General features: G+C 38.8%; 43 protein-coding genes (1 of these 43 only partly in view). 13 read left to right on the top strand and 30 right to left on the bottom strand.

Annotated elements, in window-relative coordinates; all coding sequences use genetic code 11:
• Positions 1-534: 534 nt before the first annotated feature.
• Both CKK03_RS23825 and CKK03_RS18645 read right to left on the bottom strand, forming a co-directional pair.
• Positions 535-699, bottom strand: a complete 165-nt coding sequence (locus tag CKK03_RS23825; RefSeq protein ID WP_180271309.1) for a hypothetical protein — start codon at positions 697-699, stop codon at positions 535-537.
• A 126-nt stretch (positions 700-825) separates the two neighbouring features.
• Positions 826-1,362 carry a ribonuclease H-like YkuK family protein gene (locus CKK03_RS18645; RefSeq protein WP_099364031.1) on the bottom strand — a complete coding sequence of 179 codons (537 nt, stop codon included), beginning with the start codon at positions 1,360-1,362 and terminating at the stop codon, positions 826-828.
• A gap of 220 nt (positions 1,363-1,582) precedes the next feature.
• Between CKK03_RS18645 and CKK03_RS18640 the strand changes: the two genes are divergently transcribed.
• From CKK03_RS18640 to CKK03_RS18630, 3 genes are read left to right on the top strand one after another with little or no spacing between them, the layout of a single operon-like run.
• Positions 1,583-2,353 (top strand): enhanced serine sensitivity protein SseB C-terminal domain-containing protein, encoded by a 771-nt coding sequence (locus CKK03_RS18640; RefSeq protein WP_099364030.1) that lies wholly within the window; start codon positions 1,583-1,585, stop codon positions 2,351-2,353.
• A 23-nt stretch (positions 2,354-2,376) separates the two neighbouring features.
• On the top strand, positions 2,377-3,600 hold the full coding sequence (locus CKK03_RS18635) for a glycohydrolase toxin TNT-related protein (protein WP_099364029.1): 1,224 nt from the start codon (positions 2,377-2,379) through the stop codon (positions 3,598-3,600).
• A gap of 19 nt (positions 3,601-3,619) precedes the next feature.
• Complete coding sequence (locus CKK03_RS18630; RefSeq protein WP_142354038.1) at positions 3,620-4,228, top strand: hypothetical protein; 609 nt, start codon at positions 3,620-3,622, stop codon at positions 4,226-4,228.
• Positions 4,229-4,283: 55 nt separating this feature from the next.
• On the opposite strand, the gene mnhG is transcribed toward CKK03_RS18630, so the two are convergent.
• The 7 genes from mnhG to CKK03_RS18595 form a co-directional block, all read right to left on the bottom strand.
• Positions 4,284-4,658, bottom strand: a complete 375-nt coding sequence (mnhG, locus tag CKK03_RS18625; protein ID WP_099364027.1) for a monovalent cation/H(+) antiporter subunit G — start codon at positions 4,656-4,658, stop codon at positions 4,284-4,286.
• Positions 4,633-4,920 carry a Na(+)/H(+) antiporter subunit F1 gene (locus CKK03_RS18620; RefSeq protein WP_099364026.1) on the bottom strand — a complete coding sequence of 96 codons (288 nt, stop codon included), beginning with the start codon at positions 4,918-4,920 and terminating at the stop codon, positions 4,633-4,635. Before CKK03_RS18620 ends, mnhG begins: the two co-directional genes overlap by 26 nt.
• Positions 4,920-5,396, bottom strand: coding sequence for a Na+/H+ antiporter subunit E (locus CKK03_RS18615; protein ID WP_099364025.1), 477 nt, complete (start codon positions 5,394-5,396; stop codon positions 4,920-4,922). The genes CKK03_RS18620 and CKK03_RS18615 overlap by 1 nt, the downstream gene beginning before the upstream one ends.
• A gap of 83 nt (positions 5,397-5,479) precedes the next feature.
• Positions 5,480-6,970: a Na+/H+ antiporter subunit D gene (locus CKK03_RS18610; RefSeq protein ID WP_099364024.1), complete on the bottom strand. Its 1,491-nt coding sequence runs from the start codon at positions 6,968-6,970 to the stop codon at positions 5,480-5,482.
• Positions 6,963-7,301 (bottom strand): Na(+)/H(+) antiporter subunit C, encoded by a 339-nt coding sequence (locus CKK03_RS18605; RefSeq protein WP_099364023.1) that lies wholly within the window; start codon positions 7,299-7,301, stop codon positions 6,963-6,965. Before CKK03_RS18605 ends, CKK03_RS18610 begins: the two co-directional genes overlap by 8 nt.
• Positions 7,301-7,726, bottom strand: a complete 426-nt coding sequence (locus tag CKK03_RS18600) for a Na(+)/H(+) antiporter subunit B (RefSeq protein ID WP_099354326.1) — start codon at positions 7,724-7,726, stop codon at positions 7,301-7,303. Before CKK03_RS18600 ends, CKK03_RS18605 begins: the two co-directional genes overlap by 1 nt.
• Entirely contained in the window at positions 7,710-10,124 is a 2,415-nt protein-coding gene (locus tag CKK03_RS18595) for a Na+/H+ antiporter subunit A (protein WP_099364022.1), read from the bottom strand. The genes CKK03_RS18600 and CKK03_RS18595 overlap by 17 nt, the downstream gene beginning before the upstream one ends.
• Positions 10,125-10,470: 346 nt before the next feature.
• Here CKK03_RS18595 and CKK03_RS18590 point away from each other — a divergent pair, with 346 nt between their 5' ends.
• A complete protein-coding gene (locus CKK03_RS18590; protein ID WP_099364021.1) occupies positions 10,471-11,163 on the top strand; it encodes a universal stress protein in 693 nt (230 codons plus the stop codon).
• Between the two features lie 39 nt (positions 11,164-11,202).
• On the opposite strand, the gene CKK03_RS18585 is transcribed toward CKK03_RS18590, so the two are convergent.
• Positions 11,203-11,766, bottom strand: a complete 564-nt coding sequence (locus tag CKK03_RS18585; protein ID WP_099364020.1) for a tyrosine-type recombinase/integrase — start codon at positions 11,764-11,766, stop codon at positions 11,203-11,205.
• A gap of 242 nt (positions 11,767-12,008) precedes the next feature.
• Here CKK03_RS18585 and CKK03_RS18580 point away from each other — a divergent pair, with 242 nt between their 5' ends.
• From CKK03_RS18580 to menC, 6 genes are all read left to right on the top strand, one after another.
• Positions 12,009-14,225 (top strand): outer membrane protein assembly factor BamB family protein, encoded by a 2,217-nt coding sequence (locus CKK03_RS18580; RefSeq protein ID WP_099364019.1) that lies wholly within the window; start codon positions 12,009-12,011, stop codon positions 14,223-14,225.
• A gap of 645 nt (positions 14,226-14,870) precedes the next feature.
• Positions 14,871-15,908, top strand: a complete 1,038-nt coding sequence (locus tag CKK03_RS18575; RefSeq protein ID WP_099364018.1) for a TRAP transporter substrate-binding protein — start codon at positions 14,871-14,873, stop codon at positions 15,906-15,908.
• Between the two features lie 204 nt (positions 15,909-16,112).
• Positions 16,113-16,589 (top strand): TRAP transporter small permease, encoded by a 477-nt coding sequence (locus tag CKK03_RS18570; RefSeq protein WP_245864199.1) that lies wholly within the window; start codon positions 16,113-16,115, stop codon positions 16,587-16,589.
• Positions 16,589-17,857, top strand: coding sequence for a TRAP transporter large permease (locus CKK03_RS18565; protein ID WP_099364017.1), 1,269 nt, complete (start codon positions 16,589-16,591; stop codon positions 17,855-17,857). Before CKK03_RS18570 ends, CKK03_RS18565 begins: the two co-directional genes overlap by 1 nt.
• 128 nt (positions 17,858-17,985) lie before the next feature.
• Entirely contained in the window at positions 17,986-18,792 is an 807-nt protein-coding gene (locus CKK03_RS18560) for a GNAT family N-acetyltransferase (RefSeq protein ID WP_099364016.1), read from the top strand.
• 21 nt (positions 18,793-18,813) lie between these two features.
• Positions 18,814-19,929, top strand: a complete 1,116-nt coding sequence (menC, locus tag CKK03_RS18555; protein ID WP_099364015.1) for an o-succinylbenzoate synthase — start codon at positions 18,814-18,816, stop codon at positions 19,927-19,929.
• A gap of 391 nt (positions 19,930-20,320) precedes the next feature.
• Here menC and CKK03_RS18550 read toward each other — a convergent pair whose 3' ends face one another.
• Positions 20,321-22,405: a catalase gene (locus CKK03_RS18550; RefSeq protein WP_099364014.1), complete on the bottom strand. Its 2,085-nt coding sequence runs from the start codon at positions 22,403-22,405 to the stop codon at positions 20,321-20,323.
• A 201-nt stretch (positions 22,406-22,606) separates the two neighbouring features.
• On the opposite strand from CKK03_RS18550, the gene CKK03_RS18545 reads away from it, so the two are divergent.
• Positions 22,607-24,271: a BCCT family transporter gene (locus CKK03_RS18545; protein WP_099364013.1), complete on the top strand. Its 1,665-nt coding sequence runs from the start codon at positions 22,607-22,609 to the stop codon at positions 24,269-24,271.
• Between the two features lie 127 nt (positions 24,272-24,398).
• On the opposite strand, the gene CKK03_RS18540 is transcribed toward CKK03_RS18545, so the two are convergent.
• The 4 genes from CKK03_RS18540 to CKK03_RS18525 form a co-directional block, all read right to left on the bottom strand.
• Positions 24,399-24,944 carry a cupin domain-containing protein gene (locus CKK03_RS18540; RefSeq protein WP_099364012.1) on the bottom strand — a complete coding sequence of 182 codons (546 nt, stop codon included), beginning with the start codon at positions 24,942-24,944 and terminating at the stop codon, positions 24,399-24,401.
• A 197-nt stretch (positions 24,945-25,141) separates the two neighbouring features.
• Positions 25,142-25,630 carry a hypothetical protein gene (locus CKK03_RS18535; protein ID WP_099364011.1) on the bottom strand — a complete coding sequence of 163 codons (489 nt, stop codon included), beginning with the start codon at positions 25,628-25,630 and terminating at the stop codon, positions 25,142-25,144.
• Positions 25,611-26,417 (bottom strand): DUF3100 domain-containing protein, encoded by an 807-nt coding sequence (locus CKK03_RS18530; RefSeq protein ID WP_099364010.1) that lies wholly within the window; start codon positions 26,415-26,417, stop codon positions 25,611-25,613. The genes CKK03_RS18535 and CKK03_RS18530 overlap by 20 nt, the downstream gene beginning before the upstream one ends.
• Before the next feature lies 1 nt (position 26,418).
• The gene (locus tag CKK03_RS18525) at positions 26,419-27,696 is read right to left on the bottom strand and encodes a zinc-binding metallopeptidase family protein (RefSeq protein ID WP_099364009.1); all 1,278 of its coding nucleotides are present in this window, start codon (positions 27,694-27,696) and stop codon (positions 26,419-26,421) included.
• Between the two features lie 277 nt (positions 27,697-27,973).
• Here CKK03_RS18525 and CKK03_RS18520 point away from each other — a divergent pair, with 277 nt between their 5' ends.
• Positions 27,974-29,170 carry a DUF4085 family protein gene (locus CKK03_RS18520; protein ID WP_099364008.1) on the top strand — a complete coding sequence of 399 codons (1,197 nt, stop codon included), beginning with the start codon at positions 27,974-27,976 and terminating at the stop codon, positions 29,168-29,170.
• Between the two features lie 76 nt (positions 29,171-29,246).
• Here the strand turns inward: CKK03_RS18520 and CKK03_RS18515 are convergent, their stop codons facing one another.
• From CKK03_RS18515 to CKK03_RS18485, 7 genes are all read right to left on the bottom strand, one after another.
• A complete protein-coding gene (locus CKK03_RS18515; RefSeq protein WP_099364007.1) occupies positions 29,247-30,512 on the bottom strand; it encodes a hypothetical protein in 1,266 nt (421 codons plus the stop codon).
• Positions 30,513-30,660: 148 nt separating this feature from the next.
• Positions 30,661-31,038 carry a permease gene (locus tag CKK03_RS18510; protein WP_099364006.1) on the bottom strand — a complete coding sequence of 126 codons (378 nt, stop codon included), beginning with the start codon at positions 31,036-31,038 and terminating at the stop codon, positions 30,661-30,663.
• A 41-nt stretch (positions 31,039-31,079) separates the two neighbouring features.
• Positions 31,080-31,286 (bottom strand): helix-turn-helix transcriptional regulator, encoded by a 207-nt coding sequence (locus CKK03_RS18505; protein WP_099364005.1) that lies wholly within the window; start codon positions 31,284-31,286, stop codon positions 31,080-31,082.
• Positions 31,287-31,447: 161 nt separating this feature from the next.
• Positions 31,448-33,166 carry a beta-N-acetylhexosaminidase gene (gene nagZ, locus CKK03_RS18500; RefSeq protein ID WP_099364004.1) on the bottom strand — a complete coding sequence of 573 codons (1,719 nt, stop codon included), beginning with the start codon at positions 33,164-33,166 and terminating at the stop codon, positions 31,448-31,450.
• A 156-nt stretch (positions 33,167-33,322) separates the two neighbouring features.
• Positions 33,323-34,177 carry a polyamine aminopropyltransferase gene (gene speE / locus CKK03_RS18495; protein ID WP_099364003.1) on the bottom strand — a complete coding sequence of 285 codons (855 nt, stop codon included), beginning with the start codon at positions 34,175-34,177 and terminating at the stop codon, positions 33,323-33,325.
• A gap of 102 nt (positions 34,178-34,279) precedes the next feature.
• Positions 34,280-36,049, bottom strand: coding sequence for a sensor histidine kinase (locus CKK03_RS18490; RefSeq protein ID WP_099364002.1), 1,770 nt, complete (start codon positions 36,047-36,049; stop codon positions 34,280-34,282).
• Positions 36,046-36,762 (bottom strand): response regulator transcription factor, encoded by a 717-nt coding sequence (locus CKK03_RS18485; RefSeq protein WP_099364001.1) that lies wholly within the window; start codon positions 36,760-36,762, stop codon positions 36,046-36,048. The genes CKK03_RS18490 and CKK03_RS18485 overlap by 4 nt, the downstream gene beginning before the upstream one ends.
• Positions 36,763-36,913: 151 nt before the next feature.
• Here CKK03_RS18485 and CKK03_RS18480 point away from each other — a divergent pair, with 151 nt between their 5' ends.
• A complete protein-coding gene (locus tag CKK03_RS18480; protein WP_099364000.1) occupies positions 36,914-38,104 on the top strand; it encodes a DUF418 domain-containing protein in 1,191 nt (396 codons plus the stop codon).
• 288 nt (positions 38,105-38,392) lie between these two features.
• Here the strand turns inward: CKK03_RS18480 and coaA are convergent, their stop codons facing one another.
• The 8 genes from coaA to CKK03_RS18440 all read right to left on the bottom strand — a co-directional run.
• Positions 38,393-39,316, bottom strand: a complete 924-nt coding sequence (gene coaA, locus CKK03_RS18475) for a type I pantothenate kinase (protein WP_099363999.1) — start codon at positions 39,314-39,316, stop codon at positions 38,393-38,395.
• Between the two features lie 63 nt (positions 39,317-39,379).
• Positions 39,380-39,997: a YczE/YyaS/YitT family protein gene (locus tag CKK03_RS18470; RefSeq protein ID WP_099363998.1), complete on the bottom strand. Its 618-nt coding sequence runs from the start codon at positions 39,995-39,997 to the stop codon at positions 39,380-39,382.
• A 173-nt stretch (positions 39,998-40,170) separates the two neighbouring features.
• Complete coding sequence (locus CKK03_RS18465) at positions 40,171-41,337, bottom strand: acetyl-CoA C-acyltransferase (protein ID WP_245864197.1); 1,167 nt, start codon at positions 41,335-41,337, stop codon at positions 40,171-40,173.
• Positions 41,338-41,373: 36 nt separating this feature from the next.
• Positions 41,374-42,702 (bottom strand): MFS transporter, encoded by a 1,329-nt coding sequence (locus CKK03_RS18460; protein ID WP_099363996.1) that lies wholly within the window; start codon positions 42,700-42,702, stop codon positions 41,374-41,376.
• Positions 42,703-42,751: 49 nt separating this feature from the next.
• Positions 42,752-43,171, bottom strand: a complete 420-nt coding sequence (locus CKK03_RS18455) for a Zn-ribbon domain-containing OB-fold protein (protein WP_099363995.1) — start codon at positions 43,169-43,171, stop codon at positions 42,752-42,754.
• The gene (locus CKK03_RS18450) at positions 43,168-44,334 is read right to left on the bottom strand and encodes a thiolase family protein (RefSeq protein ID WP_099363994.1); all 1,167 of its coding nucleotides are present in this window, start codon (positions 44,332-44,334) and stop codon (positions 43,168-43,170) included. Before CKK03_RS18450 ends, CKK03_RS18455 begins: the two co-directional genes overlap by 4 nt.
• Positions 44,334-46,298, bottom strand: a complete 1,965-nt coding sequence (locus CKK03_RS18445; protein ID WP_099363993.1) for an acetoacetate--CoA ligase — start codon at positions 46,296-46,298, stop codon at positions 44,334-44,336. The genes CKK03_RS18450 and CKK03_RS18445 overlap by 1 nt, the downstream gene beginning before the upstream one ends.
• A gap of 121 nt (positions 46,299-46,419) precedes the next feature.
• Positions 46,420-47,099, bottom strand: the end of a protein-coding gene (locus CKK03_RS18440; protein ID WP_099363992.1) for a PLP-dependent aspartate aminotransferase family protein. It continues 1,120 nt past the right edge of the window; the window shows 680 of its 1,800 coding nt (coding positions 1,121-1,800); its start codon lies off the right edge, out of view — the gene reads right to left on this strand; it ends in the stop codon at positions 46,420-46,422.

Genomic DNA, 47,099 nt, shown 5'->3' with positions numbered 1-47,099 from the left:
CGGGACTTCATCCGGCTTATGAAGGACTTTAGGTGACGGCGGTCGTGGCGTTCGGGACTTCATTGCTTATGAAGAGGATTCACATCAAAATTCAAGTTCCTTTTCTCCTTCATTTCGACTATGAAGGGGATTCACCTCATGATCCTGGTTCCTTTTCCTCTTCATCCAGCTTATGAAGAGGATTCAACTCATAATTCTGGTTCCTTTTCCTCTTCATCCCATCTATGAAGAGGATTCACTCCAAAATTCTGGTTCCTTTTCCTCTTCATGTAGCCTATGAAGAGGATTCGCATAAAATTTCAGATTGCTTTTCCCCTTCATCCCGCCTATGAAGAGGATTCAACTCAAATTTCAGATCACTTTTCCTCTTCATCCAATCTATGAAGAGGATTCACATCAAAATTCTGGTTCCTTTTCCTCTTCATCCAGCTTATGAAGAGGATTCAACTCATAATTCTGGTTCCTTTTCCTCTTCATCCCGCCTATGAAGAGGATTCAACTCAAGATTCTGTCTCCCTTTCCTCTTCATCCCTCTTATGAAGAGGATTCACATAAAATTTCAAGTTCCATTTCCTCTTCATCCCGTCTATGAAGAGGATTCGCATCAAAATTCAAACTACTTTTCCTCTTCATCCCATCTATGAAGATGGTTCCAACAAACTCAGATCGCGTTTCCTCTTCATCTCGCTCATTCTCCAACTCTGCTGAATCCACATAAAAAATCGGTGCCTGATTCCCAGCGAGGTAGCAAGATTACGATACTCACTGGGGGCCAGGCACCGATTCCGTTATACCCTAATTAAGTGACACTCTAAATCTAACACTCTATTTGGTATAACGGTTCGCGTAGCATGAGGCCACGAATGCATTTGGTTTTATTTTCGGTTCCACACCAATTGCTTCCATTCGTGTCACCATTTCCTTCACAAATTCACGTGTTTTGTTTCTCTTCCCTGCTCCGATGTCAATGTGCCCCTCCATTGTAAAAGAAGCGTCATCATAAATATGCGGCAGCACAATATCAATGAGTTGATTTTTCTTCTCTTCGGTAAACAATGAAACAACTTCCTCTGATAATGATAATTCATAGGAAATTCGCTCATGCAAATGTTCCATTCTCCTCGGAACAACCACTTTTCGGATACATGCCCACACACCTTTTCCTTCATTAAGTATGACAACACCTGTGATAAAGGTAGTTTGTCTTGGATGCACTTGAGAATCTGTCCCAATAATGAGCCTGAACTTCCCACTAGGTTGGGAGCGCATGAACTCAGTAATATGCTCAAAAACCCGCTCAAATGACATCCGTTTTTCTAACAGATTTTTAAATAAGAAGTGATTGTTTGAATTGTTTTTCATAAATTCATATCACAACTTTCCCGGTCTCTTTATTGACCTGCTTTTATACATTTTATGACCGGAAACAGAATAATGTGTGCTAAATGATGATTTGGTACAAAAATTGGAGTTCCATAATAAAAATCATGCTATTTTTCCTAGTACTTTATTACCTACTTTTACCCACTTTTTGATTGTATAATATTACCATAATCCTAAATTGGAGCGTGCTGTAAAAAAAATGAAAAAACAAACAATTGACCCATTTGATTCTATTCTGTCAGATGCCATAATTCATCCTGAGAAGCGCTATCACTTTTATAAAGCTTTTCTGGATTTAGAGGTGGTTGCAATCGGCACTGTTTCCTCCAGCACAAATGGAGATCCGATTCTGAATTTGAAATATATAGAAATGAATAATGAGCTTGTTCTCCCTGTGTATTCAAGTGTTGAGAAATTCAATTCCATCTATAAGGGAAACTATAAATATGTAAAAATCTCAACACGTATGCTACTAAAACTAATTGAACCAGATACCCCGTGGGTTCTTAACCCTGGTTTTGATGTTAGTAAAAAGATTATCCAACAGGAACTCGAAACACTACGTGACGGAAGAATTCTTCATTACTTTTTTGAGGAGTTAGCTATTGAAGAAAAACAGAGTTTCCTAACAAACCAAATGGAAGGAATCCCTCATTCCGTTCTTAATGTTATTTCCGACAATCTAAAAAGCTTTCCTTCTATCAAGAACGCATACTTTACACATATATACAATCCCGCTGGTGCAAGTAAGCCGATTCCCTTCATTGGACTAACGGTAGACAGCCAAGACGAGAACAGTTCAAAGCAACTAGTATTGGATGTGTTTAGAACAGTAGATAAACTTTCTAATCAGCAAATCGAAATTGTCATTCTACCCGAGAAACTACCATTAACAAATTCAATTGTTGACCAGACAAAACCCTTTTATACTCGTACATCAATTGATGATTTGAAATCCATGTTCCGATAAGATTTACGAAAGGAGGTAACGAAATGGCTCAAATAGACATAAAAGTGAATAGTGTCCGCTCCTCAAACAGTCGGTTAAAAGGAATCACTTCCGATTTGACAGATACACAAAGTCGAATCTCAAGTCTACGCCATGCGATTGACAGCCAAATTACTAGTAGGCAAGGTATTGGTGCAAATTTAAGCAGTATGGCTTCTTCAATCCATGAAATAGAAAAACGTCTTAACCAACTACATAATTTTGTGGATAATAGTGTAACTCAATATGAACAAGCCGATAAACAAGTAAACTCCCAGTCACAAAAATTAACCGAGCCTCCTAAAAAGTCATTTTGGGAGTCGGTTGGAGATATCCTCGGTGTGGCAGGCCGATCTATAAAAGGATTTGCAACTGGATTATGGGACGCCGTCGTATCCACTGTGGAAGGAATCTGGCATGTAATTACACATCCAATCGAAACGATTAAAGGATTAGTACATGTTATTCAGCACCCAGTTGAAACCGGAAAAGCGATATGGGATGCAATTAAAACATCATGGAACGAAGATGTTGTTAACGGGGATGCTGAAAGTCGAGGGAATTGGTTTGGACGCGCTTTTGGAGAAGTTGCTTTGGCAATTGTTGGTACAAAAGGTATTGATAAAGCGATAAAATTATCAAGAGGTGCAAATATTGTTGATGAGGCTGGTGGAGTTAGAATCGTTGATAAAGGGGACTCTTCAAGACCTGACCATCCCGAAAGTCCACGTACTCCAGATACAGTTAGTCCAACAGAACGAGCAAAATTAGATGGCTGGACACATCGACCTGATGATGATTTATATTTGAGGTATAAAGATGTGTATGATAACCCCAAATACTATAATCAGGAAACAGGTGCAATTAATTGGCCTGGTACAAAAGGTGACCCGAATATTGATGGATTTAAAAATGGGCATTATGAAATTGACACGTTAAGACCTGGAACAGAAATCGATCGGTATGGCAGTAATGGCAGTGGTCAATACTTTTCTCCTGCAGGAGCTAGCTACGAAAGTAGGGCATTACCACCGCATATGACTCAACAGCCTTATCATCAATACACCGTAATTAGAGAATTCGACGTACGCTCTGGAGAAATAGCTCCATGGTTCGATGAGGTTGGCGGAGGTACTCAATACTATTCGAAAGTAGAAATTGTAGATGACTTTGGTAACAAAGTCCCTGCGACAGTAGAAAACTTAATCAAATATGGTTATATTAAATAAGAAAAAAGGAATGAAGCAAATGGATAAAGATCAATTATTACAAATATGCAAAAATATAGGTATTGCTATTAAATTTGATAATCATATCTTGATGGAAATGAAGTCACCTTACGAAAATTATGCTCAACTTGAGTTTAGCAATGGTAAATATGAGTATTCCGAAATTAACTTTGAAAGACAGCCTGGTCCAGAAAAAGAAAACATTGTTATGTTTAATGATGAAGCAAAAGCAACCAAATATTTCTTAATAAAATTATTAAAGAAATTCTATTTTTATAAAATTTTTCCTTCCGATAACCCAGTTCATGATTTCAAAAACACTAATGAGCTAATTACCTATTTTCAAAAACTTGGAGTTTCGAGCAGTTACTATCATTTTAATACGATAAGTTCACAAATCATCCACTGTGAGATAGATAGTGGTAATAACATGCTTATCAGCTATATTAATACTAACAATCAAAAAAGTTTCACCACTATGCCCTTGAGTATCGATAGAGGCATATTTGTCATGTATCGTTTGACTTATTCCTTGTATTTAATTAAAGAACTTGAACAACAACTAACCCAGCAGGGGCTACTTAATGAAAAATTTGATGATGAGGATATAGAGTTATTTATAAAATAACGATAAAAAATGCCTATCCCTCTATGGGCTAGGCATTTTTATTTTAAAGCTTTCACTACTCCCTCTCCCCTTCAATCTCAATCACGCCCTTCAAATCATCTTGCACGCTTTGTTCTGCAAGGGGAACTTTAGAGCGATAAGCAGAACGCACAATGACATGCGCTGCGACGGGAGCTGTAAGAAATACGAAGAAGATTCCTAGAAATAAGCGAATGCTAAAGGTACCTTCCATGATAAAAAATAGAAACGTTCCTACAAGGATAAACAAGACTCCCATCGTTGAGCTTTTTGATGCTGCATGAGCACGGGAATATAAATCAGGTAATCGAATTAAACCAACTGCACTTAAGAAACTAAAGACCGTTCCCACTAAAATCGATAAAACTGCAAGGACTTCTATTACCTCAATCGGATTGCTTACGCCGCTCAATGACAACACCTCTTTCGATGAATCTCGCGAAGGAAATCGTTCCGATGAAGGAAAGAATCCCAATTAGTAAAATCACTTCAAAAAAACCAGTATTCCTTAAAATCACAGAAAAAATAGCTACTCCCGAAATGATATTAATCCCTAATACATCAAGCGCTTGGACTCTATCAGAGGAGGAGGGGCCTTTTACTAACCGATAAATCGTCGCAAAGATAGCGAATGTTAAAAAAAACAATGATATTATTAAAATGATTCTAATCATTACCGCGTCACCCTCTTTATCGCCGCTTCAAATTTTTCCGTTGAACGTATAACTGCATCACTTGATTCCGGGATATCCATAGCATGTATATAAAACTTTTTTTCGTCATGTGATACTTCAACAACTACCGAACCTGGGGTTAACGTCAATAACATCGCAAGCAAGGTTATTTCCAAGTCCCCTTCTAGTTCCGTCTCTAAGGTAAAAATGCCCGGTGTGATATTGATTTTTGGACGCATAACCTGCTTTACCACTAACACACTTGACGTAAATAATTCTTGGATGAAAATAAAAAATAATCGTAAAATCGCAAGCAAGGTCACGACATAGAATTGATGAGGAAAATACCTCCGTAGTATAAATAGCACGATTAGACCAAATAAATAACCACTAAAAAAGGTTAACACGGACCAACTATCCTGAAGAAACATCCAAATAAAACCGATTAATAAATTGATTAGAACCTGCATGGGCATTGATACCACCCCTTTCTTAAATAAAGAATAACCACGGGATTTTTCAAAACATACTCTCCAATACCTTTTTACGCTCAAAAAACTTATTCTATAAAGGCACTACCCAAAACCGCCTCAATGTAGATAGTTGGATTCATAATCACTTCAACCGCAAGATCTACATACTCACTAATCCCTTGCGTCCCTAATCCAAGCGCAATCGTCAAGCCTGTAAGAATGCCCATCGGTAATAACAATCCTTTTAAAGACTTTGTTTCGCTTTCTTCTGGTACGTCAGTATAACCCCAGAACCCATTCATAAAAATTTTCATAACCGAGTAAAGAACCATTAAACTTGTGAGCAAGCCAATTCCACCAAGCCAGTAATAGCCTGTTGCGAAGGTACCTTCTGTAATAAAAATTTTTCCTAAGAATCCACTTAGGGGCGGTAATCCTCCGAGTGACAAAGCTGCAATGAAGAACATCCAACCGAATTTTGGCTGTAGGCGCATTAGTCCACTGAATTCTCTTAAATTACTAGTTCCTGTCAGATAAATAATTGTTCCGCCTAATAGAAAGATAAGTGCCTTTACAATCATATCGTGGATTAAGTAATAAATAGATCCTGTAATCCCTTCAGCAGTTAACGATGCGACACCTGCTAAAATAAAGCCAACTCCCACGACCACATTGTACGTTATGATCCTTTGAATATCCCAATAGGCCACCGCCCCAAAGGCTCCAAGCAACATCGTAATAGCTGCTAAAATACCGATTAATAGATGTGTCACCTCTGGCTCATGATAAAACACAAGCGTAAATACTCTCATAATCGAATAAATTCCAACCTTTGTTAACAGTGCCGCAAAAATAGCAGCAATTGCTGTTGGTGGTGCACTGTATGAACCCGGTAACCAAAAGAATAGAAACAGACCGGCCTTTAAACTAAACACAATCAAAAATAAAATCGCGACTGTCGTCATGACACCGTCCTGGCCGACCTCAGCAATGCGAACTGAAAGATGTGCCATATTCAATGTACCTGTCATCGCATATAAGTAGGCAACTGCCACTAAAAATAGGAAGGAAGAAATCAGGTTCACTAATATATATTTGATGGATTCCCTAAGCTGTATTTTCGTGCCACCCAAGGAAATCAAGACATAGGATGAAACAAGCATGACTTCAAAACATACGAATAAGTTAAAAATATCCCCTGTAAGGAAGGAACCATTAACCCCTGTAATTAAAAATAAAAAGAGCGGATAAAAATAAAATAGTTCCCGGTCCTTTCCAATTGTGTAAAAGGCATAAATGAGACAGCAGAGTGCCACAATGCTAGTGACCATGACCAAGATAACAGCCAGCATGTCTGCAACCATATTTACACCAAATGGCGCTTCCCATCCACCTAGCTGGAGAACCTGAATTCCATCTGTTTTTATTTGTTGCATAAGCATTAAAGAAACCACAAATATACTTACGACTGCAACAAGACTGAGCGCCCTCTGCAGCACGATATTTTTTCGAAAAATAACCATGATCATCCCAATAATAATAGGGATGATTATTGGAAAAATGACTAAATTACCCATCGTTTTTACCTCTCAATGCTTGAGTATCGTCCGTGCCTAAAACCTTATACGCACGGTAACTTAGCACTAAAAATAATGCTGTTGTCGCAAAGTTGATGACGATTGCGGTTAAAAGAAGTGCCTGTGGTAATGAATCTACATAAGATAATCCCTTTATTCCCAGCAACGGAGGTCCACCCTTTTCGAGGCCCCCCATTGTAATAATAAGTAGGTTCACACTATGACCGATTATAGAAGTTCCTAATATGATTCGTAATAACGTTTTTGTTAATATGAGATAAACCCCGATTGCAAATAAAATCCCGACTAGAATAGACATTAATGTTTCCATTATCGATCATCACCTATACTCATAATAATTGTGAGTGATGTTCCAATGACCGCCAAGGCGACACCTACATCAAATAAAACAGCTGAAGCGAGCTCCGTTTCTCCGAAAACAGGGAGCTCAATATATCCAAATGTTTGGGTTAAAAACGGCTCATCAAATAGCATGCTACCAACGCCTGTGCCAACTGCAATTAATACACCGACCGCAGCAACCACTTTAAAATCGAGGGGCAAATTTTTACGAACCGTTTCTATATCAAAGGTTAGGAACAGAAGGACCAAGCCGGCTGAAAAGGTCAAGCCTCCTATGAAACCACCGCCCGGATGGTGATGACCAGAAATAAACAAGTTGATTGCAAAAGTAAAAATAATAATAACCGCAATCTTAGTGATACTTCTTATAATGACATCATTCGGCTCTTTCATCTGAACCCTCCTTTGCTAAACGTAGCTTGATTAATGAATAAACTCCTAAACCTGCAATGGTTAACACGAGAATCTCGAGCATGGTATCAATCCCACGGAAATCAACAAGAATAGCATTGACGATATTTTTGGCTCCTGCAAGTTCATAGGCATTTTCATAGTAGCTTGAAATGGAATCAAATAATCGATTCCCATTCACAGATAATGCCACTAGTGTGACGACTACCCCTGACCCAATAGCTATGACCGCATTCGTTACCTTAAACGGGATTCGACTAATTTCTTTTCGCAGTTGCGGTAAGTGATAAAAACATAATAGGAAAAGAGCGGTTGTGACGGTTTCCACAACCAGTTGAGTCAAAGCCAGATCTGGTGCGCGGAATAAGACAAAGAAAAACGCCACTAAGTATCCTAGTGCTCCCACTGCAACAATCGATGTAATTCTTGATTTTGAAAATAAAACGGTGACAGCAGAAACTACCGAAACAATCATAATCGCTATTTCAAATAGTGTGACCGGATTATCCTTTGATGAATCAAAGGAAATCCCATCAAATAACCAGATCGATCCCCCGACAACGATAATCATGAAACCAAAGATATAAACAAGATAATCACGAATAAAACCTGTCATATAAAAGTTTGTTATTGACCCATAAATCTGTTCCAATTTATTTAAAGCAAGATTATATATATGGTTGATTGTTAATGACTGTGGGTAGAACTTGTAAACCCGGTACCATTTTCTTATATTGAGATAAAGAATTGTTCCAAGAACAACTACCCCGATTGTCATCCAAAGTTCCTGATTCCAACCGTGCCACGCAGTTATTTTTAACTTCACCACATCTGCCTCAGCAAGCATCGGCAATACAGAAGTTAACGCCGGCTTTAATAAATACTGTGAAACCAGATTCGGGAAAAAGAAACCGAGGATCACGAGCGACCCTAAAATAATCGGCGATAGTAACATTCCAAGTGGCGCTTCATGAACAACTCGATCATTGTCGAGCTTATATTTCCCTCTAAATGTTTTAAATACAAGAATCATACAGTAGATAAATGTAAAAACACTGGCGATCCAAGCGATGACAGGAATGAATACTCCAATTGTTCCCATGTTAAAAAAGTCCATTTTTGCCGCATTATTAACCGCTGCAAAAAACATTTCTTTACTCAAGAAACCATTAAATGGAGGCAGTCCAGCCATTGAAAAGGCTCCTATCACCATTAGGGTGAAGGAAATAGGCATAAGATGAATAAGACCACCCAGCCTTCGAATATCACGAGTCCCCGTTTCATGGTCAATAATCCCGACTACCATAAAGAGACTCCCTTTAAAAGTCGAATGATTCAGCAAATGAAAAAGAGCTGCGAAGACGGCTGTGCCGTAAATAGCTGTTTCATCCCCCAAACCGAAATACATCGCAGCCGACCCGAGACCAAGAAGACTCATGATCAAGCCTAATTGGCTAATCGTTGAGTATGCCAATAATGCCTTTAAATCTGTCTGTCGTACCGCATTAACGGATCCATACAGCAATGTAATTAAACCAACACCCGTAACAAGCCAAAACCATACAGATGAGCCACCAAACACAGGAGTTAATCGTGCAACTAAATAGATACCTGCTTTAACCATTGTGGCTGAATGTAAATAGGCACTAATAGGGGTCGGAGCTTCCATTGCATCTGGGAGCCAAATACTAAACGGAAATTGAGCTGATTTTGTAAATGCACCTAGTAAAATCAATACCATTGCTGGTACGAATAAGGCGCTCGATGTTATCGCATCAGCATTCAACAACATTTCACGAATGCTATAGGTTCCCGAGCTACTTGAAATCATAACAAGACCCGCAAGCATCGCTAATCCACCAAAAATCGTGATTAGCATAGATTTTTGTGCACCATATCGTGATTTCTCACGTTCATACCAATACGCAATTAATAAGAAAGAAGATACACTTGTTAGTTCCCAAAAAACATACAAAACAAAGATGTTATCAGAAAATACTAAGCCAAGCATGGCTCCCATGAACATCAGTAAATACACGTAAAAGTTATGAAGTGCTTCACGTTCTTTTGATAAGTAAAAAATGGAATATAAAATAACCAGTGCACCAATACCCGTAATTAATAATCCAAACATTAAACCTAATCCATCGATATAGGTAGTAAAATTAATATTATAGGAAGGTATCCAAGGAAGGCTTGTAATAATGGTATTCCCATTTGCAATATCGGGAATAAATGTAATAAGATAAACAAAAATCAGGAGTGGCACCAAGAATACGAACCAGCCTGTATGAATGCGAGGACAAAACTTCTTATATAATATAGGAACAAACACGGCGAAAATAAATGGTAGCATGATTAAAAAATGGAACCAATACATTGGAATCGCCTCCTTAGTGGATGATTTTTACAAAATAGCCGAATAGATTGACTCATTTTGTAGCATGCGATATAGTCATACATAGTTTATAAATTAAAGAACATTTTTTAATAATTTTTGTAATCAGTAGCTGTTTAAATTCCTACTGAAATATGGCTTAGCGGTTGCCTCAATTTGCTAAAAAAATCAGATCTAACTAGCTAAGTGAATTTTAATAGGTGGTGTGATAAATGTAAGCCCAGCTAAATAAAGGGTTTATCCTTTAGTAGTTCCTAATTTACTTGTTATTTATGAAACGGAAGTTGGCTAGGCCAATGATTTCACATCAACTTCGAGGTGAGTAATAATGAAATTAATAAAAGAGCGAATGGACGAGAGCATTCTTGTCTGTGTATATTATGGCCCAAATGGTGAACGTCTCATCCAACGTGGTTGCAAGATTGCAAATATGCTAGATTGTCCACTTTATATTTTAACTGTTGATCCAAAGCCTTTTGATGATCTCGACCCTGAAAAGGTTAGCTATATTGAAAGATGGAAAGAGTTAGCTGACCAACATAGTGCGGATGCGTTTATTATCAAGGACAATGAAAAAAGACCCATTTCAAAAGTAATCGCAGATGTTGCAAGAGAGAAAAATGTTACCCAAATAATTCTTGGCCAAACCGCACAAAGTCGTTGGGAACAAATCGCAAAAGGTTCAATTATAAATTCATTGTTAAGAGAAATTCCTTTTGTAGATCTTCATATCATATCTGTTGCCCGTTACCTTAAAAACACTGAAGGCCATTTCGACAAAGGTGTTCGCGCATATCTAGTCCAAGAAGGTAACGTTTATCGACTCATCTTTAAACATACAAAAGATGTCCTTTTTGAAGGTATCTTCTTTAAAGAATTCGGCACAGACTTTAATAATGGAATTTTTAAATTCATGAAAGACCAGAAGACATTACAGGTCCAAGTGAAAGAGGATATCGTTTCCGATTTTACAAATGTAGAAATGAACACAAACTTAGACGAAGATGATGACTTTTTATGACCTCCGCTATTAAGCGGAGTTTTTTTGTTGTGATAAGACTTATAGGTTTACGTCCACTTTCACTAATTGCTTCTCTTCATTATTGATTCCGATATATTTGAATGTTTCAGAAGGTGAATGATGGTTGTAGATATCCATTAATATCGAAATCGCAATTCCTTTTAGGTAGGCATGATAGCCAAATGTTTTCCGAAGAGTATGCGTTCCAATCTTCCCAGAAACCCCCACCTCTTTAGCAGCATGATTAATAATCCGGTATGCCTGCTGTCTAGAAATTGGTAGATTATCCTTCTTTGATTTAAATAAAAAATCACTGCCTTTATGTTCTTGTGAGCGTAAATACTCAGTCAGTTCATTTTTTATCACATTATTCAAATAGAATGCTTTTACTTCCCCACTTGTTATGTCATTTATATAGAGGAAATCCTTCATTCCAGATTCATTCCATACGTCTTCAACACGTAATGAAAGTAAATCACTAACCTTTAATCCTGTGTTAATCCCAAATACAAAAAATAATAAGTCTCGTTGGGATTGCTTTTTAAGCACTTCCTTAATTTCATTAATTTTATTTAAGTCCTTAATTGGATCGACAAATTCCATCGATATCCCCCTGCTAATGTTACATAACTTAAAACTAACATACATTAAGTAACATGACAAGAATCATGCTTACAAATTTTTGTGAAAAATCCACCCTATTATTTTCGAATAATAACCTGCACTTCAAAAATCTCTCTACTTTTCAGCTAATAAATTGGATTATTTTTTTTGATGCAGGGCAAATTATAAAAAATCTTATTAGCAATTATCACCATTATCACAATGGAAAGGGGTTTTTCGAGATGAAAAGGTATGGATGGATTTTTATTGTTCTACTTGTTGTAATTGCCATCGGAGCTGGTGTCATGATTTCAAATAATATCGGCGAAGAAGAACAAGCTGAACAAGGAGTCGAAAACCAAGAAAAAGAAAATCGGAAAGTAGACAAAGATAAGCATTTTTCAGTACAACACAAGGATTACCCTGGAAAAACTGCGCCAAAATTCTCAGCAGAGGATTTGACGGCCGCACCAACAGGAGATTGGATTACACATGGTGGGAATATCTTCAATGGCAGGTACTCTCCACTAGACAAAATCAACAAATCCAATATAAAAGGCTTAAAAGCTGAATGGGTCACAAGTCTCGGCTCAGGTTATGAATTTAAATATTCAGGAGAAGCAACTCCAATTGTCTATGACGGGGTTATGTTCACCATTACCGGTGCTGACGACGTTCAAGCAATTGATGCAAGAACTGGTGAATTAATTTGGGAATACCGCCCTGAATTAGCAGCGAACTTAGATACGGTCTGCTGTGGATGGACAAGTCGTGGTGTTGGATTAGGAGATGGAAAAGTCTTTGTTGGACTTTTAGATGCAAGGCTAGTTGCTTTAGATCAAAAAACTGGCGAACTTGTTTGGGAAACGAAAGTTGAGGATTGGGAAAAAGGATATAACATCACTAGTGCCCCTCTTTATTTTGATGGCTTGGTATATACAGGGGTTGCTGGAGGTGAATATGGAATCCGTGGTTTCGTTGCTGCATTTGATGCTGATAAGGGTAAAGAAGTTTGGAAAACCCATACAGTTCCTGGACCAGATGAGGTCGGACATGATACATGGCCACAAGACACTGATGCTTGGAAAAGAGGCGGAGCAGCTGTATGGCAAACCCCTGCAATTGACCCAGAGTTAGGACTTCTCTATCTCTCAACTGGTAATCCATCAGCTGACCTTGACGGAAGCACTCGTGAAGGTGACAATTTATTTGCCGATTCCGTACTCGCGCTTGATGCAAAATCCGGTGAATACAAATGGCATTTCCAGGAAGTACATCATGATATTTGGGATTACGATGCACCAAACCCTGTCGTATTATTTGATGTAGAAATGAAAGGCAAGATGAGAAAAGGTATTGCACAAGCCGGAAAAACTGGCTGGCTCTACATATTGGACCGAACTAACGGTGAACCACTTGTCGGAATTGAAGAAAAACCAGTACCACAGGATGAAAGACAAAAAACAGCGGCAACTCAGCCGTTCCCGGTTGGAGATAATTTTATTCCACAGGGAGTTACAGAAGAAGATGTTAAAAAGGATTTCCCTAGCGATTGGAAAGGTAAAATCGGTCCAATTTTCACACCGTTCTGGGATGAGTTTGTTACATTAAAACCGTCACCACAAGGTGGAGCAAACTGGCCACCATCAGCTTACAACCCAAATACTGAGCTTTTCTATTTATTAGCAAATGATACGTATTTCTCATACTCACATCGTGAAGGTGATGAAGCGAACAATTACAAAGAAGGGGAAGTTTGGCTTGGAAGTGTATGGCAGCCAGTAAACGGGGCCCCTGGCCGTGGTGTTGTAACTGCAATGGATATTAAAACGAATAAAATCGTTTGGCAGAAACATTGGGATACGATTGCCTATAGTGGCCTATTGACTACAAAAGGTGATCTCTTGTTTGCTGGTCATAACGATGGAAGAATAATCGCATTCGACGCAACAAATGGGAACGAATTATGGGAATTTAAAATGGATGCTGGCGCAAACGCACCTCCTATCACATATGAAATTGATGGTAAGCAATATATTACAATCTTTGCTGCAGGTAACTCACTTGCAGGAACAACACATGGTGATAAAATCTACACCTTCTCACTAGAAGGTGCATATGCATCCCTAGAAGATATACCTGAAGATAAAATCAACGTTTCACCAACAGCAAATGACCCTGCTGCTACCGATAAGAAGCAAGATGCAGAAGAAAGTGATAAATCAACTGCACATGAAGGCGCAGACATTTACAAAAACAACTGCTTGGCATGTCACGGTGACAACGGTGAAGGTGGTCACAATGGACCAAACTTACAGAAGAGTGAAATGCTCCAAGATAGAGAAGCTTTGATTAACCAAATTAAAAATGGTAGCGCTGGAATGCCTCCATTTAAGGACACCTTGGACGATAATCAAATTGATGCATTAGTTGAATATCTACAAAGCCTTGGTAAATAACAGGAAAGGGAATCGTCGGTGACGATTCCTTTTTTTGTTGTGCTTTTGGGATGAAAACCTTTAGACTGATTCTCTCGTTGCGGTTGGGTCTTCATAGACCGGTTGAAGGACTTTAGCTTGCTTCTTCCTCCACGCTCGGGCCTTCATAGACCGGATGAACGACTTTAGCTTGCACCCTCCTCCTCGCTCAGGACTTCATCGACCGCTTGAAGGACTTTTTTTGCCGCCTCCTTCCCGTCCGGGTCTTCATACCCCAACCAACCAATCCCACCTACATTCCGTCTTATCCCTAATCAAACATTGGAAAAGATATACAAGTATAATATCTCAATTTAAAATTTCGATAAATTCAGTATTTTAGTCCTATAATTATATGAACTCACATATACACTAATCATCTAAATCAATGGATAGGTTATACAGACATAATTACACATTGAAAAGGTTGTAGAAGTATTTACTATTATTGAAGATATTGAAATTCTTGGAAGCTATTTTGTTTTAAAAAAATGTAGAAATTCTGTCGACCTTTAACGCTTTCATTAAAAAAATTATCAAAAAACACAAAATATTGTAGAAAAATGTTAAAAAGATGTTATAATGTTCAATATCGTATAAAATTTTCTGAAAATAGGGGGCTTTATCATGAAAGGAAGAAAACTTTCCTGGATGGTACTCTTCCTCGTGTTTGCTTTAGTTTTAGCAGCATGTGGAGGTAATGAATCCAGTAGCAAAGGCGAATCAACATCTGATGGCGCTAAAGACGAAGGAAAAACATACACAATTAAAGCAGGACATTCTCAAACAGAAGAACATCCTTATCATCTTGCATTACTTGATTTAGCTGAAAATGTGAAAGAACGTACTGATGGAAAAGTTACAATCGAAATTTTTCCACTTAACCAATTAGGTGCAGAGAGAGAACTAACAGAAGCACTTACACTCGGAACTGCTGATATGTCAATTTCATCAACAGCTCCAATTGCAAACTTCTATCCACAAATTGGAATCGTTGATTTACCATTCTTATTTGAATCTAGAGAACATGCATACAGCGTACTTGATGGACAAGTTGGTCAAGATCTATTAGCTGGTATGGAAGATGTTGGCCTTGTGGGTCTTGCTTGGGCTGAAAATGGTTTCCGCCACATCACAAATAGCAAACACCCAATCACAAAGCCTGAAGACTTAAAGGGATTAAAGATCCGTACACAAGAAAACCAAATTCACTTAGATGCGTTCAATGCTCTTGGCGCTCAACCAACACCAATGGCATGGAACGAAGCTTTAACGGCTCTACAACAAGGCGTTGTTGATGCACAAGAAAATCCATTAATCATTGCAGATACGTACAAGCTTTATGATGCTAACCAAACATACATGACATTAACAGGACATATTTACTCACCTGCAGTTGTATTGTTCAGTAAATCTGTTTTTGATACACTTCCAACGGATTACCAAGATATTCTTAAGGAAGAAGCAAAAATCGCGGGTGATAAAGTTCGTGAACTTAGCACAAAAGCTGATACTGATTCTTTACAGGTAGTAAAAGATGCGGGTATGGAAGTTATCGAAGATGTTGATGTACAACCATTCCGTGACGCAATTCAGTCTGTATATGAAAAGTACGAAAAAGACTTTGGTAAAGAAAACATCAAAGCAATCTTAAACGGAAATTAATCTAAATAAAAAAACTTGGTGAGTGCCTAGCACAATCCAAGTTTTTAACTTTATTCAGGCGGGGTTTGAACCCCGACTGAATAAAGTTAAAAGCCTCCGGCGGATGCCACAGATTTTCAAAGGAAGCTATTCGAGCCTGCTCGAATAAAATCTGGGCGCAAATACGCCAAGGCGTATTTGATTAGATAATAAGGGGAAATACAGGTGATTAAAAAGATAGTAGATTTTATAAACGGATTTTTTAAATGGATACTGATCATCCTATTTTTTTTATTGGTAGTCGTTGTCTTTTTACAAGTGCTCTTCCGTTTCGTTCTTGAACAGCCCTTGGCATGGACAGAGGAATTAGGGCGTTACTTACTCGTGTGGACGACGTTCCTGGGAGCAGGTTATGGAATGAGTGTAAAAGCACATCCTGGGGTTGAAATTCTCTATGACGCCTTCGGACCAACTGTAAAAAAAGTGCTAAATGTAGTTATTTCGATTCTTGTTATCTTTTTCTTTTGGCAGATTATCGTCCACAGTTTCGACTTTATCGGCCGAAGCATGATTCAGAAGTCTCCGGTTCTTCAAATACCTATGGGATATATCTATACAGTAATTCCGATATCAAGTGTTCTTTTTATTATCAATCTACTTTATGTCGTAATTACTGAATGGAAAAAGGAGGCGAAGAACTAATGGCTTGGTTATTATTTGGGATATTAATCGTCCTTTTCTTCATTAATGTACCAATCGCAGTTGCTCTGGGACTCGCTTCTATGATTGTGCTTATGGTTCAAGATAATGTTCCATTAATGGTTGTTGTTCAAAAAATGTTTACATCAACAGACTCGTTTACATTGATGGCAGTTCCCTTCTTCATCCTTGCAGGTAAATTAATGGAGGTTGGGGGAATTTCTAAAAGACTCGTAGATTTTGCAATGACGATCGTTGGAAGAATGCATGGTGGCTTAGCAATGGTTTCCGTTGTAACATGTATGTTCTTCGCTGCTATTTCAGGATCTGGTGCGGCAACAACAGCAGCAGTTGGAGCTATTATGATTCCAGCAATGGTTCAAAAAGGCTATGATAAAAGCTTCTCTACTGCGATTCAAGCAGCAGGTGGAACAATCGGTGTTATGATTCCTCCAAGCGTACCAATGATCTTATTTGGTGTTATCGCTGGGGCATCAATCAGTGATTTATTCATCGCTGGAATCTTGCCTGGTATTTTTGTTGGTATTTCTTTAATTCTAGTTGCGTACTTTATTTCTAGAAAACGCGGGTACGGTAAAGAAGAAAAAAGTTCAGGTAAAGAGATTTTCACATCCTTTAACAGAGCCATTCTTGCGATTTTGATGCCGGTTATCATTCTTGGCGGTATTTATGGTGGAGTGTTTACTCCAACCGAAGCCTCCGTTGTCGCTGTTGTTTATGGATTAATTGTTGGTCTGTTTATCTACAAGGAAATTAAGTGGAAGGACCTTCCTGAGGTTTTTATTCAATCAGCTGTTACATCGGCGGTTATTATGTTTATCATTTCGTGTGCATCGATCTTTGGATTTATTTTAACAAGGGAACAAATCCCACTGTCAATTACAAATGCGCTACTCGCAATCTCAGATAATCCAATTATTGTTTTAATTATTATTAACGTAATCCTGTTAATTGTAGGTACATTCTTGGAAACATCTGCTGCGATTATCATCATGGCACCAATCTTGCTTCCGGTTACTACAGCTGTTGGCATTGACCCCGTTCACTTCGGGATCATCATGGTTGTAAACCTTGCGATTGGTTTCATTACACCACCAGTTGGTATTAACCTATTCGTAGCATCCAATATCGCAAACCTACGATTAGAGAAAATCGTTCGGGCAATTATCCCTTTCCTGATTATACTAATTGTCGACATCATCATAATTAGTTTCGTACCAGAATTGAGTTTGTTCTTCTTGGATAAATAATAATAGAGCTTGCATCCAATTGGAGGCAAGCTCTTTTTTCATTTTAAAAATTCGATAATACAGTCAATAATACTTATAATAATTAGTATTAAGTTATATATTTGAGTACCAACAACAGGAGGCAACTAATGCAACAAGAAATTTTATCTTCCATAATAATTAAAAACATAAAATCAATTGAAGAATTACATCAGGTTCATGAATTAGAATCGACTGTTTGGAGTCCGGAGGATACGGTTCCTATTAGTCATACTGCAGCAACGATTAAGAATGGTGGGTTTATTTTAGGTGCTTTCTACGAGGAGCAACTGATTGGTTTTCAATATAGTTTCCCAGGTTTTGACGGGATTAAGTCCTACCTCGTTTCTCATAGTTTAGGGATTCACCCTGATTTTCGCAAGTTAGGTATCGGAGAAAAACTAAAGCATGAACAACGGGAGTTGGCCGAGAAGATGGGGTATGATTTAATATCATGGACCTATGATCCTCTTGAAACAGTGAATGGTAATTTGAACCTACATAAATTAGGCGCAACGTGTACTGCTTATATCGAAAATGCATATGGAGAAATGACGGATGGCATGAACGACGGTCTTTCCACAGATCGTTTCGTTGTTGAATGGGCTGTAAAAAAGGTAGAGCGTGAAAGTGAAAACTACGAAATAAGCAAGTTACCGTTCCTAATAAATGTGGAATTAGAAGATGGCTCTCTAGTTCCCGGGGATATTAATTTACAGGAAAACAGCGATACTTTATTAGTACCGGTTCCCGGCAATTTTCAAGAGATTAAAAGTAAGAACTTCAATGCCGCCCTATTGTGGAGAGAAAAAACAAAACAGGTGTTTACACATTATTTAAAACACGGATGGGTTGTAACAGATTTAGTAAAGGACCCCGAGAAGAAAAATCAGTATATGTACCTTTTGGAAAAATAATATTTTATGAGGAGAATTAGCTTGGAAATAAAGAGTATTATTTTACGATATATGAGAATGCGATTGCTCCACCCTTTTAAAACGAGTGTGGGAACCATTACGGATAAAGACTTTATTTTAGTTGAGATCAAGTCAAAAAGTGGCTTGTCTGGTTGGGCAGAAACGGTCTCTGACGCGATTCCCATTTTTCACGAAGAAACAGTTAAAACAAATTGGCATATGCTTAAGGATATTTTAATTCCGAAGCTCTTGAGAACGGAGCTTAAACACCCAGATGATGTGTCAGAAGCTTTCAAAGACTTACGTGGAAACTATAATGCGAAGGCGGCCCTTGATGGTGCTATCTGGGATTTATATGCGAAGGAAAATGGCATTTCATTATCCAAAGCCATTGGCGGCGTTAAGGATAAAATTGAAGTTGGAGTGAGTGTCGGAATACAAAAGACTGAACAGGAGCTTCTCAAAAAAATTGAAGGCTTTGTAACAAATGGCTACAAGCGCATTAAAGTAAAAATTAAGCCAGGTTGGGATATAAATATTTTAAAAGATATTCGCAAGGAGTTTCCGGAGATTCCGCTTATGGCGGATGCGAACTGTGCATATACCATAAATGATATTCTCTACCTCAAACAATTGGACGAGTTCAATTTAATGATGGTCGAGCAGCCCTTAAGCTATGACGATCTCATTGATCACGCCAGACTGCAAAAAGAGTTGAATACCCCAATTTGTCTAGATGAGTGTATTCACACAGCCGAAGATGTTCGAAAAGCAATAGAGATTGGAAGTGGAAAAATCATCAATCTTAAAATCGGTCGCGTAGGCGGTATAACAGAGTCCTTAAAAATTCATAAGCTTTGTGAGGATAACAACATTCCGATGTGGTGTGGTGGAATGCTCGAAGCCGGGATTGGCCGAGCACATAATATCGCAATTACGAGTCTAGCAAACTTCACTCTACCAGGTGATACAGCCCCTTCTTCCCACTACTGGAAAGAGGATATTATTACTCCAGAAGTTACAATGAAAGATGGATATATTGAGGTTCCCACTGGTCCCGGAATTGGCTTTGAACCTAACATGGAAAAAATAGAGGATTTCATGCTTCATAGCGAAACGTTCCATAATTACAAATAAGTTCGTTCCAAAGAGATAATAAGTGTAAATATTATCCACTTGTGTATCACTTTCTAGTCAATATGAGTTAAAAGCATACGTAAAAAAGAATTGCGTATGCTTTTATTTAGATTAGCAGAATAAATGCATTCGCAAAATCCAAATAATGGTAAAAATCATTTCAAAAGAGACAATAAATGTAAAAATCATCCACTTGTGTATCATTTTTTAGTAAATAAGAGTTAAAAGCATACGTAAAAAGGTATTGCGTATGCTTTTATCTAGATTGGCAGCATTAATGCATTCATAAAATCCAAATAAAGGTAATCGCGATTCCAAAAACGAATAAAAAAGGGAAAAATGCTTCCACATTAGGAGGCATTCTTCCCTTTTGCTATTTTTCCTTAAAGGACTAAATTAGCTGACGTTGCCAGAAACGGTGACCCTTCACTGCTTTGATAAAATCCCTCGTAAATTGCCCCTTATCGTCAGCCATTACTACACCCGGTGCGTTTTCAATACCATTCACTTCTAGCCACTTTTTCCCTTCACCTGATGCCCCAATCGGTTTATAATGTGTAAATGCTTCATTAATAAAGTGGGCTGCATCTTTATTAAACTTCGTGCTCGTTCTACTTCCTCTCACCATATAAACAGCGTCAAATAAAACCGATTCAGTCGTTAAAAATGTGTGGTCAACCTTAAGTTGCATACCATCCGAACCTCTTACCATGCCTAGTTTTTCACTAATGATTTCAGGTTGTAATCCATTTGCCTTCATTTGCTCGAGTACAAATTTTACATCTGGCCCATTAAAATTGTCGGTTAGGATTACCGCAACTTTTCTTGTCTTAGGGCTAAACCTCGTATTGAGCTGACTAAGGGCAGGAGAAGACTTTGTTACGTTTGACCCTCCGCTTATTGGCGGATTCACACCTAGATAGTTCGCTATTTCTCTTGCCAGTTCAAGGTTAACATTTGCAAACATATCTACAACTTGTTGCTGGACAGATTGGCTCTTAACCTTGCCCAATTCAAACTGAAAGGCATGAACAATATGCTCTTTTTCAGGATTGCTCATGCTGTTCCAGAAAAGTGTTGCTTGTGAGAAGTGATCTTTAAAACTATCACTTCGAGCTTGAATTTTACGACCTTCTACCTTCTCTTGATAGTGAGCATACCCACCTTCTTCAACACTAGCCGGTGCTGGTGTGTTACCCGCTAAAGAATTTTTATGGTAACTTACTTTCCCCACATTAATGGTTTGGCGGTGATAGCCATCCCGCTGATTATTATGAAATGGACAAACTGGGCGGTTAATTGGAATTTCATGAAAATTAGGGCCACCAAGACGAATTAGCTGGGTATCTGTATAGGAAAATAACCGTCCCTGTAATAATGGATCGTTTGTAAAATCAATACCTGGCACCACATGTCCTGGGTGAAAAGCAACTTGCTCAATTTCAGCAAATGCATTATCAACATTTCGATATAAAACCATTTTTCCAATGATTTTTACTGGAACATCTTCTTCTGGCCAAATCTTAGTTGCATCTAAAATATCAAAACCAAATTTAAATTCATCTTCCTCATTAATAATTTGCACACCCAATTCATACTCTGGGAAGTTCCCTTTTTCAATGTTTTCCCATAAATCACGACGATGGAAATCAGGGTCCTCACCGGAAATCTTTTGAGCTTCATCCCAAACAAGAGAATGTGCCCCAAGTGTGGATCTCCAATGAAACTTAACAAAGTGAGATTTACCGTTCTCGTTAACCAGTCGGAAAGTATGAACACCAAACCCATCCATCATCCGGAAGCTTCTTGGAATCGCTCGGTCTGACATTAACCACATAATCATATGAGCAGTTTCTTGGTTATTCGCGACAAAGTCCCAAAACGTATCATGGGCAGAGCTAGCTTGTGGAATCTCATTGTGAGGTTCGGGTTTGATGGCGTGTACCATGTCCGGAAATTTTATTGCATCTTGAATAAAAAAGACTGGGATATTGTTACCTACCAAGTCATAATTACCTTCATCCGTATAAAACTTGGTTGCAAAGCCACGTACATCACGCACTGTATCAGCAGATCCGCGTGAGCCAACAACAGTAGAAAACCTCACAAATACCGGGGTTTTCACAGTTGGGTCTTGCAAGAACTTTGCTCTTGTGTATTGCTTCATACTGTCATCGTATACCTGGAATTCACCATGGGCAGCAAACCCTCGGGCATGAACGACCCGCTCAGGGATCCGCTCATGATCAAAATGGGTCATTTTTTCACGAAAATGAAAATCCTCCATTATCGTAGGACCCCGTACACCTGCCTTTAAAGAAAATTCATCATTTGACACCTTTAACCCTTGATTGGTCGTGAGTTTTTTTCCTCGATCATCGACACGGAACTGTTCTAACTGCTCATCTTTACTGTTACCTTTCCCATTCAGCTTACGCTCATCACACAATTCAATACGCCTCCTCTCTCGTACCATCATATGAGCAGCCGAATCGGCTTATTCTATATTGAAAGTTATGTAATATCGGTATCAATTTGTCCCTACTTTAGGAAAGTGACAATTGGCTAGACAATTTGTGGAAACTACACAATCAAGAAATGCTTATAGAAACAAAAGTATATTATTCTTCAAGTTGCAAAAACTACCAAAAACAGTTTAGTAAGGGGAGGATTATGAATGAAGAACAGGATGATTGATTGGCCAACTTTTATTGGCGCATTTTCATTATTGTTGTTGGTTACGATTCCTCTCGTCCTTTTTCCTGAAAAAGGGGAAGAGGTGGTTAATGCTGCGAATACGTATGTGACCACAAACTTCGGTGTTCTCTATTTGCTAGTTGGAATAGTGATTTTCTTTTTTCTTATCTATGTTTCGTTTAGTGCAAACGGTCAGATCTTGCTTGGGGATAAAGGAGAAAAGCCCGAATTTAATGATTTCTCTTGGGCGGGCATGCTTTTTTGTGCCGGGATTGGCTCTAGTATTTTATATTGGGGAACAATCGAATGGGCTTATTACCTGCAAGGTCCTCCCTTCGGAGTAGAACCTGGCACAAAGCAAGCCATTGCATGGGCTACCACCTATGGGATTTTTCATTGGGGACCGATCGCATGGGCCATTTATACACTCCCAGCCTTACCAATTGCATACTTTTATTATGTAAGAAAAAAACCGGTCCTAAAAATTAGTGAAGCGACACGGCCATTAATTGGAAGACTAGCCGACGGTCCTATTGGTACCATAATCGATATCTTATTTATGTTTGGACTTATCGGTGGTGCCGGAACGACGCTTGCTCTTGGCACTCCGATGATTGCTGAAGGTATTTATCGTCTAACCGGCATTGATGTGAACATGACTGTAAAAACGATTATTTTGTTATTTGTGACTGTCATCTTTGCAGTTAGCTCTTATACAGGATTAAAGAAGGGAATTAAGGTTCTTTCCGATGTAAACCTATATCTTGCTTTCTTTCTTTTGGCTTTTATCTTTGTGTTTGGGCCAACCCGATTCATGTTAGAAACAACAGTAAATAGTATCGGACTTTTATTGGATAACTTTTTTCATATGAGTACATGGACAGAGCCGTTTAATTCATTGGGTCCATTTGAGAAAACCTCTTTCCCTGAAACGTGGACGGTGTTCTATTGGGCATGGTGGCTCGTCTATGCCCCATTTGTCGGTCTTTTTGTTGCTAAAATTTCACGTGGACGTACCATCAAACAGATGGTACTCGGGACGATGATTTATGGAACAATCGGAAGTATTTTATTCTTTGGTGTACTAGGAAATTACGCAATGCACCTGCAGCTTACTGGAGAAATGGATATTATAAATACGTTGAATACAGAAGGTGCTTCTCCAGCTATTCTAGATGTAATTGAGAGCCTTCCGTTTTCATGGTTTATGGTCCTAGTGTTCACTGTACTTGCTATCGTATTTCTTGCTACCACCTTCGATTCTAGTTCATATGTGTTAGCGTCTGTTGTGCAAAAAGAAGTTGAGGATGAGCCAATAAGGTGGAACCGCTTATTTTGGGCATTTGCTCTTTGTATAATGCCTTTAACGTTGATGTTTATTGGCGGACTCGGCACCTTGCAAACCGCAAGTATAGTGGGTGGGTTCCCTCTTCTTTTTATCATGGTCATGCTTGGTTGGTCATTCCTGAAAGCATCCACCCGTGACATCATGGCATCCGATTATTATGAGCCGAAAACGATTGAGCTGAATTACCGTAAAATTCTTGAACGCTTGCGTCGAAAGAAAAAAGCAAAAGAGCAAGCATCTGGCGAACAAGAACAAAAGGGGCCAATCGATGCCCATTTTGAAGATGACAAAAAATAAATCTAGGGCAGAGCCCATTCCGGCTCTGCCCTTTTTTGTGGGACGAAGGGACAGGTCCCTTGACCCACTTTTTCCATCATTAGAGGTTGATTGCTTAAGTGTACCTAAACCAACAGAATCATGATCCTTAGTGTTTAGCCTCCATTGCATCTGCTTTTGTTTTATGGACAGTACCGAATGGATGATTTGGTGGGGCATAAATGGAATAAAGTTTTAATGGGATATTTCCTGTATTCGTTAGGTTATGCCAATACCCTGCTGGTATAATAATACCTGAATCGTCACTAATTTGTCTTACAAAGTCTAACTGATTTTTGTTTTTGCCCATTTGAACAATACCATTACCTTGTTCAACTCGAAGGAATTGGTCCACATTAGGGTGCATTTCTAAACCGATATCTTCTCCAGGGTGTAAACTCATTAATGTTAACTGTAGGTGAGTACCCGTCCAAATTGCCGTCCGAAACGTATTGTTTTGCTTTGTAGCTTCATTGATATTAACTACAAACGGCTTTTTACCTTGGTCAGTGAACTCTCGCATTTCCCTTCCCATATGTGGGTGATGGTATCCCCAATAGTTCCAGTAATGCATAGGAACATTCGTGTAATATGGGTGATGATGATGTTGATGGTGATAATAATGATGTGGGTATCCATATGTTACATAATTCATTTTACTCAGTATCCCTCCTCAAATTGCTTAAATATCCTATGCAAGAGGGATAGTGAATGTAACGCAATTTGATAGGATTCTCTTATCTTCCATTTGGACCAATGTACCTGTATCCCTGTGTCCCATACACAAAAAGACACCTGGATTAGGTGTCTTTTTACATAACTATTTATTTTCTACGGCCTTAATGGGATGATTTACTTTCCAGCTAGTAATAAACCAATTTCAGCTACTATTGTACTACCAATATACGTTCCACTAAAAACGAAAACAGCAACAATCGCAACTTTCCAAGAAGTATTTTTTAATTCTACTAAACGGTTTGCTACTGAAATTCCAGCAAAAGTAAGAATCGGTGTTGTGATGGAGAGGAAATCCACCGCTTGAATGGCTTGCACAAAGAAGTCAGAAATTAAGCACATAACAAGAGATGTAATTGACACCCACCCCAATACTGGAAACTCCTTTAGAAATTTAATCGAACAGGTATTTAACTTATTCGAAATAAAAATACCGATCATTGAGAATACCCAAAGAGTAAGCAATCCTACAATTGTCATCCCCGTGACAGCCATTGATTCAGGATTTTTTAAGTGTTTTATAAATTGGGTAAACATGATTAGAGCAAGACTTAATAAAACGATTAAACCGTACTTCACATATGAATTACGCAACGCGTTTTGCATTTTTATCACCTCGTACAAATAGTTTATACATAAATTGCTGCAACGGAGCCGCAAGGAATACCATTGTAAAGGTACCTAAGAAACTAGTAAGCAACTGACTCGCAGATGCATAAGCTAAAATCGTGCTCTCCATATCCGGAACTTGTGCAACTAAAGAAGCTGAAGATGCACTCATCATACTTCCGGAGCCCATGCCAGATGCCATTGCTAATGCCTCAACACGGAAACCCATTTGTAACATGATTGGTGCAAAAATACTGAAGAAAATCGTGCCAAATAATGTACCGATGATATATAAGGATAAAACGCCTCTTCCTTCATCAGAATTCAACGTATACTTTTCTGAAATATAAGCGAGTTCACCTTCACGGCCTATTCCTAGAGTTGCTCCAATCGCTTCACGGCGTAATCCAAGCAGTAATGCCACAGGCAGACCTAATAGAACTGTTCCAAGGTTCCCTATTTCCTGAAATAGGAATACCCAGCCAACTTGAAGAATTTCACCAATTTTTGGGGCAACATCTGCACCATATCTCGCCATAAGTGGAAGCATGATAAGAATCAAGTATTTTCCGGCAAAGTCTACATTCTCTTTACTATAGACTTTTTTCCAAAAGCCTTTGCGGAATAGATTCAGTCCTAAAATCATCGTGATGATAATTGCAAATACAAGTGGTAATAAGCCAATTGAAAAGGATCCAAGTTTAACACTTTGAAATCCGATCATTTCAGCAGCCGTAATGACTAGTAGTGCAAAAATAATGAGATAAATAAAATTTTTCTTCATATTAGTTTCCTTTCTTATCCATAATGATTTCATTAATTAACTTGATATAGTCTTCATAACTTCTTTTGTATAATTTTGAAGGATCAATGTTTCCATTCATTTTTTCGAAAACCTGAGCTATGAATCTAGGAAAAATCTCATAAATAAATTCAGGATCAATATCGATAAAATCATCTCCATGGATCGTTCCTGTAAAACCACTGTAACCAATTTGAATACAAGGAATCATGTATGATAAATCGCCTATGTCTCCTGCCGCACTAATTGGATCATCATTGTACAGCACATCAATTTCATTATTTTCTTCAAAAGCTTTCCATACAAAATCGGATAGATAACGGTCTTGTTTAAAAGGTAAATAGCCCATCTGTGTAGAAATTTCTACATCTCCTTGTAAGGCTAAAGCACTTCCCTTTGCTGCGTCATCGAGCTTAACTGCAGCTTCTTTCATATACTCTGTCGATAATGTCCGCAGGTCCGTCCCAACAGTAATAGCATTCGGTATCACATTTGTAGACATATCTGATTCCATCACAATCGGATTGATCCGTACCTTTTCCGAATCTTTAAGTTGTTGTCTGCTTAAGCCGACAGCTACGTTAAACAAAGTAGACATGTTATAAGCATTTTTAGAGGAAAAGGGATCAAATCCCGCATGCGTTGCTTTACCGATAAATTTGTATTTTTTATACAAAAATCCAGCTAAATCACAGTTGGTATTAATCGTGCGCTTTTCAAATTCGCCGCCTATAGCATGAACACAGATAGATAAATCAATATCATCAAAAACACCAAGTCTCATCGCTTCTGGCTTACCACCATAATGTGTAATCTTATTTTGTTGTATAAGTTCATCACGATAAGCTAGATCCAAGTATTCCTCTGCAGGGACAAAAACAAAGGATAGTTTATAATCAAATTCTTTGTAGCTATTTGACTTCACAAAATAATTGTATAAAGCAAGTGCAATCCCAACCTGTGTATAATGACCACAGTTGTGTGCTGCCCCGGTCCCTTTGTTCGCATACATGTGTGATGGTGCATAGACCGCGTCTAATTCTGCAATGAACGCTACGTGTAATTTCTTCTTATCTTGATCACCCAATGTTATCTTAAAACCGGTCGTACTGAATTCCTCTATTTGAATATCAGGATTCATCTGTTTTAGACAATTCAAAACCTTCTCTTTCGTTCTTTCTTCTTTATACCCTAGTTCCGGATGAAAATAGATGTCTTCAGCTAACTCTTTTATTTCTTTATATTGGTTTTTGAAAATCATATATGATTCTCCTTTTTCTAATGATTATTTAAATCTAATAATCTCGTTATCGTTTGTTTTTCGTTTGATTTCCGAATGATAATAGAATTATTTTTCATTAATAAATAAGTAAAACACGAACAATTTTTATTCTAATATAATTATTGTTCGATATCAACTATTTTTAGGTTTTATTTTCATCGTTAAAGGCGGATGATTCCTGAGAAAATACATTATTTGACTCTAAAACAGGAAAATCCTGTTATACTATTTTCATCAACTACCATGAGGTGAGACTATGTGGAACCTAGCCAAGCAGGCGAAAGAGAAATTTTCAAAGTGTAACATCTTACCGATTCCTGAAACTGATGAAGAATGGGAAATTACCTTAAGAGAGGCAAAAGAAGAAGGTGAAGATCTCATTAGTCATTTAAAGGAAGAACTTAAGGAAATGAAAGAGGAGTTACTGCAAATCTTGCCAAGTCGCTTCATCCCGTATGTGGAAAACGAAACGTTAATTCAACCGACATTGCCAAAGTCTGTTCGTGACGATTACCTGCAATGGATACATGAAGCGAGCAAGGAATTTGAGCAAGTTTTAGATGCTGCCCATTCCCAAACGGAAAAAGCTGTTACTTATTTATCAGATGCCGTTCAAGATGTGTTTGAGGAAAGCTTGCATGATTCAACCATCGAGCGTATTGAACGTGAAGGAAATACACTTCATCTTTACATCAATACAGATGGTGGTTTTTCATCCAAAGCGCTAATTCATTTTATTTTTGAAAATGTGATGAATGAGGAATCCGATGAGCCGCTAGAGGTCGGGCATTGGATCGTCTATTATGAACTTCAGAAAACAGTTGATGGGGTTGCGTTCCGCGTGTTGTTTGAATGTCCAGATGCCGAATGGACGATTACAATGAAGAATCTGGATGCTGAATATTACTATCGTCCAGCCCTATATACATTATTGAATAACGAAGAAAAAATAGAAGAGACTTCTTTTGAGGATTACATTGCACAACTAAATCCAGACCATCGCTATTGGCTGAATACACCAAATGTGACGTGCGCCATCCAGTCATTCTCAGAGTCTATCCTACTAGAAAACGGAGAACTTGAATTTGTGCAAAATGAAATGGTCGTTACTGTAGGAAATGATCGTTTTACGTATGATTTGGATGAGTACAACCCAATACAGTTTATTTATACAGACGTAAATGAGGATCCATATGCTCACTTAAGCGAACCTATGGCAGCGGAAGAAATTGAAGCAGCAGCACTAGGCGAGGATTTGGAACTACAGGTCCGGGCGTGGAATACGATGTATACAAATCCTCACGAGTTCACTGAGATTATTAATCGTGTTATGGCAAAAATGGAGATAACCGAGGAAAACGAAATGTTGGCAAGTGTTTATGCGAACCACTTTTTTGAAGTAGGTATTTTAACAGAAGGCGTTATTGAAAAATATCGCTCCCTGATAAATTAAGAGGGCACAGGTTCCTCATCCCAGTTTGGGACAAGGGACCTGTCCCTGTGACCCGTGGGAGGGGAACCTTTTTTACTTATAGTTCATCTAATGGGAGAATTTCTCCTGTTGATGCATGAACTGCAAATTGGCAATCTATTTTTCCACACAGGACATATTGGTTTTGGTCAAAGTCATACACATAGATAGGCTCTAATTCGAACTTCTCTTTGATCTTTTCAAAGGCTTCATCTTTGCTGACTACTACTTTCTCGGGTTCTTCAAATTCATCAAACATCTCCAACATCATCTGGTTATCCATATAATTCACAGCCTGAAGACTTTCAGAATCAATCATGACATTTATTTTCCGCTGAAATACCCGTTTATCCTGCTTGTTCGCTCTTACTATCGCATGTATATAACCTGATTCGCGATGAAGTGATTTTAACATCCAGACTCCAGAATCACTTGGATATACCCTTCGTAAAAAATCTCGGACCTCCGTCATACATTTTTCTTGCTCTGCATCTGTGATTGGTAGTGTATCAGGTGAGGGCTCGCCTGAAAATGCTTGTTCAGCCGTAACCTCCTCATGCCAAGTTATCTCTTTTCTTTCAAATGAAGAGTCCATTGGCTCATCCCAATACAACGTTTTATCAATTTTTAAATATCCTCTAACATCCACGATAATTTCAAAAGGGATTGTGGCCGTCTGGTCATTCCTTACATAGAGTTCTTCTACTGCATAAGCAGAGACTAGTCGTTGTTGTTCCATTAACGGAAATTCAATCAACTTCACTTGTTCCTTTGCGATGTTCTCCATTTTTTCAAAGGTCAATGTATAAGATTCTATTTTCACCATTTCCTTTGCTGGAAAATGACCATGCGCAGAAAATAATGTTAGTCTACCATCTTGATCAAAATTGACCTCAATCATTCCAGCAGGTGAAACAGCAACACCATTCATGCATTCTTTGAAATGTAGCTCTCCCTCTTCTTCCTTATGTAACTGGAATTGCTGCTCAAACGTTAATCCTGTTTCCTTCTCAATCCATTTTATAATGTCATTTTTATCTGAGAAGGTTACTCCATTTGTTGCATACGTCTGACCCATCACGAAAATAACACTTTCAAAGTTTCGACTCTTCACATCTATTGTGATTACTGCCGTTCCATCTGGATTTTCATCCTCGTACTCTTGTCCCACACAATGATTAGGAAACCATTCCATTGACATTGTATAAACCGTCTCATTAAAAATATTGACACTCCGATTGAAACTATAAGTCTCTAAATAATAGTCCCATAATCCAAACTTCTCTCTTGTAAAATCAACTAACTCCTGAGTTCTTTCATCCATACTTGTCACCTCCAAAATATTGATTTTCTACTTACTACGAATTACTCGCCAAACGGTTTCACATTTTTCCAATTTCAGGTTAATGAAAAAACTGCACTTATTTAAGTGCAGGAAATAATGTTGAGTCGAGGCACCTGTCCATCTGACCCTAGTATATTTTCGAATAAATGACAAAGGAGATAAACATTGTTGAGATTAGTAATGTTGTGAGGATGTTGATCAGTTGAGCAGCAGTTAACGCAATGATGTTAAATTGCAAACCAATGTTAAACGCAATAAGAAAAATCATCATCGCAAAAAACGAAGCGAAAATACCTTTCTCCCGGATCAGTTTCATACGTTCATCCTTTTGCTTAAATTGTGGATACAAGTATGCCAAACAAAAACTCATGACTGCCATAGCCAGCGTCATAAAAGCCATAGGTGCAGGAGACGAGTTGGCCATGATTCCAACAAATAGTAAAAAACCTGACATCACAGAAAACAATATACCCAAAACGACAAATGGAACTCGCGAATTACCCATCTTTTTTCCTCCTTTAAAATGATTTCATCCAGCATAAATCTTTATTTATAGTCTTCTTCCTCTAAAAGGAAAATGTCTTCAACATTCGTCTCAAAAACTTCAGCCATTATTAATGCCAAGGGAAGAGAAGGGTTGTATTTGCCCTTTTCAATCGAAATAATTGTTTGTCTAGAAACACCCAATTTTTCAGCCAGTCGATCCTGCGAAAAACCATGTTTTTTCCTAAACTCTGATACTTTATTTTGCAACCCATTCACCACCTCTTATATTCTCTATCATAATGTAAAGTTTCCTTTACGTAAAGTTTCCTTTACATTTTTTTAGACAAAAAAAGAAAGTTAGTCACTTGAACTAACTTCTTTACAAAATCACAATATAGATACTCACTTTGGATAAGGGAGCTGTCCCACTATGAATTTTTGTCGAGTACTTTTTGTATTGATTGGTTTAGTTTATTTATATTTACTTGTGTAGCCTTGGTATGGTCTAATTGATACTTTTCTTTCAGTTGTAGGATTCTAGTCACACTTTCATCGATTCTCTTTTCGGGTATTTCACCGTTTTCGACTGCCTTTTTAATTGCATTATGGACCTGAACCACACTGTTGTAGTCATGTGCCACCATGATTATGTCACTACCGGCCTTAATAGATTGAACCGCTGCCTCACCAATATCGTAATCATTGGTGATTGCCTTCATGAAAAAATCATCAGTGATGACTACACCATTAAAGCCTAGGTCATTCCGTAAAATGTCCATAATTATCGTTTTTGACATGGAGGACGGATAGGTCTTATCAAGTGCCGGTACTAAAATATGGCCAACCATCACCATATCTGCTCCTTCTTTTATGGCCTTGTGAAATGGAATAAATTCCAGACTCTCTAGCTCTTCACGCGTCTTTTCAACCTTGGGTAACTCCAGATGTGAATCAACATGTGTATCCCCGTGCCCTGGAAAATGCTTGACTGCGGAAATAATAGACTGCGACTGCAGCCCTTTCATTGTTTGAACCCCAAGACTACCCACAATCTCTGGATTACTGCTAAAAGAACGATTACCAATTACCGGATTATCCGGATTGCTATTAACATCGAGCACAGGTGCAAAATCCACATTAAACCCAAATGCATTGAGCTCTTTTCCAAGAGTTTTGCCGATTTCATACGAGAGTGTTGGATCATTTATCTTTCCGATTTCTAGATTTGTCGGAAAGTTGATTAATCCACCTGGTAGCTTCGATATTCGGCCGCCTTCCTGGTCCACTCCAAAAAACAAAGGAATATTACCTTCATTAGCCTGTTTGATTTGGTTCAAATAGTTCACGGTTTGTTTCGGAGATACTAAATTATCACCATTAAAAATGATGCCTCCAACTTGGTATTTCGTAATTAATTGGTTCATATTTTGGCTCATTTTTGTACCAGAAATCCCTGCAAAAATAAGTTGACCAATTTTTTCATCTAAACTTAGGCTTTCATTATCATCAACCGATTGTTGCAGGTTTGTCACGACAGAAATATGATGAACAGTCGGGTTAGGCTCTTGCTCAGTCGGCTTTGGTAAAATCCACTTCAACTGGAATGTAGGATTGACTTGATATATGAAAATAACTTGGTTTACATATCCATCCTGATAAAATTTAACCTCATCTGGCTCACCTATCGCTTTTTGAATATCATCTAAGTGAATGGCCATTAAATTAGAATCGTATGAGCGGATATCGAAAGCAGTCTCATTCTTAATTCCAATTGTTACGTCATGATCAGGATACACTGCGAAGTCACCAATCGAGCTTTTATCAATAGTTGGCGGTTCCCCCCATTTATTGTGTATTTCTTGGATGTTTGACTGTCCTGCTATAAAAGGAGTATGCGGAATCTTCCCTGTTTTCGAAAGTGAAAAAATTTCCTTAACCTGTTCTAAGGAATCTGGTTTTTCTTCAGCCGTTCCCTCTGGCTGCGTCTCAGCTTCATTTTTTTCTGATTGCTGAGCCGACTCCTCTCTTGGAACACTTTGTTCACTTTGCTGTTCGTTACCTTTTTCAATAAACATATAAACTAAAGCAACCGCTACAGCAACGGAAAGTATACCAATCAGACCTTTTTGTAATCCTTTTTTGTACATAGGCTACCTCCTCGCTAATTTTTCTTCTATAAAAGTAGACTCTTTTATAAGCAGAAACGTTACAACAGTTTTTGGGACACGGGACCTGTCCCTGTGACCCACCAGATTTGTTTAACAAGAATTTTAAGAGGCAAGGGTTCAGGCCCTTGCCTCTCTTTATAATTGTTCCCCAAGAAACTGCGGCAATGAAAAACATCTTTCCACCATTTGCTCGTTGACATATTTTGTTTGTTTATTGCTGACTCTACTTGGGTTTACATCAAGATGCTTCTTAGTCCCGATCGTGAAACTCCACATTCCGCCAGGGTAGGTCGGTACAACTGCTGTATATAATTTTGCCTCTTTGAAAAGTTCTGAGATTCGAGTATAGGACTGTTTCATCACGTCAGAATGGAATAGTGGTGATTGGCTTTGACAAACCATGATTCCATCGTCTTTTAAAGCTTCATGTAAGCTTTGATAGAAGCTTTTTTCGAATAACGCCTCTGCAGGTCCAATTGGATCTGATGAATCCACGATAATTAGGTCATACTCATTTTTCTTACTAGCCACGAATTTTACACCATCTTCAAAAATAAAATAAACACGTGGATCTGCTAGGCGACCTGATACCTCAGGTAAATGTTCGATACTAGCTTTTACCACAAGTTCATCAATTTCAACCATATCAATATGTTCGATTTCTTCGTATTTGGCTACTTCCTTTGCAACACCACAATCGCCACCACCAACGATTAATACCTTTTTCGGATTAGGGTGAATCGACATGGGCACATGTGAAATCATTTCATTATAAATATGTCCATCAACCGAAGTCGTTTGGACAATACCATCTAACACTAACATTCTTCCAAAATCATATGAATCCAGAATCATGACATCTTGGAAAGATGATTGTTGATCAAAAATAATATCTTTAATCCGATAGCTGATTTTCAAGTTGTCGTACTCATTTTCGGTGAGCCAGATATCACCATTTTTCTTAGATAAATAAGGTTTATTCAGTTCCATCATCATCCCCCACTCTACTCTTATTCTTCCAATATAAGAATAAGAAGAAACAATGTGCATGTCCAGCGAAGTGGGTCGGAGGGACAGGTTCCTTGTCCCAGTTTAATCCTGTTGTGGGACGCGGGACCTGTCCCTGTGTCCCAGCAAGGTTACGGTAATCTCTGTTCCGATGTTTTCCCACGATTCGACGTTAATTTCTCCGCTATGCAGTTTTGCAATTTGCATCGCTATACTCATGCCAAGCCCTGTGCCTTCTACACGTTCATCTGTGTTTGTTCCACGATAATACCTATCGAATAAATGTTTCTTAGTCGCCTCATCCATCCCAATACCGTTATCCTTGACGACTATTTTTATCTCACCCTCGTCGTTAATTTCCTCCAAAATAACATCAACGTTTGTACCAGGCGGATTATGTTTCATCGCATTATAAATAAGGTTATCTAGCATTCTTTCAAACAACCGTCTGTTTACATTTAGATAACTGTTATTGTGTAATGGGACAAAGGATATGGGATAGTCGTTGATTATCCGGTCCCTTTCATATTTTCCTAAGATGTCCTCAAAAAGTTCACTTACTTCAACGGTCTCAAGCTGAACTTGATTCCCACCATTTTTCAATTGAAAACTTAAGGAAAAATCTTCTATTAAATGCAGCATATAATCACTTTTCTCACGTATCGTCTTCCCTATTTCCTCTAATTCGTCCGTAGTCCAATCGTATTGGCCACTTTCTAATAAGTTTCCATATCCCTGCATCGTTGATAGAGGTGTGCGTAAATCATGAGATATTCCCGTCATCCATTCTGAGCGATTTTTCTCTAATTGCTCACGTTCTTTCCTCGAAGCTTCGAGTTTACCTGCCATATTATGAAATGCTTCAAACACCTCTTGATATAACTTAAATCGTAACCGGATCTTTCCATTCTTGCGGTATACCTTCTTCTTTTCACGCTCTGTTAATACTTCACTATAGTTTTCATTTCCCATCCTGCCAAGCCAGTTCGCAAAAATAAACAGTGGATTTCCATAGCGAAATCCATTCCATATTGAAATTGCGATAGTAATAAGGAGGACAATCGCCCCAGTAATGAGAAATCCTCGTGCGACATCAAGATACGTTTCTAGTTTCACTTCATTGTTCGTTTCATTTGGTGTATATAGCTCCCAAACCAATCCATTCTTAGTGTCTTCATAAGTCGTTCTTTTTGATGAATATATATCAGGTGCAACATCTCTCACAAAAACATCCAATGGCTTCTCGTCTTTACGGTTTTGTAACCCAATCATTTGTTGCAATGACCCATCCGTACGATATATTTTTAGAGCGCCTTGTTGCTTTTTTAATAGATTCTCAACTTCACCTTGGTCTGCTTCAGCTATGGTCCCAATTTCCCCATACTCCTCAACAATTTGCTTTAGTAAGAGGTGTGCTTGATCTTGGTAGCCTAAAACAAATAAGTATGGTTCATCGTAAAATGTTTCTAAGTAAAAGGCTAGTGAAAAACCTTTTAATTGTTTTGTTTCCTTCATCTTTTTCATTTCTTGATATGTATACTTGTTTGGTATTTCATCTGGTACATTTCCTGATTCAATCACAGTTCCCTCATGATCAATTATTTGTACCCAAATTTGTTCCTTTTCTAAATCTTTATCCCAATCCTTGTTCATCTTGAATTCCGAAAATGAAAACCCCGTATTTACTGAAATTGCCTCTAACTTTGCCTGATAATAATTAGATTGAGAAACATCTTCTGCATAAATACCTATACCTATTAATAGTGTTAGAAAAATGACAATAACCATTAAGGCCGCTATTGACAAAAACTGTAATGAGAAATGCAGAAATAAACGCCATCTAAGCTTTTTCATGATTGATTTCCTTTTACAAGTTTATATCCAAGTCCTCTTACTGTTAGTAAATATTTAGGGTTACTTGGGTCCTCCTCGATTCTTTCTCTAATTCTTCTAATATGTACCGAAACAGTATTCTCATCAACATAATTGTCAAAGCCCCAGACTGCTTCAAGGAGTGCAGACTTAGAATGGACGATATTCGGATGCTTGCATAAATAAAGCAACAACAAATAAACCTGAGTTGGACATGGTACAGGCTGTCCGTTTACCAACAATTCTCCTGCGCCTTCATCTAAAAAAAATCGACCAAAATCAAACTGCTTAGTCTTCGATTGGATTGTAGGCTCAGCTAATTTAGAACTTCTTCTTAAATACGCTTTAATTCTTGCAGCCACCTCTAATGGATTAAACGGCTTTGTCACATAATCATCGCCGCCAGTTGCAAATCCTGTTAGTACGTCCAAATCTGATACTCTAGCGGTTAAAAATAAAATATAGGCTGAAGATAATTCACGGATTTTCGGACAAAAGTCAAACCCGTTGCCATCTGGTAGCATCACATCAAGGATAACAATATCAACATGTTGTTTTTGTAGAATAGTAAGCGCATCTTCTCCTTTATAAGCAGTATATATATTTTGAAATCCTTCCTTTTTCAACATCATTTCTAACATTTTCACAATAGCTTGTTCATCATCAACTATTAAAATATTTGTCTCATTATACATAAGTTTCCACCTCATCCTTATCATAACAAAGCAACTTTACGAACAGTTGAACAAATCAAATAAAGTTTTATGCATTCGTAATGTAACGTTCAATCTAGAGAAAACTCCTCCATCTAAACTATAGATAGTTCAATATGAAAGGGAGAAGAAAATGAAAAAACGAGTTAGGTTGATTGATGGACTGAGGGGATTCAGTTTAATTGGGATATTGATAGCGAATGTACTAATTTTTCAATATGGTATGTTTGGAAAAGATCAAATGGAAAACTATCAAACATTAGCTACTGATCAAGCATCCTACATTTGGATCAAAATCTTTATAGAAGGTAGCTTCATGCCAATATTTTTGTTTTTATTTGGCTTTTCTTTGGTTAAATTATCGGAAAAACTTGAAGTCAATGGTAAAAAAGTGAAACGTCATTTAGTAAGAAGGTTTATTTTGTTAATTACACTCGGTTTGCTACATTCTATTTTTGTTTGGGAAGGTGATATTTTATTTTCCTATGGGCTGATTGGCTTACTTATGATTGTCTTTGTTAAACGAAAGAAAAAGACGATACTAATTTGGACCGTGACGTTATTTTCTTTAACTACATTGATGGGTGTAATAGGAGTAAATGAAAAAATGGAGGAACCAAAGAATTTAGCTTCCTATATCCAAAAGGAATATGATGCCTATTCAAATGGAGATTATTGGGAGGCCTTAGAGTTTCGTAATAGTGGAGAAGATCCATATGGTTTTCCTGGCTATGTATACATTATCATGTTGATACTTATGCCACTTGTGATCTGCCCAATATTTTTATTAGGCATGTATGCTGCAAAAAGTGGATGGTTCACATTTCCTGAAAAAGAAAAACGGAAGTATATTTGGTTCGCATGGTTCTGTCTACCGATGGGTTTGGGGTTAAAATCTTTACCATATTTGTTTCCAGAGCATATATGGACGGAATCGATTTATACAATAGGTGCGCCCCTTCTCTCGGTCGGTTATATCTTCCTATTTGCATATTTTTATACAAAAGGAGAATCCATCATTTTAACTCTATTTGAAAATGTAGGACGTCTATCCATGACTAATTATTTAGCTCAAAGTATTATATGTACTCTTATTTTTTATGGATACGGTTTGGGATTATTCGGAAAGATGGGTGTTCTTAACGGAATTTTGTTAACAATCGTGATTTACTTATTCCAGGTTATCTTAAGCCATTTTTATCTTAAGATCTGGAAAATGGGACCTTTTGAAAAAATTATGAGAATCGGCACCTACATGACATGGCGAGGCATTCCTAAATCCAAAAAGGCAAAAATTAGATTACATGAAAAAGCTACCCATTAATGTGCTCTAGCTGTAAATGCATGAGCTGAATATGGTGTTCGAATGAGTTTTTCTTCTTAACATTTTGGATATCAGCCATAAAAATATTTTATCAGCCATATTTTTTATTTATCGGCCATAAATTTTCAGTAACAGCCGTATTTGCAATTTAATAGCCATAAACCAAAAAACGCCGCGAGTGTCTATGCACTGCTGCGGCGTAATATAGTGAAGCGCCTGGGACAAGGGACCTGTCCCCGTGTCCCATGATGCGCCGGGACAAGAGCCCGTTGACCCGATTTGTCCCATTTAAAACTTCTTAAGGTGAACTTTTTCCATTATGTGGTCAGGGCCTTTTTTGAAGACGATGTCTGCACGACGACGTGTAGGGAGAATGTTTTCTCGTAAGTTTTTGGCGTTGATCTCCTCCCAGATGTCCGTTGCCTTTTTGATCGCTTCTTCCTTTGACAACGAAGTATAGCGATGAAAATAAGACATCGGGTTTTGGAACGCCGTCTTTTGCAGTGTCAAAAATCTCTCAATGTACCATTTTTTGATATTTCTTACGTCCGCATCAATATAAATTGAGAAATCAAAAAAGTCACTGACGAAAACCGAATGGGACTTGCTGACCTGAAGGACATTAATTCCTTCAACAATTAAAATATCTGGCTGCTTAATAACCTCTACCTTGTCGGATAGCACATCGTACGTTAAATGAGAGTATAATGGTGCCTCCACTTTTGATTTACCAGACTTCACCTTCATCATAAACTCAATTAATCTTTGAGTATCATAGCTTTCGGGAAAACCTTTTCGACTCATTAAGCCCTTACTCTCCAAGGTTGCGTTTGGATACAAAAATCCATCTGTCGTAACTAACCCTACCTCTTTATGCTCGTCCCACCGTGATAAAAGAGTTTGGATTACCCTTGCTGCGGTGCTTTTCCCTACTGCCACACTACCTGCAATTCCGATAATATATGGAATTTTCTTAGCTTTATAGTCTAAAAATGAATTCGTTGCTCCCTGTAGCTGTTGTGATGCCTTTACCTTTAGATTGATCAAACGGGTCAATGGCAAATAAATTTCTTTTACTTCCTGAAGAGAGATTTCTTCGTTTATACCGCGAATGCTCTCGAGCTCTTCTTCTGATAGTAACAAAGGAGTTTTATTGCGCAATTCCGCCCATTTTTCTCTATTAAATTCAATATAGTTTGTTAACGGATTCATAGTTTTTACCTCTATTTTAGATTCATGTTCATTTTATCAGATTGTTACTAGAATTAATACGTTTTAAAAAGAATGACTTGCGCTCGACACTTGCAAGATTTTCTTCATTCTATTATTGACCACTTGAATGATTTTACCTAAAAACAAAGCAATCACTAGAGTACCAAGCCCAACCGGTCCTCCTAAAAGAAATCCGAGAACGGCTCCTGTACCTTCAATGCCCATTCTTACAATATTAAAACTTAACCCAAACCGATTGCAGAATGCCACCATCATCCCATCAATGGGTGTCTTAGGTAAATTCGCCTCCATATAAATGCCGATTCCAATTCCAGCGATAACAAGACCAACAACGAAACTGACAATTTGTAATTCCAAAGATGATGTAAAGTCAACATTCGCTAATACAATATAAAACCAAAAATCAACAAAAATACTTCGGATAAAAATTGGGATAACCGATTCGATACGCAATCTCTTTTTTTCAAGAATCCAGGTAATCAATATAAATGTCAACTGTGTCAAAATTGACCACGTTCCAATCGTCAAACCTATATGCTCTGTAAGCCCTACAGCTACGGTATCCCACGGCCCCGCACCGATCAATGATTGAATAATAAATGCAATTCCTAACGCTGTAAGCGCTAGTCCCCCAAAATAAATGCTTATACGTATTCCCATGCTGCACCTCGATATTAATGGATATTTCAAAATAATTATTCAATTATAACACTTTCATGAAAAATTGCACCCAAAAAAATAGGCATCTGCCCACCAAAAAGGACAGAAGCCTTAAAACATTTCCTAGACTCTTATTTTTACATCTTGAGTATTTTTGATATATTATGAAATACTTATTCTACTTCTATTAAAACGGCTGCTCCTTGGCCTCCACCGCCACACATAGATGCAATGCCTCGGCCGCCTCCGCGTCGTTTAAGTTCACGAGCAAGTGTTAAAACAAGCCGGAATCCGCTAGCACCTAGAGGATGGCCAAGAGCGATTGCTCCTCCGTTCACGTTAACCACATCGGAAGGAAGCCCGAGCTCTTGCTGACTTGCAATCACAACACTTGCAAAAGCTTCATTAATCTCAAACAAATCAATATCTGCAAGGCGTAAATTTCTACGATCCAATAAAGCCCGTATTGCATTTGCCGGCTGGAGGTGCAAGGATGGGTCTGGCCCTGCTACAAATGACCAGTCAACAATCGTTGCAAGCGGAGACTTCCCTATCTTTTCACATGTTTCTAAGCTTGAAATTAGACCCGCGCTCGCACCATCTGACATCGGACTAGCATTTCCAGGAGTAATCGTTCCCTCTTCTTCAAATGCTGGGGAAAGCTTTTGTAACTTGTCAATGGAGGTTTGAGGTCGAATACATTCATCCTCGGTGATAAGCTGCCCGGAAACATGAACTCCTACTATTTCATCCTTAAAAACTCCATTACTTTGTGCCCTAGCTGCCCGTAGTTGTGAGTGTAGAGCAAATTCGTCTTGTTCTTCTCGGCTAATATGTAATTCACGATTTGTACGTTCAGATAACCCGCCCATTGATTGATCAGAAAGTGCACACCACAAACCGTCATTCAACGTATCATAGAATTCGACAGCACCCATCTTAACTTCTCGTCTAAGGTTAGATACATGAGGTGCATTTGTCATGGATTCAAAGCCTCCAACAACAAATAGATCCCCTTCTCCTCTTTCTACACGGCGAGCAGCATCAGATACCGCTGCTAAACTAGCAATACAAACGCTGTTTAATGTTAAGGCAGGGGTATGTATCCCAACACCAGCTTGATAAGCAACTTGACGCGCAGGGTTCTGACCTTGCCCAGCCTGTATGACTTGACCTAGTATAACGCCATCTACATTAGCAGTTTCAGGAACACGGCGAACGAGCTCCGAAACTGCCGCAACACCTAGTTCAGTTGCTGTTTTCTTGTTTAAGCTTCCCTTGAATCGTCCAATAGGAGTACGAACTCCATCAATTAACACAGTTTTTTTCAACGAAATCACCCATCCTTTTAGTAGATTAATTGAAACTAAACTAAATTACTGGGTTAGTGAATCACGGTACGTTTCCCGTGCGAATAACGTTGCAATAATGCTTATCACACCTAGTGCGGTTAAATATAGAATGATTGGTAAGCTTTGCCCATCATATTTTGCTAGTAACCAAGTCGCAATTAGAGGGGAAAATCCACCTGCTAGGATAGCTCCAATTTGGTAACCAATGGAAGCACCACTTAAACGAACCTTCGACCCAAAAAGCTCTGAGTAGTATACTGCTTGAGGACCGTAAACAGAGTCATGAATGACATTCAATCCAAGCACGATTCCGATTGTGATCCAAAGTACCGATCCTGTGTCCATCAGCGCGAAAAACGGAAAAATGAACAGCGTCGTAGCTATTGTCCCACCCAAATAGACGGGTTTACGGCCAATCTTATCAGATAAGTAGGACCATAGTGGCATGGTCACTAAACCAACTACTGAGGAGATCATGACTGCATTTAGACCAATGGAGCGATCGACATTAACTGTACCTACGAGATACGTTAGAACAAATACAGAATAGATATAAAACGTTGCGTTTTGAACTAATTTCATACCAATCGTTAAGAATAATGGTTTTTTCTGGCTGCGTAGAACGGTAAGCACAGGCTTTTCCTCTATCTGTTTCTTTTCAGCCAGTTCCTCAAATACAGGCGATTCACTCACTCTTAAACGAATCCAAAGTCCAATGATGACAAGTATAGCACTTAGTAAAAATGGAATACGCCAGCCCCAAGCAAGGAAGGCTTCATTTGACATACTGTTATTTACCATTGAGAACACGAAGGTGGATAATAGAAGTCCTGCCGGAACTCCCATCTGTGGAAAGCTGCCATATAACCCCCGTTTTCCTTTCGGTGCATGTTCAACCGCCATTACTACCGCTGAACCCCACTCACCACCAACAGCAAATCCCTGTACAATGCGCAAAAGACTTATTAATAGTGGAGCCATCAATCCGATTGTTTGATAGGATGGAATCAGCCCCATTAAAAATGTTGCGATTCCCATTAATAATAGTGAAAGTGTAAGCATTTTTTTTCTGCCAATTTTATCACCAAAATGTCCAAATACCGCGCTTCCTAACGGACGAGCAATAAATCCTGCAGCATATGACCCAAAGGCTGCTAGTGTCCCATATAGAGGGTCGAAAGTTGGAAAAAACAATGCAGGAAATACTAAAGCAGCAGCTGTACCGTATAAGTAGAAATCATACCATTCAATTGTTGTACCAATAAAGCTTGCCAAACCGACCTTGCGATGTTCTTTAGAAAAACCTTTTTTCTCGGTATTTATATCCTCCTGAATTACTGGAGCTGTTGACATCGACTTTCCTCCCTTTTTACGATGGTGTAATATGTCTTAAGGCCATTTTTCATTCCTTACTTTCGAAAAATGGCAACCAAACATCATTGCATTTTATATATTTGACTTTCAGTGGCTGCCCAATTTTTAATTCTTGATCAGAATCAACTAATAGATGTGTCAGCATCGAAGGACCTTCTTCTAATTCAACAACCCCTAATACATAAGGTGTAACTGCTGCCCACCCTGGATGACCAGGTCTATGTACAATGCTCCACGTCTTTAACGTTCCTTTTCCTGAAGCTGGTTTCCATTCTAACTGGTTACTCCAGCAATGCGGGCAATGGGAACGAGGATAAAATACCCATTCACCACAATCACAGCATTTCTGCAAAATAAATTCCTCACGAGCTACTGCATCCCAGAACGGCTTAGTGATCGGTGTTATCGTCGGACCTGGAACCGTTAAATTTTCAATTTTTTCTATCATGATTCCACCCCCAAGATCAGAGCAGCTGCTTCACTCAATGTAGCTCCATTCCCTGTTATCAAAGCATGTCGTGCATTTGGAATTTGTCTAAAATCTGCTTCATGTCGCAATTGATGAACAGCTTCAATAATATGTGACATCCCACCAGCAAGATCTGCCTGACCAAATCCTAATTGACCCCCGTGCGTGTTAAGTGGCCAATCACCGTCATGACCGAAAGTATGCTCCTTCATCCAGGAACCAAATTTTCCAGGTGTACATAGACCGGCATTTTCTAATGTTTGTGCAACTACACTCGTATAGCAATCATAGATAGAAAGTAAATCCATGTCTTTTACTGATAAACCTGCTTGATCCAATGCTCTTGGGATCGCATAGCTTAGTGGAGCATTTTCCAATGCAGGGGCTTGGCTGACGGCTCTATGAGTGATTTTCTCACCCGCCCCTAGTAAATAAACTGGAGAATGTCCTCCCTTAGAGGCATTTTTAACGGAGGTAACAACGACAGCTGCCCCACCTGCTACAGGCATAACGATTTCAAATAAATGCAAGGGATCCACAATTAGCGGAGAATTTAACACGTCCTCAACAGAGGCTGGTTTTCCGTATGTAATGGCTTTTGGGTTGAGCTGCGCATTTTTTCGAGCCCAATGAGCAATGAGTGCAAAATCTTCTTGTTTCGATCCATACTCCGCCATGTGCCGTTGCTTTAACAGTGCATAAGAAGTGTTTGCGCCAGAAGCCCCAAATGGAACGTCAAATTCACGAATTGGATTACGGTTTGGTGAACGTAAGGCTTTTCCCTTTTCGTTGATATTTGCAAGCACACATACAACTGTTTCACACATTCCCGCTTCTATTGCAGCTACCGCTCTCCATATCATTCCCGCACCGGTTGCACCTCCAAGATCAACTACATTTGACATTGTCGGCTCAAGACCAAGGTATTCCGCAACAGTAGCTGGCACATGCTGCGGAGTCTCGCCTACTTGGGGGCCAATTAATAAACCATCTATCTCGTCTTTTTCAATTCCGGCATCTTTAATGGCCAGCCTTACTGACTCGGCAATTAATCCAAGAGTTGTCACACCCTCGCTATAACGGACTGGAGTAAGTTCTCCAATCCCTATAATTGCACCTTTTGGAACTCGGCGTTTAACCATTATATGAAACTCCTTTCAGACAAGCTGCTGTATTCTTCTAGGCATGCTGGGTTGGCAAGTGAGCCCCTGTTCTTTATTGGCTGTCCAAGAACAGTTGAACGGACTGCCCCTTCTACCTTCTTGCCGTTAATTGTATAAGGAATCTCTTTGACACTGTATATACGTCTTGGCACATGCCGCGGTGAAGCTTTTTCCCTAACTTCCTTACGAATATGAATCGCTAATGCATCATCCAATGATCCATCCTCGGTGACGACACACAGTGCAATCTCCTCATCATTGTCGACAGGGTAGCCAAAAACGATTGAGTCCTGTACCTGAGGAAGCTGCTCCACAACTCGATAGATTTCAGCAGTTCCTATCCGGACACCGCCAGGATTAAGCGTAGTATCAGCTCTTCCGTAAATGACCAATGTTTGCTCTATTGTTTGTTCAGCGAAGTCACCATGTGACCATATACCAGGACGTTCAGCAAAATAGGCTTTAAAATAGCGCTCATCTCCGTCCTCTCCCCAGAATGTAATTGGCATACTAGGAAAAGCCCTTGTGCACACTAACTCCCCTTTTTCATTGATGACAGATACTCCTCTTTCATCGAGGACATCTACTGCCATACCAAGTGCTTTACAGGTAATTTCCCCGCGTCTTACTGGATGTACAGGGGAACCCATCACAAAACATCCAATGATTTCAGTACCACCTGAAATCGAAGCCAACATGATATCCTGCTTGATGTCACTATATATCCAGTCATACTGTTCTGCCGATAAAGGCGCACCACAAGAAAGGACACTGCGCAAAGATGAAAGGTTATGTTTCTGCCCCACCTGATAACCTGACTTCGCCAAGGTTTCTAAATACTTAGGACTCGTTCCGAAATGCGTAAGCCCAATCTCTTCTGCAATCTCCCAAAGGATTCCTATATTTGCCTTTGGTATCGGTGACCCGTCATAAAGGAGAATGGCCGCACCACTTGCTAATCCAGATAGCAGCCAAGGATACATCATCCATGCCGTATTGGTGTACCAAAACAACACATCTCCAGCTTTTAAATCACAATGTAACTGATGTTCCTTTAAGTGTTGAATTAATGTACCTCCGACTGAATGAACAATGGCCTTTGGCAGCCCAGTAGTCCCCGAAGTATAAAGGATGTAAAGCGGATGATTGAAGGGAACTCGGGTAAATTCCAGATGAGATGATTCATTTTGACATAGCTCTTGCCAGCTCATCACTTTCGTTTCTTGATTAATCGATATATCTCCACTCTCAGATAAAGTCACGATAGCGGAAACATCGTTCAGTACCTCACTTACAGCTGAGATGTTATCTCGAATATCATAAAACTTTCCGTTATATTGATAATCCAAAGTTGCTATTAATACCTTTGGATGAACTTGCCCAATCCGATCGATAATCCCTTTTGGACCAAAGTCAGGAGAGCATGATGTCCAAACAGCACCTAATGAAGCGGTTGCCAATAAGGCTACGAACGCTTCAATTCTATTTGTTACAATTCCAGCAACACGATCACCAGCACTTACTCCCAAACTCTTTAACCCAGACTGGGCACGTGCCACCCTATTACGCAGTTCTCCCATAGTGATCGTTTGAGATACGCCGTTTTCATCTGATTCAATAACCGCGGTTTGCAGGTCGTCACCACGTAAAATATTTTCCGCAAAATTTATTCTGGAATCAGGAAACCATTGTGTACCTAGCATGCCACCATCGCTTGGAGGAACTACGACTCTTTCTCCCTTATCTCCAATAACATTTGCAAAGTCCCATACTGCTGACCAGAATGATTCTGGTTGAGCGACTGACCAGCGATGAAAGCGTTCATAGGGTAGGAGTGGAAAACCGATCTCATGTGAAAACTTCATCAAATTTGACTGTGAGACCCAAGTTTCACTTGGCTTCCATAGAACCTTGGATTCTAGTAAGCTGTGTTGTGTTGTCATTATCTATTCCTCCCTCATACTAAGAGAAGCCATTCTCGCTACACCCATCCCTTAGTTCATGTTTTAATAGATTCTCTTTACAATCATCCCCTACCTATAGAGGTAGGGGAATTCTTCATAATTAAATTTCACAAGCATACGTCACAATTGCACCTCTGAGACGTTGTGCCTCCTTATAGGTACATCTGTTTTGTACAACCTCAAGACCTGCTTCTTTCGCAACTTCCACTGCCCTTGGGGAGATAACCCCTTCTTGTAGCCAGAATACTTTTGGTTGAATTTTTGCAGCTTCTGCTGCAACGCCAATTGCTGCCTCTGGACTTCGGAATACTTGAACGATATCTATCTTAACTGGAATTGATGTTAAATCTGGATATGCCTGTTCACCAAGTACTTCTGTTTCCCTTGGATTAACCGGGATAATTTTATAACCTAGACGCTGCATTTTCCGAGCAAGTCTGTAGCTTGGGCGGGCTGGATTACCACTTAGACCAACAACAGCAATTGTTTTTGCACGTTGAACTTCCTTCCCTTCAACTTCTTCACGAATAAATGTTGATTGAAGTGCCCAGCGTATAACTCCCTCATCGTTAACCGCTGTTTCTCCTTTTTGCTCACCTTTTGATGAAATGCCTGTCGCTTCATAAAAAGCCTGATCCAAGTCATTCACTAAATCACGGTATGATTCAATACCGACCGATAAACGGATTAATTCTTCACTTACTCCTGTTTTTACTAACTCTTCCGCACTTAGCTGCTGATGAGTTGTTGATGCTGGGTGAATAATAAGTGACTTGGCAT

Origin of the sequence: Fredinandcohnia onubensis (assembly GCF_002734215.1) — a bacterium.
In the GTDB taxonomy this organism is placed as follows: domain Bacteria; phylum Bacillota; class Bacilli; order Bacillales; family Bacillaceae_L; genus Ferdinandcohnia; species Ferdinandcohnia onubensis.
Note: the sequence above shows the minus strand (reverse complement) of the source record. Positions and strands in the feature narration are given on the sequence as shown.

What these genes read in the sequence shown, in the direction of transcription:
- CKK03_RS18560 (WP_099364016.1), top strand. Translation starts at nt 17,986, where the DNA reads ATGCAACAAGAAATTTTATCTTCCATAATAATTAAAAACATAAAATCA.
- CKK03_RS18535 (WP_099364011.1), bottom strand. Translation starts at nt 25,630, where the DNA reads ATGCAAAACGCGTTGCGTAATTCATATGTGAAGTACGGTTTAATCGTT.
- CKK03_RS18645 (WP_099364031.1), bottom strand. Translation starts at nt 1,362, where the DNA reads ATGAAAAACAATTCAAACAATCACTTCTTATTTAAAAATCTGTTAGAA.
- CKK03_RS18595 (WP_099364022.1), bottom strand. Translation starts at nt 10,124, where the DNA reads ATGTATTGGTTCCATTTTTTAATCATGCTACCATTTATTTTCGCCGTG.
- speE (WP_099364003.1), bottom strand. Translation starts at nt 34,177, where the DNA reads ATGGAACTGAATAAACCTTATTTATCTAAGAAAAATGGTGATATCTGG.
- CKK03_RS18630 (WP_142354038.1), top strand. Translation starts at nt 3,620, where the DNA reads ATGGATAAAGATCAATTATTACAAATATGCAAAAATATAGGTATTGCT.
- CKK03_RS18575 (WP_099364018.1), top strand. Translation starts at nt 14,871, where the DNA reads ATGAAAGGAAGAAAACTTTCCTGGATGGTACTCTTCCTCGTGTTTGCT.
- CKK03_RS18605 (WP_099364023.1), bottom strand. Translation starts at nt 7,301, where the DNA reads ATGGAAACATTAATGTCTATTCTAGTCGGGATTTTATTTGCAATCGGG.
- CKK03_RS18450 (WP_099363994.1), bottom strand. Translation starts at nt 44,334, where the DNA reads ATGGTTAAACGCCGAGTTCCAAAAGGTGCAATTATAGGGATTGGAGAA.
- CKK03_RS18565 (WP_099364017.1), top strand. Translation starts at nt 16,589, where the DNA reads ATGGCTTGGTTATTATTTGGGATATTAATCGTCCTTTTCTTCATTAAT.
- CKK03_RS18610 (WP_099364024.1), bottom strand. Translation starts at nt 6,970, where the DNA reads ATGGGTAATTTAGTCATTTTTCCAATAATCATCCCTATTATTATTGGG.
- CKK03_RS18640 (WP_099364030.1), top strand. Translation starts at nt 1,583, where the DNA reads ATGAAAAAACAAACAATTGACCCATTTGATTCTATTCTGTCAGATGCC.
- CKK03_RS18545 (WP_099364013.1), top strand. Translation starts at nt 22,607, where the DNA reads ATGAAGAACAGGATGATTGATTGGCCAACTTTTATTGGCGCATTTTCA.
- coaA (WP_099363999.1), bottom strand. Translation starts at nt 39,316, where the DNA reads ATGAATCCGTTAACAAACTATATTGAATTTAATAGAGAAAAATGGGCG.
- CKK03_RS18620 (WP_099364026.1), bottom strand. Translation starts at nt 4,920, where the DNA reads ATGATTAGAATCATTTTAATAATATCATTGTTTTTTTTAACATTCGCT.
- CKK03_RS18520 (WP_099364008.1), top strand. Translation starts at nt 27,974, where the DNA reads ATGTGGAACCTAGCCAAGCAGGCGAAAGAGAAATTTTCAAAGTGTAAC.
- CKK03_RS18490 (WP_099364002.1), bottom strand. Translation starts at nt 36,049, where the DNA reads ATGAAAAAGCTTAGATGGCGTTTATTTCTGCATTTCTCATTACAGTTT.
- CKK03_RS18540 (WP_099364012.1), bottom strand. Translation starts at nt 24,944, where the DNA reads ATGAATTATGTAACATATGGATACCCACATCATTATTATCACCATCAA.
- CKK03_RS18580 (WP_099364019.1), top strand. Translation starts at nt 12,009, where the DNA reads ATGAAAAGGTATGGATGGATTTTTATTGTTCTACTTGTTGTAATTGCC.
- CKK03_RS18485 (WP_099364001.1), bottom strand. Translation starts at nt 36,762, where the DNA reads ATGTATAATGAGACAAATATTTTAATAGTTGATGATGAACAAGCTATT.
- CKK03_RS18455 (WP_099363995.1), bottom strand. Translation starts at nt 43,171, where the DNA reads ATGATAGAAAAAATTGAAAATTTAACGGTTCCAGGTCCGACGATAACA.
- CKK03_RS18635 (WP_099364029.1), top strand. Translation starts at nt 2,377, where the DNA reads ATGGCTCAAATAGACATAAAAGTGAATAGTGTCCGCTCCTCAAACAGT.
- CKK03_RS18600 (WP_099354326.1), bottom strand. Translation starts at nt 7,726, where the DNA reads ATGAAAGAGCCGAATGATGTCATTATAAGAAGTATCACTAAGATTGCG.
- CKK03_RS18445 (WP_099363993.1), bottom strand. Translation starts at nt 46,298, where the DNA reads ATGACAACACAACACAGCTTACTAGAATCCAAGGTTCTATGGAAGCCA.
- CKK03_RS18590 (WP_099364021.1), top strand. Translation starts at nt 10,471, where the DNA reads ATGAAATTAATAAAAGAGCGAATGGACGAGAGCATTCTTGTCTGTGTA.
- CKK03_RS18480 (WP_099364000.1), top strand. Translation starts at nt 36,914, where the DNA reads ATGAAAAAACGAGTTAGGTTGATTGATGGACTGAGGGGATTCAGTTTA.
- CKK03_RS18615 (WP_099364025.1), bottom strand. Translation starts at nt 5,396, where the DNA reads ATGCCCATGCAGGTTCTAATCAATTTATTAATCGGTTTTATTTGGATG.
- CKK03_RS18525 (WP_099364009.1), bottom strand. Translation starts at nt 27,696, where the DNA reads ATGATTTTCAAAAACCAATATAAAGAAATAAAAGAGTTAGCTGAAGAC.
- CKK03_RS18585 (WP_099364020.1), bottom strand. Translation starts at nt 11,766, where the DNA reads ATGGAATTTGTCGATCCAATTAAGGACTTAAATAAAATTAATGAAATT.
- CKK03_RS18550 (WP_099364014.1), bottom strand. Translation starts at nt 22,405, where the DNA reads ATGGTACGAGAGAGGAGGCGTATTGAATTGTGTGATGAGCGTAAGCTG.
- CKK03_RS18460 (WP_099363996.1), bottom strand. Translation starts at nt 42,702, where the DNA reads ATGTCAACAGCTCCAGTAATTCAGGAGGATATAAATACCGAGAAAAAA.
- nagZ (WP_099364004.1), bottom strand. Translation starts at nt 33,166, where the DNA reads ATGTACAAAAAAGGATTACAAAAAGGTCTGATTGGTATACTTTCCGTT.
- CKK03_RS18530 (WP_099364010.1), bottom strand. Translation starts at nt 26,417, where the DNA reads ATGAAGAAAAATTTTATTTATCTCATTATTTTTGCACTACTAGTCATT.
- CKK03_RS18470 (WP_099363998.1), bottom strand. Translation starts at nt 39,997, where the DNA reads ATGGGAATACGTATAAGCATTTATTTTGGGGGACTAGCGCTTACAGCG.
- CKK03_RS18515 (WP_099364007.1), bottom strand. Translation starts at nt 30,512, where the DNA reads ATGGATGAAAGAACTCAGGAGTTAGTTGATTTTACAAGAGAGAAGTTT.
- CKK03_RS18510 (WP_099364006.1), bottom strand. Translation starts at nt 31,038, where the DNA reads ATGGGTAATTCGCGAGTTCCATTTGTCGTTTTGGGTATATTGTTTTCT.